This is a genomic window from Nocardiopsis sp. TRM 82005 (assembly GCF_056312425.1).
Map to the genome: position 1 here is coordinate 115344 of NZ_JBWDTQ010000005.1, position 55772 is coordinate 171115.

The window sequence follows — 55772 nt, forward strand, 5'->3', positions numbered from 1 at the left end:
GCGCTGTCGGTGGCGTCGGTCTCGGGACTGGCCGCGCTGGTGGTCTCCTGGCAGCCGATGCTGACGGCCGCCCACGGCGAGGACGTGCGGCTCAACGGGCTGGTGCTGCTGGTGATGGTAGCCGCCATGACGGCGGGTTCGGCGAGTTCGAGGTTCGTGGTCCGAGACCGTCCCCACGTGTGGGCGCCCCTGTTCGCGGCGGCCTCGGGCATGCCCCTGCTCTTGGCGGCACACGGGCTCGTCCCGCTGGTCGCGGGGCTGGTGGCGTCCGAGTTCCTGGTCGGGCTGACGGTGGTGTCGTCGAACGTGTGGCAGCAGCTGATGTTCTCCGACGCCAACCGGAACACCATGTTCTCGATGCTGGGGATGGTCGGCAACGCCGTCAGGATGCTGACCGTGCTGTCGTTCGGGTGGTTGTGGGGGCTGATCGGGATCGACTGGACGGTGACGGCCGTGGTCGCGTTCAGCGTGGTCGCGGCGGTCGTGGCCGCCGTGCTGTCCCGGCTCCTCCCGGAGTCGACCCGGTTCGCCGAACACCCCTCGGGCGAGCCGGAAGCCGGCGAAAGGACCGCGTAGCGTCGCGACCGTGGCAGAACGGGGTATCACCTTTTCCCGTTCCCACCGCGAACGATCTATGGCGTGTACCACAGGAATTCCGGGGCAGTGGCTCGTCGGACTCCGAGGGGCAGATCCCCCTTCGGGCGGAAAAGCGGATGTGTAGTATTCGCCCCGGCCCGAAAGGAAGCAAACATCCCCCGCTCCGGAGTCATCGAGGATGGGGAACCGTCGCCCGGCCCCGCCGGGCCACTGACGACACACGGAGGAAGCATGGGACTGACTGACCTACTGCGGGAGCGCCCGATCGTGCAGGCGCCCATGGCGGGCGGAGCCGCCACACCCGAACTGGTGGCCGCCGTGGCCGACTCGGGCGGGACGGGGTTCCTGGCCGCCGGCTACCTGGCGCCCGACACCCTCACCACCCGGATCCGAGCGGTCAGGGACGGCGGGACCACCGCGTTCGGCGTGAACGTGTTCGTCCCCGGCCCGCTCTCCGACCCGGACGCCCCCGCCCCCTACCGGCCCCTCCTGGAGCCCGAGGCGAAGCGCTACGAGGTGTCGGTGGGTGAGCCGGTGCACGACGACGACGCGTGGGCCGCCAAGATCGACCTGCTCGCTGAGGCCGCCGTCCCGATCGTCAGTTTCACCTTCGGCTGCCCGGAGGCCGACGTCCTGGAGCGGTTGCGGGAGGCGGGCAGCGCCACGGTGGTCACCGCGACCACGGTCGAGGAGGCGCGCCTGGCCGTGGAGCGCGGCGCCGACGGCGTGTGCGCCCAGGGTGTGGAGGCCGGCGGGCACCGGGGCTCGTTCGCCCCGGAGGGGGACGAGGACCGTCCGCTGCTGGAACTGCTGTCGGACGTGGTCGCGGCGGTGGACGTCCCGGTGATCGCAACCGGAGGGCTCATGACCGGCGGCGACGTGGCCGAGGTCCTGCGAGCCGGTGCCGCGGCCGCGCAGCTGGGCACGGCGTTCCTGCGGTGCCACGAGAGCGGCGCCCACCCCGTGCACAAGGCCGCGCTGGCCGACCCCCACTTCACCGAGACCACGCTGACCCGGGCCTTCACCGGCCGTTCCGCGCGTGGGCTGGTCAACCGGTTCATCACCGAGCACCCGGACGCGCCCTGCGCCTACCCGGAGATCCACCACATGACCAAGCCGCTGCGCGCGGCCGCCGCCGAGGCGGGGGACCCCGACGGGACGGCGCTGTGGGCGGGAACGGGCTTCCGGAAGGCCGTGGACGCCCCCACGGCCGAGGTCATGGAGCGGCTGCGCCACGAGGCCGGCGAGGCGGGCGTCCGGATCTGAGCGGAGTCGGCTCCGAACCCGCCCCGCCGGGCGGTGGGCCGGGTTCGGGGCCGGATCCGTGCCTCGGGCTCTCGGCTACCAGAGACCCGGGGTCAGGAGCACGCCCGCGTGAGGCGGGCGGCGTCGACCGGCGTTCACGCCGGCGGGTGTTCACGCCGGCGCGTAGGTGAGGCAGTCCGCCCGGTCCCGCGCGAAGCCGACGGCGATCCCCGGAGCCTGGCACTCCAACTGGACGTTGTGCTGGCAGTCGGCCATCTTGCAGGCTCCGACGTGGCCGGTGCTGACGGGGTCTCCGCCCCTGGTCCGGGCTCCGAAGAAGGTGTCGCACTGGGCGTGTCTGGAGTCCCCCACGGTGATGGCCAGCGCGTGACAGGCGTGTTCGGTGTTGTAGGCGCAGGTGTCCACCTGGCACGAGTTCACCACGGGCATGTCCATAAGCAAGTCCTCCCGGAACGTCGACGGCGCGTCAGACGCTGCCAGAGGAGGTGCGCGGTCTCCGGGAGACGGCTCCGTGTCACCGGGAACCGGACGAAGTCTTGACGAGGACTTGGTGCGGGCGCGGTTTCGGGCGCGGCTCGGGATCGGGTTCACCGTGGGGAGGCGGACAGACCGCCCCCACACACAGCATGGCCCCAAGTGCCCCGAAAAGACCGAGAGCGTGCGTCTGTTCTCCATGGGCACTCACCTGGACGTGTTCATCGGTCCTGCCTGGCCTTTCGCAGGCCCCGACAGTCTCGCCGGAGTCGCCCTGTCCTCTCCACACCGATGAGAGACAGGGCAGCTACACGCCAAAGCTGTACATTAAGCCCATGGCTGACAAGTGGATCAAACCTGGTGAACTTACCACCCGTAAGGAAATGAAAGCGGTTTTTGGTGGGGGGCAAGGCCAGGGGATCCAGCCATGCTCAACCTCTCCCAATGTGCTGCTCTACACCGACCCTGCATCAGGCGAGCAATCTGGGTACTACGACGGCTGGCTCCCCACCGATGACCAGAGCGATCCCCTCTTCGAGTACACCGGTGACGGTGAAGGTGACCAGGTCTTCCACGGGCGCTACGGCCCAAGAAACCGTGCCATCCGGATGCATGCACAAGATGGGCGTGCGCTACGCGTCTTTAAGGCTGCGGGAAAAATCCCTGGGGAGGGAACTAAGCTCCAGCGCTACGTTGGCAAGTTCAGACTGGACGAGGAAGATCCCTACGCCCTCCGTCAGGCGCCTAACAAGGCAGGTGACCTTCGGCGTGTCATCGTATTTCGTCTGCGCCCAGTTGATGAACTCACACCGCTTCCCGAAGACACCATCACACCCTTGACGGAAACTGAAGTCCAACAAGTCCCAGTTGATACTGCCACGAGCATCATCGTGGAGCCCGAGGCTTACAGTGGCAAACCCATCTCCAGGTCAGCGACGCGCAGTACCAAGGTCGAACGCCGAGAAGCAGAGCTTTGTGAAGCATTCAGAAAGATGCTCGAAGAACATGAGCATCAAGTGCGAAGATTCCAGATCAGGACTTCTGGGCTCTCTTCCAGTCTCCTCACCGACCTGTATGACACCAAGTCCCAGGTGCTCTATGAGGCGAAAGGGACAAACTCACGTGAAGCTGTTCGCATGGCCATCGGCCAACTCATGGACTACCGGAGACATATCACTCCGAAGCCCACGCTTGCTGTCCTGCTCCCAAAAAAGCCAAACCCTGACCTTCAGAATCTCCTAACGTCGGTCAACATCAACCTTGTCTACCAAGACGAGGGCAGCTTCGTCGGGTGGCCCATAGAGGATACCTAAATTCCTTTGCCGTCTGCGGCTCGGACTCCGGCCTCACGAGAAATTGCCCGAAGGGGAGGAGTTCACGGCACGGACCAGAGAGGCTATACCAGGGTGAGCGCCTGGTACAGGGCGACAACAGTGGAGGCGCCGACAACCTCCCCCGGTCGGTCATCTCCACCGCCTCCTCCAATGGCGGGCTGGAAAGTCACCATGTGTTCCATCGAACGGGACCGCCACCCCGTCTCCTCCTCAACCTCACGCGCCGCCGCTGCCTCGATGTCCCCAGCACCGTCGACGTAGCCGCCGGGCAGTTCCCATACCCATCGGTTGATGATGAACCGGTGCCGCCGCATCAACGGAACTTCGCGCTGGTCGTTGACCACGAGCGTCATCTCCGCTGGGGGCATTGCGACAACGTACTGAGTGAAGGACACCCCCTCGGGGAGGATGACGTCAACGGTGGAGAGGCGGATGTGCCGGTTCTTGTCCACACGCTTCTCACCGTGGATCGTCCATTGGGTGCGCACACCGGCACCCTACGGCAGCTATGAGATTGTCTATCGACCCGTCTTAACGATCCGGAGATATCCGATACAGCTACGACTGACGTGCCTTGAGGGCAGTGAGGAGACCGGTCCATTCAGGGCCGGTGAAGGTGAGGGAGCCGAGCTCGCGGTGCTGAGTGTCACGCACCAGAACGTTCTGCCCCTCAGCAACCTCGACACAGTTCCCACCGCTGCCACCGGAGTAGCTGGGCTTGTGCCAGTCGGAGACCTCGACACACTGGGGGCCATCAGGATTGCTGTAGCTGCTCTTGCGCCACCTCATGCGCTGCTCCTTCACACCGTTGGAGTACCCCGGGCAGTTCCGAGGTACCCGGTGCAGCTATGACTGAAGCGCCTTGAGGGTGGTGAGGAGACCGGTCCACTCAGGGCCGGTGAAGGTGAGGGAGCCGAGCTCGCGATTCTGGGTGTCACGCACCAGAACGTTCTGCCCTTCCGCCACCTCCATGCAGTCACCGCTGTTGGTGCTGTAGCTGCTCTTGTGCCAGGCGGGATCGTGCGACGCGGTCATTCCCGTGCCTCCTCTTCTATGAGGGGGACTGCTGTCCGTTGGTAAGGAGCCCACACATGAAGAGGATCGACTCATTGGGTTCGAGTGCCTTGCCCAGTAGGCTCCCGAAAATCAGGGTATACCGGCGGACTTCCTCAGGATCCTCTGGGACAAGCCCACTACCGGCCTGCTCAAGGTAGACCAGGTCTGGGTCAGCCTGCTCAGGGAACTCCAGAAGGTTGAACTGGCCATCCATCCCAGGATGTGCTCCTTGGGAGAACGGCACTACCCGGATAGTGACGTTGGGATATTCAGCAAGCTTCAGGAGGTGCTGGATCTGACCATGCATGATCCCTGGTCCGCCGACCTGGCGCCGTAGTGCCGCCTCGTCAAGGATGGCGATCACGTGGATAGGATCGTCCGTTCGAGTTATCAACTCTTGGCGTGACATGCGGACCAGAACACGCTCATCCACCGGGTCAGGTGCGGAAGTGATGGCGGTCTGCTCGATCATCGCCCGGGCGTAGTCCTCGGTTTGCATGATGCCTGGCACTGCAACGGTCTGAAACGTACGGACCACGGAAGCTCCCGCCTCCAGGCCGATGTAACTGTCGAACCCAGGCTTGAGCGCCTGCCGATGGCGGTGCCACCAGCCACGCTTGCGGGCGTGCTTGGCCATCTCGATGAGTTCTTCGCGTTCTGTCCCATGCACGCCGTACACATCGAGCAGAATGGCCACGTCTCCAGGCTTCGGCCTGGTCATCCCCGTCTCGTATCTCCACAGGGTGCTGTCGGTGATGCCGACACGATCGGCGACCTCGGCACGGGAGAGCCCCGAGTTGCCACGAAGCCGGTTCATCTCCGCCATCAGCCGTCGCTGACGCGCGGTCGGACTCGGGCGTGCGGCCATGCTGCACCTCCTGGTTCTACGTGAACCGTATCACAATGCAGGATTGCTTCTTTATCTTACGCATACTGGACTACTTATTTCTGCACTATTGCAGTTTTAGTTCTGGCACTTCATTCTGGTTGGGAGTCAACGGCTGCAAGTTGTCGCTCGGACGGCGTGTGTCACGACTGTCGCTCGTGCAACGCAGCTCACTTCTGACACTTGGAGGATCACGATGAGCGGGTTTGACGTGCCTCGACCGAGGCGGGCGGTGGAGGAGGAGTGGCGGGCACCCGGGAGCGGGCTGCCGCACCGGATGCCCAGCGGGGGCACGGGAATGCGCACGGCGTTCTTCGGTTCCCAGCCCTCGCAGTCGGCACAGATCCGCAGCTGGTGTCAGCGGGGCGTCCGCCTGCCCGCACACCGGGCCTTCCCGGTGCTGGTGGTGGTGAGCGAGCTGGTGGCCAACGCCTGGCTGCACAGCGCTTCCGGCGCCGAATGCGGTCGGGTGAGGATCCAGATGCGGCACCTGCTGGAGCGTGTCCTGCTCGTGGCGGTCACCGACGACGGTCCGCGCCCCGGGCAGGCCGTCTGCCTGCCGCGACTGTCCCCTGAGACCGACGCACTGACCACATGCGGTCGGGGCCTGCGCCTCGTGGACCGGCTGTCCGTGGAATGGGGCTGGGACGGCGAACCCGGCAGGCCCCTGACGGTCTGGGCGCACATCGACCCCTACGCGCCCGCGCACGAGAGCGTCGAGGCCTGAGGAGTACGGAGTGGCGTGGGACCGCAGTCAGGACGCCGACGAGTACGAGGCCGCACACCTTCTGGAGCAACTGCACAGCCACTGGTGGGTGCTGTGGGGACCGGGCTCGCGCCGCTTCTTCGCCTTCCACCTCGGCCCGCGCCACGTCGCGCCGTTGAGCGCGGCCACCACGCAGCTACTTGGCGAGCAGATCCGCATCACCGAGCGGGAAGCGCAGCCCCACCGGGGCCAATGACACCCGCCCGAGCACAGAAGAAAAGAAGACGCCCCGACCGGTGCTCCAACACCGGACCGGGGCTCGACCAACCACCTGAACAGCGCAGGAGGAAGACCGTGGAACACCACCCTAGCGGGAGGCACCGCAGGCCCCGCCAGAGCATGGCCGGGCGCGTGTGGGCGCTGACCGCCGCCATGCTGGCCATCGCCCTGGCCTACGTGCTCGTCCCCCAGTACCCACAACGCCCCCAGCGGGAAAGGGCCGCGATCACGCCGCCGCCCCGTCGCCGGGGGCTGCCGCCCGCACCGGCACGGCAGCGCCCCGCGCAGGACCCGCCAAACTTCCCCACCGATGACGTATGGCGAACGAGCGCGAGTCGGACCTCCTCGCGATGGGGCAGCGACTACCACGGCGACGGGCACGTGACCGAGAAGCGCGAGACCGGCCCCGACGAGGTCGAGGGTGCCTTGGTCCGCCCCTATATGGTCCCGTCCCCCCGGGTTCCGGTCGGCGACCTGCTGGCCGGACCCGTCGATTCGGCCGCCCTCGCCGGCCCCGCAGCACCCGCCGGAGGCGTGGCCGACGACATGGGTGACCTGGCCGCCGCCATCCGCCTCTACCTCGACCGGGTTGGGTGAACCGACCACCGGGAAGCACTCCAACGGGCGGTATCCGTGGTGGAAACCGCCCGTTCACCACCGCCACCACGGGGATCCACTAGGACCTACCAGTTGGTAACAATTGGGCTCACGTGCTTCCCATCCCTAGAGAGTGTGACCGGACGCACTCTAGGGTTCCGCCATGGGTGTAATGCGTAAACGTGTCCTCGTTCGTGTGCTTTTGGGCTTTCTTGCCACCGTCGTGGTGCTGGCCCTGGTCGGCGCGCTACTGGGGGTCTGGACCGTCCGAAGGTCGTTCCCGGAAACCTCCGGGGAACTCACCGTTCCGGGCCTGGAGTCCTCCGTCACCGTGCTGCGCGACGAGTACGGCGTCGCCCACGTCTACGCCGACAACACCCACGACCTCTTCATGGCACAGGGGTTCACCCACGCCCAGGACCGCTTCTGGGAGATGGACTTCCGCCGCCACGTCACGGCGGGGCGCACCGCCGAGCTGTTCGGCCCCGACCAGGTGGAGACCGACGTCTACCTGCGCACCATGGGCTGGCGGCACGTCGCCGAGCAGGAGTACGACCTCCTCGCCCCCGAGACCCGGGAGTACCTGGACTCCTACTCGGCCGGGGTCAACGCCTGGCTGGACGAACACGACGGCGCCTCGGCCAGCCTGGAGTACGGTCTGCTCTCCGTACTCAACGGCGGCCACGAGATCGAGGAGTGGACCCCGGTCGACAGCCTCGCCTGGCTCAAGGCCATGGCCTGGGACCTGGGCGGCAACATGCAGGAGGAGACCCAGCGCGCCCAGCTGCTCGACGCCGGGCTTACGGAGGAACAGGTCGAGGAGCTCTACCCGGCCTACCCCTTCGAGGAGCACCAGCCCATCACGGACACCGACGAGCACGAGGCGGCTGAGGCAACCGGGACCGGCAACGACCCCGAAACCGACCCCCCGGAGGCCGACGAGCGTCGCTCGCCCGAGACGCCCGCGCCGCCCGAGCTGCCCGAGAGCGCCGTTCCCGCCCTCACCGGCGTGGCCGAGACCGCCGCGTCGCTCCCGCGGATGCTCGGCCCCAGCACCAGTCCCGACCTCGGCTCCAACTCGTGGGTGGTCGGCGGTGAGCACACCGAGAGCGGCAAGCCCCTGCTGGCCAACGACCCCCACCTGGGCGCGGCGATGCCCTCCACCTGGTACCAGATCGGGCTGCACTGCACCGAGCTGACCGATGCCTGCCCCTACGACGTCAGCGGGTTCAGCTTCTCCGGCCTGCCCGGCGTGATCATCGGCCAGAACGAGTCGTTCGCGTGGGGCTTCACCAACGTCAACCCCGACGTCATGGACCTGTTCGTGGAGCGGATCGACGGCGACGACTACGTGGTCGACGGCGAGGCCAGGCCTTTGGAGACGCGGGAGGAGACCGTCAAGGTCGCGGGCGGCGAGGACGTCGACATCACCGTGCGTTCCACCCACCACGGGCCGCTGCTGTCCGACACCGCGGCGGGCGCCGACCTGGCCGAGGTCGCCGAGGACCCGAATCCGGAGGGCGCGGACATGGCGGCCCCGGAACCGGAGGACGCGGACGAGGGCGAGTACGCCGTCGCCCTACAGTGGACCGCGCTGGCCCCCGGGACCACGGCGGACTCCATCTTCGCCATGAACCGCGCCCGCGACTGGGACGGCTTCCGCGAGGCGGCCAGCCAGTTCGACGTCCCGGCGCAGAACCTCGTCTACGCCGACGATGACGGCAACATCGGCTACCAGGCCCCCGGCACGGTGCCGGTCCGCGGCGAGGGCGACGGCCGCTATCCCGTCCCCGGCTGGGACTCCGACTACGACTGGAAGGGCTACATCCCCTTCGACGAGCTGCCGAGCGTGTACAACCCCGAGTCGGGTGTCATCGTCACCGCGAACCAGTCGGTCGTGGACCCGGACTACGGGCACATGCTCACCGATGACTGGGACTACGGCTACCGGTCCCAGCGAATCAACGACCTGCTGACCGAGGCGATCGACGCGGGCCCGGTGACCGGTGAGGACATGTCGCGCATCCACATGGACTCGTTCCACGGCGGTGCCGTCGACGTCGTCCCGTACCTGCTGGAGGCGGACGTGGACGGAACCACCGCCCAGGCGCAGGAGCAGCTACGGGACTGGGACCTGTTCACCGAGGCGGACTCCGCCGGGGCCGCGTTCTACCAGGCCACCTGGCGCCATCTGCTGCCCCTGCTGTTCGACGAGCTGGAGCCGTACACGATGAGCGGCAGCTCACGCGGGATGTACGTGGTGAGCGAGCTGGTGGAGGACCCGGAGTCGCACTGGTGGCGGGGCGAGGAGACCAGCGGACGCGAGGAGGTGCTCGCCGCGGCGATGGACGCCGCCGCCGAGGAGCTGGCCGAGCTGCTGGGCGACGACCCGGCCGACTGGCGCTGGGGCGACCTGCACACCCTGACCGCGACCCACGAGTCGTTCGGTACCTCGGGCATCGGTCCGGTCGAGTGGCTGTTCAACCGGGGCCCGGTGGAGAGTTCCGGCGGTGCCAGCATCGTCAACGCCACCGGCTGGGACCCGGCCGAGGGATACGACATCACCGCGGTGCCGTCGATGCGGATGGTGGTGGACCTGTCCGACCGGGACGCCTCCACGTGGGTGCACCTGACCGGCAACTCGGGCCACGCGTTCCACGACGACTACGACGACCAGCTGGAACTGTGGAGCCGGGGTGAGACCCTGCCGTTCGTGGTCAGCGAGGAGGCGGTCGGCGAGGCCGCCACGGACGAGCTGGTCCTGAACCCCTAGTGCGCCGCCCGAGTTGTGCCCGACCGGGATGACCTTGCCCGTAGCGGCACTCTCGACCGGGTGGTTTCTAGTGCCTGTAAGGGCGAGACCACCGGGAGGAAGGGTCCTCCGTCACACCTGCGACGTCAGGGAGCGCGGGAAGGGGGAGGCCTCAGGGCCGGTCGGCGGACCGGAACGGGAAGGAGACCCCGGTGAGCTCCTCCGACAGCGTCCACAGACGCTTGGCGGCGCGGTCGTCCCAGGCCTCCTCGCTCCTGCTGGAGAGGGCGGGGGCGCCGCGCGTGCCGCCCATGGACTTGGGACCGGCGAAGGCCGCTCCGGGCACGTCCTGGGTCGCGGCGAAGATCGTGGGCAGGGCGCCGTTCGCGGCGCTCTGGGCGAAGAGCCTGTTGCCCAGCATCGCGATCCGCCGGGAGAACGGGTTGGCGCCGTGGCTTTGCAGGTTGGTCGCCGCGTATCCGGGGTGCGCTGCGGTGGAGAGCACCGGGGAGCCCACGGCGTCCAGGCGGCGCTGGAGCTCCAGTGTGAACAGCAGGTTGGCGAGCTTGGACCGGGCGTAGGCCTCGTAGGGGGTGTAGCCGCGCTCCATGTCGACGTCGTCGAAGTCGATGCCCCGGGTCATCCGGTGCAGACCGGAGGAGACGGTGACCACCCGGCCGGTGACGTGTTCCAGGAGGAGGTTGGTCAGGGCGAAGTGGCCGAGGTGGTTGGTGCCGAACTGAAGCTCGAAGCCGTCCTTGGTCGCGCCCCGCGCCACCGCCATGATGCCCGCGTTGTTGACGAGCAGGTGGATGTCACCCCGCCACTGCTCGGCGAAGGAGCGTACGGACGACAGGTCCGCCAGGTCCAGGCGGCGCACCTCGGTGTCGCCGTCGACGGTGTCGGCCGCGGCGCGGCCCCTCGCCTCGTCGCGCACGGCCAGCACGACGCGCGCGCCCGCCCTGGCCAGTACACGCGTGGTCTCGATGCCCAGGCCGCTGTTGGCTCCGGTGACGACCGCCGTACGGCCGCTGAGACCGGGCATTCTGACCGCTGTTGTGTCCATCTGGCCACGGTAGGCGAGCCCTCAGGGGTTGTCCATGGAAGCAATGATGTCAGCGCAAACATCCGTTTATGCTGGGTGTCATGACCGACCGCCCCTATCACCACGGAGATCTGCGCGCCGAACTGCTCGCCAACGCGGAGCGCGCCCTGGGTGAGCGCGGTCCGGCGGCACTGTCCCTGCGCGAGCTCGCCCGCGAGGCGGGGGTCAGCCACGCCGCGCCGGGCCGCCACTTCAAGGACAAGCAGGCTCTGCTGGACGCGCTGGCGCTGACCGGCTTCGAGCGGCTGATCGGGCGGTTGGCGGAGGCCTCCGCCTCGGGCGGTGACGCGCGCGCCCAGGTCCTCGCCCTGGCCAGGGCCTACGTGGGGTTCGCGATGGAGCACGAGGCGCTGCTCGACCTGATGTACACGCGCAAACACGATCCCGACGTCTCCGGGCGGTTGGCCGACGCCGTGTCGCGGCTGAAGGGCATGCTGTTGCGTCCCATCACCGACGGTCAGGCCGCCGGTGAGGTCGCGGGCGGCGATCCGATGACCCTCGCCTCCACCGTGTCCGCGACCCTGCACGGCATCACCGTGTTCAGTGCCACGGTCTCCCCCGAGGAGATCGACGCGGGTATCGCCGACGCGGTCCACGTGCTCTTCGAGGGCCTCGCCCCCCGCTGACCCGCCCGCCCCCGCCGACCGGAACCTGACCGGGCCCCGCCGCGTCCCACCGGGCGCACCACCCCCGAGGCGGAAGAAGACCCCCATGGAGTTCGCCGGCGACTTCGAGACCCACCTGACCCTGGAGGCCTCCTCCCCCGAGCACGTGGCGGAGGCGGCGGAGTGGGCCCGCGATCACGGACTCAAACTCACCCACATCGAGCTGGACCGGGGCGAGTCCCCGTCACAGCCGATGGTCACCTACCGCTCCGGCGGGAGCACGCTGAGTGCGGAGCTGGACGTGGCGCGGCGGTGGACGACGCGCCTGGCCGAAGCCGGGTTCGCGGTCACCCGCACCAAGGTCGAGGTGCCCCGTGGGGCCGCCGGGGTCCCCCAGGACCGTGAGGAGGCTGAGCGGCTGCCGGAGTCGTGCTACTTCGAGACGCACGTCAAGCTTCTGCTGCCCCCGGAGGCCGACCTGGCGGCGCTCTCCGCCCTCGTGGAACCGCACCGCGCACGGCTGTCCCGCAACGCGCGCAGGGTCCGCGACGACGGTTTCCAGGAACGGTTCGTCACCCAGAGGTGCTCACGCGTGGGCCGCCGGGAAGCCGGCCGCTTCGAGGGCCACCTGTTCCGGGCTCTGGAGGTGTCCGGCGTGGCGTTCGAGAGGCAGGCCGGCCCCCAGCCCCGGGTCCTGTCGGTGGAACGCGAGTTCGTCGTCCACGACACCGCCCTGTCGGTGGACGCCGGCTGGATGGACGCGGCGCCGGTCCGGGAGGAGGGGGAGATCCCGCCGTCCCCCTACGATCCCGGCAGCGACCGGCAGCGGCACCCCGACACCTACCTGCCCAACACCGCCGGACTGGAGGCCACCCAGGGGAAGGTGTTCGACCCCGCACTCAAGCACCTGGACGACGCCTACCGGGCGGGCGAGCCCGTGTTCACCGACCCCGGGCTGGGCTCCCGCTGGTGGGACGCCAACCAGCGGGCGATGGAACTGGCCCTGCGCGCGGTCGCGGGGACACCGTGGCGCGAGAGCCTGGTGCTGCGCGGCAGCATGCTCATGCCCGTGTGGGTGGGCAAGGCCGCCCGGCGCCCCCGAGACCTGGACTTCGTGGTGGTTCCCGCCGAGACCGCCCCGTTCGGCGATCCCGCGAACCGGATGTTCGCGGACCTCGTCGACGCGGTCACGGGCGCGGCCGCGGACGGGCTCTCCTTCGACGCCGGGGGCGTGCGCCTGGAGAGCATCTGGACCTACGAGCGGGTGCCGGGGCGCCGCCTGGTCGTCCCGTGGCACGCCGAGGGCCTGCCCCCGGGCACCGTGCAGATCGACGTGGTGTTCAACGAACCCCTCCCCGAGCCTCCGGTGGCGGTCACTGTCGCCGGGGCGGAGGTACTGGCGGCCGGCCCCGAACTGTCCCTGGCGTGGAAGGTTCTGTGGCTGTACACGGACGGGTACCCGCAGGGCAAGGACCTCTACGACGCCGTCCTGCTCGCCGAGAACGCACGTCCGTCCCGCGACCTGCTGGTCACCGTGCTGAGCCCCGAGATGGGCGAGCGGGCCGAGACCGTGGACGAGCGCCGCATCCGGGAGGAGGGGAGTCGCGCGGGCGCCTTCCGGTTCGACGAGTGGGAGCACTTCGTCCGCGACTGCCCGTGGGTGGAGGGCGGACCGGATGAGTGGGTCGACCGCTTCGAGGCCGCGATGGCGCCCGTCTTCCGGCGGGGATGATCCGGTGGGCCGCGCGGAGAACCGGCGCCGTGGACGCACCCGCGCCACGGTCCGCCGCCGACGTCCCGCCGCACGCCTCCCCGAGGGCCGGGGCGTGCCCTAAACTTTCGGGCCATGGCCGGAACTGAGCACGGAACCAGGCTCACACGCTGGTGGTCAGCGACCACCGTGCACGACGACGTCTGGGTCCCGGGGCGGACGATCGGTGGGTCGACCCTGGTCATCGGTCCGATCGTGTTCCTGTCGGGTCTGGTCGTGCGCCACCTCGCCCTGCGGGCTACCGAACTCACCCCCGAGCAGCAGTCGGACCAGCAGGTCTTCGCGGCGCCCTCGCAGCTGGCCGTGTACGCGCAGCACCCGGCGCTGACCACGGCGGGCTACGCGCTCTTCGCCGCGGGGACCGTCCTCCTGGTCCCCGCGGTGTTCGCGTTCGCCCAGATCGTGGCGCGCAGATCGCCCCGACTCGCCTTCTGGGGATGCACCCTGTTCGCCTTCTCCCTGCTGGCGCGCCTGTACGCCCTGGGCGTGGAGACGACCGCCTTCGAGCTGGTCGACGCTCTGGGCCTGGAGGAGGGGACGGCGGTCGTCATGGACGCCTACGAGGACCTGTCCTACGGGCCTTGGCGCGTTCCGGTCACCGCGTCGGCCGGGTCGATCGTCGGAGGGGTGCTGCTGGCGCTCGGTGCGTACCGGTCCACCACCCTCGGCCTCGCCCGCGGTCTGCTGCTGGCCGCGTTCGTGTGGCTCTGGGGCGGCGTGCTGAAGGAGAGCGACATCCTCAGCATCCTGCTCGGTACCGCGGGATGCGTCGTGTTCGTACCACTGGGCGTCCGCGTACTGCGTGGACGGATCCCCCACATGCGGACCAACGCGACCGCGTCCGGCCCGGCTCCCAGGCCGAAACTGATCAGCTGGTGAGTCCGGCACGGGCGCACCGGGACCGGGCCGCGACCACGCAGAACTAACCTGTGGGGATGCGGCAGACACGGGAAGGACTGCGCCGGTGGGCCCGCCCGGCCGCCGAAACCGCCCTGTGGGTGCTCCTGGGCCTGCTCATCGTGGTCGATCTGCTCAGCGCCCGAGACAGGCCTCCGTTCCTCGAAACGTGCGTGCTCCTCCTCGCCCTGGGCGTGTCGGCCGCGCTGTCCCGCTTCCTCCCGCTCACCGCCGTGGGCGTCGCGCTCGCCGGCGCGACCCTGCAGATGGCGGCCTCCGCCCTGCTGTTGACGCAGTCCCTCGCGCTCTCCCCCTGGCTGGCCGTGGCGGTTCTGTCGCTCCTGGCGGGGCTGCGCTCCGAACGGGTGCGCCCCATGGCCGCGATGGTGGTCGCGGCGTGCGCTCTCACCCTCGCCATGTACCTGCTGTCGGGGCTCGTGCTCGGCTACGACACCCGCACCTTCCTCTCCGGTTCCGTGGACTGGCTGGGCGGCGCCCTCGCCATCGCCCTGACCACGCTCACTCCGTGGCTGTTCGGCCGCTACCAGCGGCTTCACCAGCGCATGTCGCGGGGCGGCTGGGAGATCGCCGAACGCATGGAGCGGACGCGCACCGCTGAGGCCGACCGCGTCCGCCTGCGTGAACGGGCCCGGATCGCGACCCGGATGCACGACTCCCTCGGGCACGACCTCGCGCTGATCGCGGTCCGTGCCGCCGCCCTGGAGATGACCGCCGGGGACGGCTCCGAGCAGCGGGGCGCGGCCGGTGAGCTGCGCACGGCCGCGCACGAGGCCAACCTGCGGTTGCGGGAGATCATCGGGGTCCTGCGCGAAGGCGGCGACGACCCGGCACCCGAGCCGGTGGCCACCCTGGTCCAACGCGCCGCGGACTCCGGGATGCCGGTGCGGCTGCTGCGGGAGGGCCCCGATCCGGACCCGGCGGCCCCTGGCGGCGCCGCCGTGCACCGGGTGGTCCAGGAGGCGCTGACCAACGCCGCCAAGTACGCGCCGGGGGCCGAGGTGACCGTACGGGTGGTCCGCGGGGCCGACCGGACCCGGGTGTCGGTCAGTGACACCGGTTCCGCCCGGGGCGAGGTCCTGCCCCCGCGCAGGGCGGAGGGTTCCGGCCTGGCCGGGCTGCGTTCCCTGGTGGAGGAGCTCGGCGGCGACTTCTCGGCCGCTTCCTCGGACGGCTCGGGGTTCACCGTCCGGGCGTCCGTTCCCGACTCCGGTGCCCACGGCGGGGGACGGGAGGAGGCCGGGGGGTCGGAGACCCTGCGTGCCCACGGCGAGGCCCGGACCCGTGCGCGGCGCCGGCTGGTCGCCGCCGTCGCCGTTCCGGTGGCCCTGGGCCTGGGCATGGTGGCGGTCGGCTTCGGAATACTGACGTGGACCGGCGCCAACACCGTCCTGCCGCCCGAGCGCTACGAGCAGCTGTCCGTGGGAGAGGATCAGGAGCAGGTGGAGCGGGTACTGCCCCGTTTCGACTATCCCGAGCAGTCGGTGTCGAACCGGCCGCCGGAGCCGCCCGGCGCGGAGTGCTCCTTCTACCTGGTCCGGCAGGAGAACGGACTGCCTCCGGTGTACCGGCTGTGCTTCGCGGACGGGACCCTGGTGGACAAGGACAGGATCCAGCGCTTCGATTAGCCGGGGGCCGGGGCCGGATACCGGGTGCCGGGCACCGAGTAGGGTGTCGGCGTGGACGCGACAGACGGTGACGGAGTGCTGAGTGTCGTCCTCGCCGACGACGAGGCGATGATGCGCGCCGGTATCCGCGCGATCCTGTCCGCGGTGCCCGGCATCGAGGTGGTGGGAGAGGCCGAGGACGGCGCCGCCGCCGTGGCCCTGGTGGCCGAGCACCGGCCCGACATCGCCCTGTTGGACGTGCAGATGCCCGGCACGGACGGCCTGGCCGCGACGGAGGCCGTCACCGCGGAGTACCCGGGGACGGCGGTCGTCATCCTCACCACCTTCTCCGAGGACGCCTACATCACGCGGGCCCTCTCCGGCGGTGCCAGCGGTTTCGTGCTCAAGAGCGGCGACCCCCGGCAGCTGGTGGACGGGCTCCGCGCGGTCGCGGACGGCGGAGCTTACCTGTCGCCGGAGGTGGCTCGCCGGGTGATCGACGAACTGGACGCCTCCGGGGGCCGGCTGACCCGGGCGACGGCGGCCCGGGAGCGGGTCGGACAGCTCACGGAGCGCGAACGCGAGGTGCTGGCGCTGATCGGTGAGGGCTGCCCGAACGACGAGATCTCCCGCCGCCTGGCGATCGCCCCGGGCACGGTCAAGGTACACGTGGGATCGATCCTCACCCGGCTCGACGTGCGCAACCGGGTCCAGGCCGCCATCCTCGCCTACGAGGCCGGGCTGGTCTAGATACCGCCCGGCTCTCGGGAGCGCCGTCGGCGGAGGGCTTCGCCAGTGGCCCCGGGCGGACCACGCACGGCCCGTCCGTCCGCCCCCTTCGCCCGTCTACCCCTTTGTGCCTACCCGGTCGCTGCCGTCCAGGAGATGTGCGCGCGGGGCCCGGCGACCGAGGATCAGAGCATGATCGCCACCAACTCCGTCCGGAGGAGACGCGCGCTCGCCTACGGGTCGGCCGCGCTCGTCCTCGCCGCGACGTTCTCGCTTCCCGCCGCCGTCACCGCCGTCACCGATTCCGGGAGCCTGGTCCTCGCACCGCCCGAGCCCACCGGCCCGCACACCGTCGGCCGGACCGAACTACACCTCGTCGACCCCGACCGGGGCCATCCGTGGGTGGAGGAGGCCACCGTACGGGACGTCATGGTCAGCGTCTGGTATCCGGCCGGGGAGGGTGACGGCGACGCGGGCACCACGGACGGCGACGGGGGCGGCACCGGGCCCGAGCGCGCGCCCTACATCGCACCGTCCGTCGCCGATGTCTTGAAGAGCGAGCTGGAGCAGGGCGGGCTCCACCGCGACAGCGTCGACTTCGCCGCCTCCCGCGCCAACGCGTTCCAGGACGCGGCCGTCTCCGACGCCGGCCCTTTCCCCGTGGTCCTCTACTCGCCCGGGTTCCGGGAGTCCCGGTTCCTCAACACCTCCAACATCGAGGAACTCGTCTCCCACGGGTACGTGGTGGCGGCCATGGACCACCCGTACGAGACGTTGGCCGTGGACATGCCCGACGGCCGGGTGCTGCGCACGAACGCTCCCGACACCGAGACCGAGACCTACCGGGAGGCCATCGCGGTCCGACGCGCGGATGTCCGGCTGGTCCTGGACGGCCTGGCCGGGCTGGCCGGGGGCGGCGGCCCCGACGCGAGCGGCCGGGAGCTGCCCGCCGGGCTGGGCGGGGCGCTGGACATGGAGGCCGTGGGCATGTTCGGCCACTCCGCCGGAGGACTCACCGCGGCCGAGGTGATGCTCGATGACGAACGTGTGGACGCCGGCATGGACCTGGACGGCAGTATCGGCTACCACGTGGGCAACGAGATCTGGTCCGAGGCCAACCTGCGGGGCGCCGACCGCCCCTTCGCGCTCCTGACCGCGGGGCTGTCCGGCATCGCGCGGGCGCCGCACCACAGCGGGTACAACACGGGTTACCGGATGTTCGTGGAGGCCTCGTCCGCGCCCGTCCTGGAGCTGTACATGGCCGACGGCGAGCACATGAGCTACACCGACCACCAGTGGATCCTGCCCGCCATCGAGGAGTACCACCACCCGGACGGCCGCGCCTGGGAGGACCTGGTCTCCGAGGCGGTCGGCACCGTCGGCCCCGAGGGGGCCGTCCGTGCCCAGCGCGCCCACATCACGGCCTTCTTCGACGCACACCTGCGCGGGGAGGAAGCCCCGATCCTGGACGGCCCCTCCACCGGCCTCCCCGAGATGGAGTTCGTCGGCCACGACTGGTGACGCGGTTCCCGGAGGACTCTCCCGGGACCCGCCGTCCAGCGGAACCGAGCGGACCGGGCGGGCCGCCAGAACCGCGGGGGGCGTGTGCCGCGTCCTCGGACCGACGGCCGTCACCGACCAGCACGCGAGCGGGCCCTGGAGGCCGTCCGGGGCCCGCGCGGGGGGGGTGACGTCGAACTCGGACGGTGGGTGCTTGACATGACATCACTTATGACGTCAGTATGACGTCATGGATCTGATGCCGTATGTCGACGAACTCCGCCGCCAACTCCTGGTGGCCGCCGAAGCCGGGAATGAGGACACCCGCGTCATCGCCGAGCGCCTCAGTGCCGCCTTGGAGCCCGCTGCGCGTTTGACCCTGCTGGATGCCCTGTCCGCCGCCGTGGACGAGATCACGCGGGACCTCGCTCCCGGATCGGTCGAGGTTCGGCTGCGCGGACGTCAGACTGACTTCATCGTGACGTCGCCCGAGTTCGAGGATGCCGACGAGGGTGGCCTCCCGATGTCGCAGGTTCACCAGGGTGACGCCGGAGAGGACGGTCGGGACCTCGCGGAGCAGCTCCGGGCCGAGTCCGAGGACGGGGGAACGTCGCGGATCACCCTCCGCATGCCCGACCGCCTCAAGCCGCGCGTCGAGGAGGCGGCCCGCGGTGAGGGGCTGTCGGTCAACGCCTGGCTGGTGCGCGCGGTGGCCGCGTCGCTCGACAGCGGCAGGCGCCGGCCCGGCACCCGGGCGCGCCAGGTCGGCCGCGGCTACACCGGCTGGGTCCGCTGACCGGGCCCGACGCCCGAACCTCCACCACCACGTCTCCCACCAGCGGAGACGATCACCAGCGCCACGCCAGGGAGACAGCCATGCCAGTTTTCGACACCCCCGAACCGATCACCGCCGACATCAGCCTGGTGGCCGGAACCGTCCAGGTCAACGCCGGCGACCGTACCGAGACCACCGTCGAGGTCCGCCCACACGACGCCGAGAAGGAGGGCGACGTGCGGGCCGCCGAGCAGGTCGAGGTCTCCTGCATCGGCGGCCGCCTCGAAGTACGCGAACCCCAGCCCTCGGTCCTGGGCCGAATGATCGGGCGCAGGGCCGTGGTCGACATCACCGTCGAACTGCCCGCGGGCTCGCGCGTCCACGCCAGGGGCGACTACGGCGGTATCCGCTGCACGGGCGCCCTGGGCGCGTCCGAGATCGCCACCTCCACCGGCAACATCACGGTGGAGCGCATCGCGGGCGGCGCCAAGCTCACCACGTCCACCGGCTGGGTCCGGGCGGAGGAGATCGACGGCCCCGCCGTGGTCAAGACCACCACCGGCGCCATCACCCTCGGCGAGGTGGCCGGGGAACTCCGGGCGAACTCCGCGCACAGCGAGATCACCGTCGGGCGGTCCCTGTCCTCCGTCACGGCGCGCACCAGCTACGGCGGCATCCGGCTCGGCCAGGTGGTCGGCGGCAGCGTCGACGTGGAGACCTCCTACGGCGAACTGGAGATCGGTGTCCGCGAGGGCACCGCCGCCTGGCTGGACGCGGTCTCCAAGAAGGGGGTCGTGCGCAGCTCCCTGGAGGCCGCGGACGGCCCCGGCTCCGCCGAGCAGACCGTCGAGGTCCGCGCCCGCAGTGTCTGGGGCGACGTCCTGGTCCACCGGTCCTGACCACAGAGAAACGAGGCAGGCATGACACAGCACACACCCCGCGTGGCCGTCACGGCCACGGAACTGCGCAAGTCCTACGGCGACCACGCCGTGCTGGACGGCGTCGACCTGGAGATCCCCGCGGGAACCGTCTTCTCGCTGCTGGGACCCAACGGGGCCGGCAAGACCACCATCGTGAAGATCCTGTCCACACTGATCGGCGCCGACGGCGGCCGGGCCCGGGTCCTGGGACACGACGTGGCGACGGAGTCCGACGCGGTACGCGCCGCGATCGGCGTCACCGGGCAGTACTCGGCGGTGGACGGCCTGCTCACCGGGCGCGAGAACCTGATGCTCATGGCGAAGCTGCACCGCCTGGGCCGGGCCCGCGCCCGCCACCGCACCACCGGGCTGCTGGAGCGCTTCGGCCTCGTCGACGCGGCGAGGAAGCCCGCCGCCACCTACTCCGGTGGCATGCGCCGCCGGCTCGACCTGGCGATGACCCTGGTGGGCAAGCCCAGGCTGATCTTCCTCGACGAACCGACCACCGGCCTGGACCCGCGCAGCCGCCGGGACATGTGGCAGATCATCCGCGACCTCGTGGCCGACGGCGTCACCGTCTTCCTCACCACGCAGTACCTGGAGGAGGCCGACCAGCTCGCCGACCGGATCGCGGTCCTGGACCACGGCGCGATCGTGGCCGAGGGCACCGCCGCCGAACTCAAGCGCCGCGTCCCCGGCGGCCACGTCCGCCTGCGCTTCGCCGGGGCCGACGCACTGGAGTCGGCTGCCCGGGCCCTGGGCGGCGAGGCCGACGCCGACGCGCTGGCGCTCAGGGTGCCCGGCGGAGGAGGGGTCGCCTCGTTGCGCGACCTCCTGGACCGCCTCGACACCGCGTCGATCACCCCCGAGGAGCTGTCGGTGCGGACCCCGGCCCTCGACGACGTCTTCCTCGCGCTCACGGGCCACCGGAACGCCGACGACAACGCACGGAAGGCGAACCGATGACCGCCCTCACCCACGCCGCCGGCGACTCGGCCACGATGGTGGCCCGCCAGTTGCGGCACATGCTGCGCTACCCGTCCATGACGCTGCTCCTGGCCGGGATGCCGATCTTCTTCCTCCTTCTGTTCGTGTACGTCTTCGGGGGCGCCATGGGCCCCGGAACGGACGGCGCCGCGGCCAGCCGCGCCGGCTACCTCGACTACATCGCGCCCAGGATCATCCTGATCGCGGTGGCGAGCGCGGCACAGGGGACGGCCATCTCGGTGGCCATGGACATGACCGAGGGCATCGTCGCCCGGTTCCGCACCATGGACATCGCCCGGATGTCGGTCCTGACCGGGCACGTCGTCGGGAGTCTGGTCCAGGCGATGCTGAGCGCGGGCCTGGTCACCGCGGTGGCGCTGCTCATCGGATTCCGGCCCAGCGCGGGCCCGGCGGAGTGGCTCGCGGCCGTCGGCCTGCTGGCGATGGTCTCGTTCGCCCTCACGTGGCTTTCGGTGGCGCTGGGCCTGGTCGCCAAGACCGTCGAGTCCGCGAGCAACCTGCCCATGCCCCTGGTCTTCCTGCCCTTCCTTGGCAGCGGCTTCGTACCGACCGAGACGCTGCCGACCGGCCTGCGCTGGTTCGCCGAGTACCAGCCGTTCACGCCCGTCATCGACGCTCTGCGCGGGCTGCTGACGGGGACCGGGGCCGGCGGCAGCGGGGTCGCCGCGGTCGCCTGGTGCGCGGGCATCGCCCTGGTCTCCTACCTGTGGGCCAGGAAGCTGTACAACCGCGACCCGGCGGCCTAGAGACCGTTGTCGGAGGCCGGTTCCCCGGCCAGTGGCCGCGAGCGGTCAGTGGCCGGGGAGCCGGTGGAGGGCCCGGCCGCCTCCCGCTCCTGGGGGAGTACGGGCCGGCCGATCAGCACCGTACACACCCGTCCCGCGGGGTGGGCCGAACCGGAACGGCGCGGAGAACACTCCCTACACGTCGCGGACGCGCAGCTCGGTGTGGGCCACGATCTGCGCGGCCAGGGCCCAGCCCGCCACCGCGACGATGTTCACGGGCCCGTCGTGCGGTGCCGTGTAGAAGCCCACGTCACCGCCCGCGTAGAACTCGATCCCCGCGAATCCCGGCATCAGCGCCGCGAAGTCGTTGATGGCCTGCACCCCGGAGAGCTGCATGACCATCGGCAGTCCCAGAAGAAGCAGGAACCCCACGGTGAACGTGCCCGGCATGCTTCGCAGAGCCGTGCCGAGGCCGACGAACAGCACCGCGAACAGGGCCATGCACACACCCGCGCTCAGTGCCGTCACCAGGACACCGGGAACGTCGACGGCCGTGTACCGGCCGACGAACCCGGCCAGCACCGCCACCCCCACCAGCGTCGCCAGCACGCCCACCGCGAAGGCCAGCCCGGCGGTCACCAGCGTGCGCGCCGCCAGCACCGTTCCCCGGTCCGGCCGCCACAGCAGCGTGCTGGTGATGCCGCGGTTGGAGAACTCCCCGGTCGAGGCGAGCGAGGCCATGACCAGCACCGCGAACTGCACGAGGTAGAAGTGCCCCTCCGAGGTGAGCCGCATGAACGAGCTGCTGCTCGCCTCGTCGGGGTTCTCCACGATCCGGGTCCACTCCGTGTAGCCCATGAGCGCGGCGAACACGGCCATGCCCGCCAGGGCCGCGGCGACGGACCACCAGGTGGACCGTAGCGACGACTGCCGCACCCACTCGGCGGCGGCCTCCCGGGCCAGGCCCGGCCAGGGGCGTCGTGAACGATCCGCCGCCTTGGCCCCTCCGGTCCCGCGACCGCCGCCAGCCGGGCGCGCGGACGCCTCCTCGCGCCCGCCTACCTTCGAGGCACCAGACATACTCATCACATCCGACACGTTCGCCCCGCCCATACCGTCCTGCCCGTACTTCCCACCGTTTCCGACCTCGTCCGCCGGACCGCCGAAGGCCCTCATCGGGAGACCGGCCCTTCCGCGTCCGCCGGACCACCAGCCGCACGCGCCGCCTCACCTTGTCCCGAACGGGCACCGAACTCGACGGCCTCCCCGGTGAGTTCCAGGTAGGCCTGCTCCAGCGAGGCCTCCTCCAGACGGAGCCCGTGGACCCGGGCGCCCACCGCGTGCGCGTGGTCGCCGACCTCCGCCGCTCCCAGCCCGAACACCCTCAGGCCGGGGTCGCGGACCGCGCTCCCCGACCGGGCCCCCTCCCCGCCGCCGGTAGCGGCGTCGTCCGCCACGTCCTCGACACGCACCGGCGGCCCCAGCCGCTCCAGCCGCTTCCGAAGCCCTCCGGGGTCCGGGCTGTGCACCAACACGTGCGTGCGCGACCAGGCCGCGATCACCTCACCGATCGGCGCGTCCGTGATCATGCGTCCCCTGCCCACCACGACCAGGTGGTCGGCGACCATCTCCATCTCGCTCATGAGATGGCTGGAGACGAACACGGTGCGGCCCTCGCCGGCCAGCCGCCGTGTCAGGTCCCGCATCCACCGCACACCGTCGAGGTCGAGCCCGTTCACCGGTTCGTCGAAGACCAGCACCCCGGGGTCCCCCAGCAGCGCGTCCGCGACGCCCAGCCGCTGCCGCATGCCCAGCGAGTACCCGCCCACCCGCTGACGTGCGACCTCGGTCAGTCCGGCCTCCTCCAGCACCTCCTCCACCCGGCTCCTCGGGATGCCCCCGCCCACGGCCTTCGCGGTCAGGTGGGCGCGGGCGCTGCGGCCCGGGTGTGCGGCGTCCGGTGACAGCAGGGCGCCGACCTCCCGCGTGGGCCGCGCCAACCGTCCGTACTCACGGCCGTTGACCAGCGCCTCACCCGACGTGGGCCGGGCCAGGCCCAGCATCAACCGCATGGTCGTCGACTTTCCCGCGCCGTTCGGTCCCAGGAAGCCGGTCACCCGTCCGGGTTCGACGGTGAAGGTCAGCCCGTCCACCGCCGTTCTGTCCCCATAGCGTTTGGTCAGTTCGCGCACCGTGAGCATGGTGTCCCCTTTCTGACGCCCATAGGTGCACCACGCTAGGAATCGGAGCCCCCTTCCCACATCCGTGGTTCGTGGGAAGCCGACTAGGCACTTGTGCCTATCCCGCCGGCGCCGGGCCCATGACCGGCACTGTTTCGCCGAGCCGACGCCCGGGGTAGGTGCCGTTCGTGGCCGGATGCGACCCGACCGGCCGGAATGGGGGAAACCATGCGGGCGTCCATCGGCGACTACGTACACACTCACGGGGTCGCCAGCACCGATGGCAAGTACACCGGGGAGATCGTGGAGATACGCGGCGCCGACAACGGCCCGCCGTACGTGGTGCGGTTCCCCGACGGCGAGGAGCGGATCATCTACCCCGGTCCGCACACGGTGGTGGAATCCCGGCACCCGGTGGACTGACGGAGCCGGACGGGCTCCGAAGCGGGGCGGCGGCGGACACGTGCACGCCGCCGCCCGTGCGTCAGGCCGACAGCCGGTCCAGGAAACCGGCGAGGTTGGCCCACGCCCGCTCGATCTGCTCGTCCACGGTGAGGTCCTCCTCGAACCGTCCGCCGTGACCCGGGTCCTTCTTCCCCCGGATGTACAGCGAGCACGCGAAGTCCGCGCACATGCGCAGTCCCACGGTGTTGCCCTCACGCCCGGGCTTTCCCGCCTTGGGCGCCCTCATCAGGGTCACGCCCTGACCGCGATGGGTGGTCAGGCACACCGAGCACACGCTCCGGCGCAGCCCGGTGCGCACTGTCGGCAGCCGGAACGCCACACCCATGAGCCCGTCGCCGCGCTCGACGACCATGTAGGCGCGTTCGTGCGCGGTGTGGTCCCGCCAGCCGAGGAAGTCCAGGTCCTCCCACGGGACCCGGTCCAGGTCACGCGGCGGGGAGAGCCGCTTGGCCTCCCCCTTCGAGCAGTTCACGAAGGACGCCCTGATGTCCTTCTCCGTCACAGGTTTCATTGGATGGACGCTAGACCGAGCGGATCGTTCCAGGCAACGGATTTACACGCGTCGGAGCAGGTAGAGCGCGAAGGGCCCTCCCCCGTGGAGGATCTCGCGCGCGTAGCGGAAGCCGAGCCGTTCCATGACCGCACGGGAACGGAGGTTGTGGACCTCGGTGAAGGAGGCCACCTCCTCCGCGCCGAAACCGTCGAAGGCCAGCGTCAGTCCCGCGCGCCCGATCTCGCTGGCGTAGCCGAGCCCCCAGAACCGTTCGCGGACCGCCCAGCCGATCTCCAGGCGTCGTGCGCCGTCCACCTCCGCGTAGGACAGGCCGCCGCGCCCCACCAGTTCGCCCGACTCCCGGTCGTGGGCGATCCACTTGTGCACACCCTCGGTCGCCCAGGCGCGCTCCATGTACAGGGCGCTCTCCCATGCCTCTCCGCAGGTCCATGTGCCGCCGAACCACCGCGCGATTCCGGGGTCCCGGTGCAGGCGCCACAAGTCGTCGGCGTGCTCGGGCCCGATGGGCGTCAGGACCAGCCTCTCCGTGACACGTGTGCCGGACGGGCTCGGGGCTCCGGACCGGCCGGGGACACGGGGGAAGCGGGGCATGTCACAGGCTCCCGCGGTCCGTCGTGGCCCTCCCGGAAGTACTCCCGGGCGAGGCGGCCGCCCCCTTCGCTCTCACACGGGGAGTCTAGGTCCGGACCACCTCGAAAGCCCATACCCCCGGTGTACTGCGGTTTCCCCTCCCGCCCGCCGAGTGCCTGGCCAAGAAAGCGGAGAAGGTATCTACCAAACAGGCGTTAAGTGTGTTTTCATTCGTCGGTGACGGCGGCGAATCACCACCGCACACGCTCCCCTCGGGCCCGGTGGCCGCGTTCGTGTGGACCCCGTGGGGTTGGCCGACCCCCCACCGGCCCGTTCCAGACCCGGGTGCCTCGGCCCGCCCATCCCGCCGGGGCACCCGCCTCCCGCACGCCCCCCGAGGCGGATGGCCGCCTCGAAGCGGAGCGCCCGGCCCTGGCGGTGACCGGGTCCGGCCCCGAAGGGGTAGGAGTGAACCGGGGCCCGATTCCGGGGCCTCGGACCCACGTCGAGGAGGACACATGGAACTCGGTCTGCACGTCGCTGACTTCACCTGGGACGGCGGGACGCCCGCCATCGGCCCGACTCTCGCCGACACCGCCCGCCAGGCCGAGGCGGCGGGAATCTCGCGGCTCACGGTGATGGACCACTTCTGGCAGATGGGCGACGACACCGGCGCCCAGGAGAACGCCATGCTGGAGGCCTACACCACCCTGGGGTTCCTGGCAGCGCACACCGACCGGATCCTCCTGCACACCCTGGTCACGGGAGCCGTGTACCGCGAGCCGGGGGTGCTGGCCAAGCAGATCAGCACGCTCGACGCTCTGTCCGGGGGCCGCGCCGGGCTGGGCGTGGGAGCTGCCTGGTACGCGGACGAGGCGCACGGCCTGGGTATCCCGTTCCCGCCCACCGCCGAGCGGTTCGAGCGGTTGGAGGAGACGATCCAGATCTGCCTTCGGATGTGGGACGACGACGAGGGCGCCTACCAGGGCAGGCACTACACACTGGACCGCACCCTCAACTCCCCGCGGAACCTGTCCGAACCGCACCCGTACCTGATGGTCGGCGGCAGCGGCGAGAGGAAGACCCTGCGGATGGTCGCCCAGTACGCGGACGCGTGCAACGTCTTCGGCGGACCCGGGGCGGAGCACAAGCTCGACGTACTCAGAGGCCACTGCGAGGCTCTGGGGCGCGACTACGACCGCATCGAGAAGACCACGACCTTCTCCTTCACCCCCGACAGCACGCGTGACGAGCTGGTCCGGCGGCTCCTGGAGATGAACCGGACCGGGTTCACGGTCGCCTACGTGTTCGGCCAGGGGTTCTCCGACCCCCGTAAGGCGGTCGAACTGCTCGCCTCCGTCCTGCCCGAGATCGCCGACGCCTAGGGCCGCCTTCACCGGATGATCTCGCCCTTACTGGCACTCTCGACCGCCGACAGTGCCGGTAGAGGCAAGATCATCGCTGCCGGGCACACCCGCCGGCACCACGGCCCCGGGTCCGAAACCGTTCCGGGACCGGGGCCCCAGGTCACAGGGAATCGATCAGCTCGCGGCAAGCGCGCTCGCAGCGTCGGCACGCCTCCGCGCACACACGGCAGTGCTCGTGCATGGAGGCGTGCGCATCGCACTCGTCGGCACAGGTCTTGCAGGTCTGCTCACAGGCCTCCAGGACCGCCCGGGTCATGTTGGCGTCGTAGCCCGTGTGGCGCGAGAGCACCCGTCCGGTCGTGTCGCACTGGTCCGCGCAGTCGAGGTTGGTGCGCACGCACTTGACGAGGTCGGCGACCGCGTCCTCGCTCAGACAGGCGTCCGCGCACGCGGTACACGACTGGGCGCACTCGAAGCACGCCTCGATACAGGCGCGCAGCTTCTCCCGGTCGACCCCTCCCAGGCTCTCGGGATAGGTCTCCAGCATCTGGCCGGCCACGCTCATGGCTCCTCCTCCGCGTCGAAACGTCCAGGACTGCGACCGGCACCGGGGAGCGCCGGTCCGCATGCCACTAACCACCGGAGGCCGCGGTAAACGCCGGGGGTCCGGTGCGGCCGGAGCGGCTCCGGCCGAACCGAACCCGTGATGGGCCTCCGGGCCCCGTCACCGCACCCGGACGGTCGGAGCTTCCGCACGTGGAGCGGTCGGCCCGGTGGCCGGACGGTGTCCGGCCACCGCCGTGGCCCTACTCCCCGTCCTCCTCGGAGCCGGAGCCGTCACCGAGCATCCCGTCCATCTGCTCGATCTCCGCCTCCTGGGCGTCGATGATCTCCTGGGCGAGTTCGAGGGCATCCGGGGCGGCACCGTTCTCCAGCTGGTCACGGGCCATCTCGACCGCGCCCTCGTGGTGGTCGATCATCATCTCCAGGAACATCGTGTCGAAGGCGTCGCCCTCGACCTGCCCCAGTTCCACCATCTGCTCCTCTGTCATCATCCCGGCCATGCCGTCGTGGTTCGCCCCACCCGCGGGGCCGGCGTCCCAATCGGCCAGCATCCCGTCGAGCAGTTCGATCTCGGGTCCCTGCGCGGCCTCGATCCCGGCAGCGAGCTCCCTGACCTCCTCGCCAGACCGGCTCCGGGCCAGCTGCGACATCTCCACGGCCTGCTCGTGGTGCGGGATCATCATCTGGGCGAACGCGACGTCAGCGTCGTTGAACTCGGCTTCGCCCTGCTGCGAGACCGCGGACTCGGAGGTTTCCTCGGCGGCCCCGCCGCAGGAGGCCAGGAACAGCGCGGAGGCCAGGGCGGCCGGGGCCAGCAGGAACGCGCGCGTACGGGTGTCAGTGGTCATTCTCGGTCCTTCTCGTCAAAGTTGTCCGCGCAGGGCGGCGACGCCGCGGCGTGGTGAAGACAGGGCACGGGACCGGGCATCGGAACGCATGGGCCCGCGGAGACGCCCGGGGAGGGCTTCTAAACCCTCATGACCTGTAATCCCGCCAGGGAAGGAGGCCCTGTCGGGACGACACGTGCCACCAGCCGCCGTATCGACGACGGTGGCCGAAGCAGCGGGCCGGGCCAGGGAACGAACACCACCGCGGCCAGGCCGATCAGCGCGGCCGCCATCCCGCCGATCGCCAGGCACATCGAGGTAGCGTCCATGGCCGGGGAGCGCGTGTCCGTGTGCGCGATCTGGTCCGGGGCGGTCCGCCCCACGGATTCCGGATCGACGTGCGCGGCGACCGAGACGGCGATGGCGGGCTGGTCCGGGCTCTCGGACGGATGACCCAGGGTGTGCATGGTCGCGACACCGAACAGCAGTGACACGAACAGCAGGAACCGTGCCCAGGCCGGTCCGGGGCGCGCCGCGCGCTCATGTGTCACCACCATGCTCATGGAACCCAGCGTAGCCCTCAATGTGAGCGTACGGTGACCGGTTCGACACGATGAGGAGTGGTGGCCTCGCCGCCATGTCACCGATCCGTGCACGGACGCGGTCACCGGGGCGAGGCCGTCCCCGGCCTACGTGTCAGCGCCCCTACTCGCCCGGTTGGACATCGGCCGTCCCGGGGCCGTGGTCGGGCAGCGCCGAGCGGGCGGACGCCTCCCGGTGCAGCCGCAGGAACTCCAGGTGGCGCTCGTACTCGTCGAGGATGTTGCCGATGAGCTGTTCCTTGGTGAAGCCCATCACATCGTAGCCCTGGCTGCCCTCGGTGAGGTAGACCTCGAAGCGCACGTAGGTGTCGTGTTCGGTGAGCGTCCGCATGGCGAACGACGGCGTGGGCATCTCGATCGGCCACACGCGATAGCTGAACTCCTCCTCCTCGCCCATCGGCACCTTCAGGTCCAGGTGCGCGATCCCGGCGTCCTTGTCGACCCCCTCGGTGACCGTCGCCTCCACGCCCTGGTTGCGCAGCTCCTCCGCGACCTCCTGGAACGCGGGACGGCACACCTCCTGGACGAACCTGCTGGCCGCACGCCTGCCGGGGAAACTCACCGCCCTCGTGAGCCGCTGCCGCCAGTTCCTGCCCGTGCCCCGGCGATCGACCGTGGTCCGGTCCGACAGCGACGACGACAGGGTGGTCTTGAACGCGTCCTCCCGGAGCCGTTCGACCCGTAGCGCCTTGTAGAGGCCCCAGACGATCAACAGCATCACGAACGAGAACGGCAGGCCCATGATGATGGTCGCGTTGGTCAGCGCGTCCACGCCTCCGACGATGAGCATGGCGAGGGTGAGCAGGCCGGTCGCCGAGGCCCAGAAGATACGCACCCACGGGGAGGCGTCGGTGGTCGGCGTCGGCAGGTGGGAGCTGAGGTTACCCATCACCAGCGCACCGGAGTCCGCGGAGGTGACGTAGAGCAGCAACCCGACGAAGGTCGCCAGCCCGGCGCTGAACAGCACCCCCGGATACTGCATGAGCAGCGTGTAGAAACCCTGCTCGGGCACGTTCATGGCGGTCTCGCCGAACTCGGTATTGCCCCGTCGCACGACGCCCAGCGCGCTGTTGCCGAAGATCGACAGGAACGTCAGCGTGTACAGCAGCGGGACCACCAGCGTCGCCGTGACGAACTGCCGGATGGTGCGGCCCCGCGAGATCCTGGCGAGGAACAGTCCGACGAAGGGCGCCCAGGCGATCCACCAGGCCCAGAAGAACAGCGTCCAGGCGTTGAGCCACTCGGTCGGCTGGTCGTAGGCGAAGGTGTTCAGCGTCATCGAGGGGAAGCGGCTGACGTAGTCACCGATGTTGAGGATGAGTGCGTTGAGCAGCTGGGCGGGGTTCTCGGCGATCAGCACGTACAGCATCAGGAGGATGGCGAGCAGGACGTTGAGCTGGGAGAGCCGCCTGATTCCCCGGTCGACACCCGCCACGGCGGACACCGTGGCTATGAGCACGGCGACGAGGACCAGCCCGATCTGCGCCCCGATCCCCTCGGGGATCCCGAAGAGGAAGAACAGCCCGTAGTTGAGCTGCACGACGCCGATGCCGAGCGACACGGAGATGCCGAAGATGGTGCCGATGATGGCCGCGAGGTCGACCGCGTCACCGATCCGGCCGTGGATGCGCTTGCCGATGAGCGGGTACAGGGCCGATCGGATGGCCAGCGGAAGGTGGTAGCGGAACGCGAAGTAGCCCAGCGCCATACCCATCAGCGCGTACATCGCCCACCCGGTGACGCCGTAGTGGAACAGTGTCCACACCACGGCCTGCCGGGCCGCCTCGACGGTCTGCGGGTCGCCCTCGGGCGGCGCGAGGTAGTGGCTGACCGGACCGGAGACGGAGAAGAACATCAGGTCGATGCCGATACCCGCGGCGAACAGCATGGAGGCCCACGCGAACACCCCGTAGTCCGGTGTGGAGTGCTGTGGTCCGAGCTTGACCTTGCCGTACCGGGACACGGCGACGAACACCACGAACGCCAGGTACAGGGTGGCGACGAGGAAGTAGTACCAGCCGAACCCCCGGGAGATCCACGCGACGAGCGTTCCGATGGTCTCCTCGGCGCCCGTCGGCGTGATGATCGCCCAGATCGAGATCGCGAGGATCAGCACGGACGAACCGACGAAGACCACGGGCTTGATCCGGCTCTTCCCGCTGTCGGCCGCGGGCGCCTGAGTCCCTGGTTCCGCCGCGCTGTCCTGCTCTCCGTTGGTGGACACCGATCTCACCTCTCATCCGTACGATGCCGGTAGTGGTTCCCTGCGTCTGGCGGCAACGAAGCGTTACCGAGGGCGGGGTCGGCGGGCCTTCCGGCGAACGCCGGCACCAGGGCACGGGTGTCCTCGTTGACGGGACGGGGATCCACGGACGCGTCGGCCGCCCCCGGCCCGCCGACATCGTGCGTTCGCGTCGACGTCGAATCCGCCGTGGACCTCGCGTCGGCTTTCGCGCACCGGTCCGGCGGTGGCCGGACAGCCGCGCCCGGCCTTGGCCGGGAAGCCGTCGTGGTCCTCCACGACCAGCGGGAAGTGCAACTCCGAACAGTCCACGCACCTATGATCCATGCCTGTTCGGCTCCGGTGCGGTAATCCGCGTATGACGGTGTGCCGCCGGGCGGATCACCGGGCGAGGAGCGGCATCGGTGAGCAGCACCACGGGGGCCGCTGGTTCACGGCCGTGTCAAGAGCTCGTTCATCGGACCGCTTCGCCGTGCGTGGCCGCGGCGCGATCGATGAGGCCGGCGGCGTGCGGCGTCAGGGCGAAGGGGTCAACGTGGGTGCTCACGGGGCCGGCGGCCGGATCGCGCGGTCCCCGGCGTACACGCACGGTGTCCACGGGCGATTGCCCTCCAGGTGCTGAGGCTGCCAGCGACAGTGGCTCCGCCTGGAGCTGCCCCAGGTCAAGAAGGTAAGAGCCAGCGAGGGGAATCGAACCCCTGACCTATCGCTTACAAGGCGATTGCTCTGCCGATTGAGCTACGCTGGCGGGCCGCCACGGCCTTGGCCTCGGCGACGTCCCTGGGAAATGGTACCGGTTCATAGGCCGCCAGGCCTACTCGGATACCTCCGAGCCGCCGCGGGGCCCGTCCCCGCCCGCGTTCCCTCCCCGATCCGGCAAAGAAGCACGAGATGGCGCACGGTGTCCGATTACCGGCTGTCCCGTCCGGAAACGAGAAGGGAACGTGCTCCCGTCAGGGGGCGGAGAGGTGGTAGGACCATGACAGGCAACAGGGGCGTGGTGTACCAGGGAGCGGGCAGGGTCGAGGTCCAGGACATCGCCTACCCGGAGTTCGAGCTCAAGGACGGCCCCGGGGTCAACCCCGCGAACGTGGGGCGCAAGGTGCCGCACGGGGTGATCCTGAAGGTCGTCGCCACCAACATCTGCGGAAGCGATCAGCACATGGTGCGGGGGCGCACCACCGCGCCGGAGGGGATGGTCCTGGGCCATGAGATCACCGGGGAGGTGGTCGAGACGGGGCCCGACGTCGAGTTCGTCGAGGTCGGCGATCTGGTCTCGGTGCCGTTCAACATCTCCTGCGGCCGGTGCCGCAACTGCAAGGCGCGGCGGACCGAGATCTGCCTCAACGTCAACCCCGACCGCCCCGGATCGGCCTACGGCTACGTCGACATGGGCGGCTGGGTCGGCGGCCAGGCCCAGTACGCGCTGGTGCCCTACGCCGACTGGAACGTACTGAAGTTCCCCGACCGGGACCGGGCGATGGAGAAGATCCTCGACCTGACGATGCTCTCGGACATCTTCCCGACCGGCTACCACGGCTGCGTCACCGCGGGCGTGAGTGTGGGGTCGAGCGTCTACGTCGCGGGTGCCGGGCCCGTCGGGCTGGCCGCGGCCGCGTCGGCCCAGCTGCTCGGCGCGGCGGTGGTGATCGTCGGTGACTTGCAGGAGGAGCGCCTGGCCCAGGCCCGCAGCTTCGGATGCGAGACGATCAACATCACCGAGGGCGACCCCGGCGAGCAGATCGAGCAGATCCTCGGCCTCCCCGTGGTGGACAGCGCGGTGGACGCCGTCGGCTTCGAGGCGCACGGAACCGGGGAGGAGGCCACGGAGGAGGCGCCCGCGAGCGTCCTGAACACCGCGATGAACCTGACCAGGGCCGGAGGGTCGATCGGTATCCCCGGCCTGTACGTGACCGGTGATCCCGGCGCCTCCGAGGAGGCGGCCAGGGAGGGCTCCCTGTCCATCCGGTTCGGACTGGGCTGGTCCAAGTCACACGCCTTCTTCACCGGCCAGTGCCCGGTCATGAAGTACCACCGGGAACTGATGGCGGCGATCATGACCGACCGCGTACGGATCGCCAAGGCCGTCAACGCCGTGGCCATCCCGCTGGAGGACGCCCCGGAGGGCTACCAGTCCTTCGACAAGGGCGCGGCCAGCAAGTACGTGCTCGACCCGAACGGGTACCTCGGCACGCACTGACGATCCGCCCGGCGGAGAGGCGGGCGGTGGAGAGGCGGACGGCGGAACGAGGGCTCACCGGGCACGTGCGGTGATGGGGGCGAGGACCCGATCGGGTGTCCGCACGCACCGCACGTCCCGGGAGCCCGCCACGGCCGGCGCCGCCGCGTGCCACGCACGGGGCTCCTTTGGCCGTGTGTCCCCCGTTGGGGCCGGGCCGCCGCGCCACAGCCCATGCCGCGTCCCTGGCACAGGTGCCCATGAGGCTTCCCGGAGCGCACGGAGGGTCAGGGCTGGTCCGGCCGGCGGTCGGGCGGCGGACGCTCCGCGCTCTGGGGTACCGCGTCCGCGCGGGTGGCGGCCTCGGCGTCCGAGCCGCCCTCGGGCCCGGCGGCGTCGAGGTCCTCCCCCTCAAGCCTGTTCAGGTGGTCCTTGAGGAACTCCAGCATCTCCATGCGGTCGGCGTGGCTCTCCTCGTAGGCGATCAGCTTGCGCACCTCTTCCGCTGACAGGGAGCGAATGCGTTCCCGCAGGTCCTGGACCGACAGGTCCTCGTACTCGGGAAGGGGAGGGGTGTCCGCCGACATGTCGCTCACCTGCGTCTCTTCTCCGAAGGGTACGAACGTAGACGCACAGATACCCGTGGGGCCGGCCGAGGAAACAGGGGACGGCGGCCCGGCCATGTCCTGTGCCAAGGCCCGTGTGGCGGGCGACGGCCCGGGCGCGACGAAACGGGACCGTAGGAACGGGCCCCGCGGAAGCACTCTCAGGCGCGGCGGTCAGTACGGCTAGCCGTTGTCAGCGGGCAGCAGGCGCAGTACCAGCGGGGCCGAGCGCGGCTCGGGCAGTTCGGCGCCGTCGAGGACGACCAGCTCAGCCGAGGACGGCACGGGCACCTCCGTCTCGTTCCCCAGGGCGATCCTGCGGAACCGGAACTCCGGCTCGCCGGCTTCCTCGCGCATCGCCGCCTCGTCCTCGGGCCCGGGCCGCCGTGCGGTCGACCGGCTGGTCCGCCCGACCGCCTCCGAGGGGCCCGGATCGGCGCAGCCCTGCGGTCTGGGCGGCGGACACCCGGGCACCAGCCACAGCGTCTCGCCGGGCGTGCACAGTCCGGCGAGCAGCCCGGGCACGGTGTCGCCCGGCCCGGTGATCCGCAGCGACGCGCTGCGGCCGCCGACCAGCCGTTCCAGGGCGGCCGCCTGCTCGTCCGGCAACGCGTCAGCCTCCAACAGCTTCACGGCCTCCCCGAGCGGCATCGCCTCGGCGGTGCCGCGCCGCAGCGGCCACCGGGGGAAGACCGGACGGGGCCAGACGTAGGGCAGGCCGCCGGGCGTTCCGGGGAACAGGGGCCCGTAGTGGGCCGGGTCCTTGTACACCAGGGCCGAGCGGTGCGAGACGTGCAGTGCCCCGTCCCCCAGCCATGGCGGGAGCAGGTCGCGCTCCCACAGCTCCTCCTCCTCGGGGACGCGGCCCCCGGTGAAGACCAGCAGCGAGGGCAGCACCGAGTCGGCGTACCCGCGGCGGCGCCACTCACGACACATCGCCACCCCGTAACCCACCAGCGCGGGCACGAAGCCGCGCCACATCGCCACGGCGGGGTGGCGCTTCCACCCGTACGCGGGCCACACCAGGGCCCGCAGCACCTGCATGGCCTCCACCCGCTGCTTGCCCAGCCTGCGGTCGTCCAGTGCCCGCGCGCACTCGGCGAACGCGGGGTGGGGCAGGAAGGTCTGCATCGTCCCCCGTCCGTCCCGCGGCGTCCTCACCGGTCAGGCCTGTCGTGCGGTCCGCTACCCGTCCTCCGCAGGTGTTACCCCTCCACCGGGTCCGCCGCCGACCACCCGCTCCACCCCCGGGACGTCGTGAGCGGCTTCGCGTGCTCTGGCCTCGTCACGGACGCCAGGGTCAGCGGAACAGCGCGCCGAGAAGCCTGCGATGGTGGCCACGTGCCACACGTGCGGCGCTGGGCACTGTTCGAACTGGTGGGATCGCGGAGCCAGGTTCGGATCGAGGCCACCAGCACGGTCCCGTCGAAGATCGCAGCCCGCTTGTCACAGCGGGTCGCGACCGCCCGGTTCTGCTTGAGCGGGTTGACGCATCGCTCCACCGTGTTGCGGCCCCGACAGGCCACCCGAACGAAGGCCGGCGGCCTACCACCCGCCGAGCCTGTGCGGCGGCGCTGATCGGCCAGCAGGGGGCCTGGTGGGCCGGCCGTAGACGTCGCGGGCGTGGAGCAGGAGGTTCCACGCCCGTTGATCTTGTACTTATGGCGAGGTTGGGCCGTCGAGCCGCGCTATAAGTACAAGGTCAACGCCGGGCAGGAGCGGTCCGGCGAACCTTCGCGGTCAGTACGGCTAGCCGTTGTCCTCGGCGCGGCGGCGGGCCACCTCGTAGAGGGACACCCCGGCGGCCACGGAGGCGTTCAGCGACTCCGCGTTGCCGATCGGGATGCTCGCGACCGCGTCGCAGGTCTCGCGCACCAGGCGGGACAGGCCCTTGCCCTCCGCACCCACCACGACCACCAGCGGGTTGGTGGCCAGCTCCAGGTTCGGGAGCCGGGTGTCGCCCTTGGCGTCGAGGCCGACGACGAACAGGCCCGCCTTCTTGAAGGTCTCCAGCGCCCGGGTCAGGTTGGTGGCCTGGGCCACGGGCAGCCGCGCCAGGGTGCCGGCGGAGGTCTTCCACACGGTCATGTTGACCCCGGCCGAGCGGCGCTCGGGGACGATGATGCCGTGCGCGCCGAACGCGGCGGCCGAGCGCGCGATGGCGCCCAGGTTGTGCGGGTCGGTGACCCCGTCCAGAGCGACGATCAGCGGCGGGGTGTCGGACTCCAGCGCGCTGTCCAGCAGGCCCTCGGGGGCCCAGTACTGGTAGGGCCGCACCTGGAGCACGATCCCCTGGTGGGCGGCGCCGGGCTGCCCGTTGCTCTCGCAACGGCGGTCGAGCTCGGCGCGGGAGACCTCGACCACGTCCACGCCGCGCTCACCGGCGAGCAGGGCGGCTTCGTTGATCCGGTCGTCGGGGTCGAGGCTGTTGGCCAGGAACAGGCGGGTGGAGGGCATTCCCGCACGTAGCGCCTCCACCACCGGGTTGCGTCCGACCAGCAGGTCGGAGCTGTCCTGACGGCGGCGCTCGGTCCCCTTCGCGCCGTGCGGCTGGCCGTCGGAGGACTTGGCGCGCCGGGCGGCCTTGGCCCGCTGCTTGCCCTCGTACCAGTGCCGCTGGTCGGCGGGGAGGGTACCGCTCTTGCCTTCCAGCGAACGGCGGCCCTTGCCGCCGCTGCCCTTGGTCGGACCCTTCTTGTTCTTCTTCGCCGGCATGGTCGCCGCCTCTCGTACGTATCGCGAACATGCCGGAGGCGCGGGGCATCCGGCTGGTGGAATATCGCCGACCGGTGCGAACACGGTGGCAAACTCCCAGCCTAGCGCCGCCGCACCACCACGCGCGTCGCCTCAGCCGCGGCGCAGGTCCCAGCGGGGGCCCTGCGGGGTGTCCTCGACCACGATGCCCGCCTCGGCGAGCTGGTCGCGGATCGCGTCGGCCGCCGCGTAGTCCTTGCGTCCCCGTGCCGCCTGGCGCTGCTCAAGGGCGACCGCGACCAGGGCGTCCACGACCTCGCGCAGCCCCTGGTCGCCGCCGGCCCACTGCTCGCCGAGCGGGTCCAGGCCAAGGACGCCGAGCATGGTACGCAGCTCACCGGCGATCTCGGCGACCTGCTCCTTGCCGCCGGCGGCCAGCGCCGTGTTGCCCTCGCGGACGTGCCCGTGCACGACGGCGAGGGCCTGGGAGACCCCGAGGTCGTCGTTGAGCGCGGACGCGAACCCGGCGGGCACGTCGGCGGCGGGGTTGACCTCGCCCAGCACCTCGACGGCCCTGGTGAGGAAGCCCTCGATGCGCTGGTAGGCGGTGGCCGCCTCCTGGAGTGCCGCGTCGGAGTAGTCGATGACGGAGCGGTAGTGCACCTGGCCGAGGTAGTAGCGCAGCTCGACGGGACGGACCTTGCGCACCATCTGCGGGATGAGCAGGGAGTTGCCCAGCGACTTGCTCATCTTCTCGCCGCCGACGACGAGCAGCCCGTTGTGCAGCCAGTACTGGGCGAAGCCGTCGCCTGCGGCGCGGGACTGGGCGAGCTCGTTCTCGTGGTGCGGGAAGACCAGGTCCAGACCGCCGCCGTGGATGTCGAAACTGGGACCCAGGTACTTGGTGGACATCGCCGAGCACTCCAGGTGCCAGCCGGGGCGGCCGCGTCCCCACGGGGTGTCCCAACTGGGCTCCCCCGGTTTGGCGCCCTTCCAGAGGGCGAAGTCGCGGGGATCGCGCTTGACCCGGCCCGGGTCGGCGTCAGCCGACTCCACGACCTGGTCGGGGCGCTGGTTGGACAGATCACCGTAGGGCGGGTAGGAGCACACGTCGAAGTAGACGTCGCCGGAGCCGTCACCGGCGGCGTAGGCGTGGCCCGCGTCGATGAGGCGGTGTATGAGGTCGATCATCTCGGGCACGTGCCCGGTGGCCCGCGGCTCGACGGTGGGCGGCAGGCAGCCCAGGATCTCGTAGGCGTAGGTGAAGGCGCGCTGGTTGCGCTCGCTGACATGCCACCAGGGCACGCCCTCGTCCGCCGCCACCCTGATGATCTTGTCATCGATGTCGGTGACGTTGCGGCAGAAGGTGACGTCGTATCCCAGGTGTGTCAGCCAACGGCGCAGGATGTCGAAGTTCACTCCGGACCGGATGTGTCCGATGTGCGGGGGTGCCTGCACCGTGGCACCACACAGGTACAGGGAGGCGGCCCCCTCACGTAGCGGGACGAACTCGCGGACCTGTCGGGCACTGGTGTCATAGAAGCGCAGACTCACGTTGTCAAGCGTATCCGCTTTCCCCTGACGCGGGAGTCACAAACCAGGAACGCCATCCTGGGCGGAAGCCTTCGCGGACATCCCCAAGTGCATATATGTGATTAGCCGTATTCAGGCGAGTGGGAGGCGAGACGGGCCTGTTCCAAAGCCCGTCCCCGTCGATCGCCGAGTCACTACCCCCTGCATATCCCAACAGAACGACGCAGAACGCCTTCAGGGCAGCTCGTCTGGAAGCGGCCGTAATCGTCCGGAATCTCGTGTTCGTGGCATCGCCTCGGCTACGCTGCGAAAGCGATGGCCCCTTACAACAACGCCCCCGAGTCAGGGACACGGAACGGTCGGCCCGCGGCAGGTCGCGGTGCGGGAGCCGGTGCTCCCGTCGGTGGCGCCCTGTTCGTCGGCCTCATCGCCCTGTGCGCCCTCGTCGTCTCCTACAACGGCATCTTCCGGTTCGCCGAGTACGGCGGGCACGAGGACAGCCTCCTCGCCCACGTGTTCCCGGTGGCCTACACGCTGCTGCTGATCATGGCGTGCTGGGTGAGCTACCTCCTGCGCGGCGCGCACCCGCGTGAGCGGTTCTGGGTCGACCTGGTGATGATCCCGCTTCTGATCCTGTTCGCGTTCGCGGCGATGCTGATGAGCAACCTCCAGCTCATCGAGCGGGTCCACCAGGGGGTGGCCAACGTGATCGTGGCGGTGGCGCCGCTCGCGGGGCTGCTGGTGGCGTTCCTGCTGTGGCTCGCCCTGCGCGCGCACATGCGCAGGCGCCGCCGCGTACCGGTCGCGCGGCCGCGCCCGGCGGACGACCCCACCACGGTGCTGCGTGCCCGTTCCGTGGTCCCCCCGGCCGAGGAGTCCGTGTCCCCGACCGGGGACGGGGACGGGGACGGGGACGGCGGTGAGGATCTCAGCACCCGGCTGCTGCGCCTGGGATCCGACGACCGCGACCGGGACGGCGGCGAGGACGGCCCCGACGGGGGCGATACGGCGGCGTCCGCGCCGACCGCCCACCGTGGGAAGGACGAGAACGCGGCCGACCGGGACTGGGATTGGGAGAGGGACCGGTGGGACGACGAGGCCGTCGCCGCCGAACCGCCGCCCCGACTGCCCTTCGGGGACGCTCCCGGGACCGGTGCGGCGGCACGGCCGAAGGCCGACGGGGGCGCCTCGGTGCCGCCGGGACCGACCCCGCCCCTGCCCCGGCGCTCCCGGACCGGGCACAACCCGATCAGGCGAGCCGTCGAGCAGACCCCGGTGGTGCCCGGTGCCGCCGCGCCCACTGATGCCGGGCCGGAGCCGGTCGCGGCGGTACCGGAAACCCTCACCGATGAGGGTTTCGTGCATGAGCCGCCTCCCGGCGACCCGGCCTCGGACGAGGCCGAGGCCCCCGTGGCCGCCACCGCGTCGAAGCCCCCGCCCGAACCAGAGCTCGGAACCGGGCCGGAGCCCGAACCGGAGCCCGGACCGGTGTCCTCGCCGGAGCCGGGGCCCGGGCACGTGCTGGCGGGGGGACCCGAGAGGGCGGAGGAGATCGAAGGACCCGAGGAGCCCATGGGGACCGAGGAACCGGGGCCCCTTCCGACCGCGGTGACCGAGGACGGACCCGAGGCCGTGCCGGGGTACGGCGCGTCGTCCGAGGCATCGACGGAGCCGGGTGAGGCCGGGATACCGGACACGGCGCTCTGGGAGCCGCCCGAGGACGACTCCGACGCGGGTGCCGGTGTTCTGTCGGACTACGTGCCGCCGGTGTGGACACCGCCGGAGGACCGCTCGTCGTTCGCGGAGGGGGCCGAGCCCCAGGGGGAGCCCACGGAGGCGGGGGACCCGGAGCACGGCCCCGGTTCCGCCCCCCTGCCCGAGGCGGAGGAACTCCCCTCCGCCGCTGACGCGGGGAGCGAGCGGGACCCCGGGGCCGCACCCGACCGGAGCCATCGGCCGGAGCGGCTCGGGCCGCGGCCGCCACTGGAGAAGCGCCCCATGATGCTCAAGCCGCCCAGACCGCCGATGGTGAACTTCGTGTCGGGTCCGCCGTCGCGACGCGTGCGCAGCGAACCGCTCCGCCCCGACGAGTGACCCGGCGGGGCCGCTCACAGCCCGGGAAGCGTACGCGCGGTCAGTCCGCGGGAGCGCACAGGGCCGTCGCGACGGCCGCGATACCCTCTCCGCGGCCGGTGAGGCCCAGGCCGTCGGTCGTGGTCGCCGACACGCTCACCGGCGCTCCCACGACCTCTGAGAGCGTCTTCTCGGCCTCCGCGCGCCTCGGGGCGAATTTGGGGCGGTTGCTGATGATCTGGACGGCCACGTTGCCGATCTCGAAGCCGGCCGCGCGTACGCGCACGGCGGTCTCGGTCAGCAGGGCGGCGCCCGAGGCGCCCTTCCACCTTGGCTCCGAGGTGCCGAAGTTGGTTCCCAGGTCTCCCAGTCCGCACGCGGACAACAGCGCGTCGCACGCGGCGTGGGCGGCGACATCGCCGTCAGAATGGCCGCTGACGCCCTCTTCGCCCGGCCATTCCAAACCAGCGAGGAAAAGTGTGCGCCCAGAAGAGAACGGGTGGACGTCGGTTCCGACGCCCACCCGAGGCATTTTCGTCATGAATTACGTGATTCCGAGACCGGGTATCAGTTCGTAAGAACCTCGTCGAGGAGGGCCTCAGCCTTGTCCTCGTTGGTCTTTTCCGCGAGTGCGAGTTCGCTGACGAGAATCTGCCGCGCTTTGGCGAGCATCCGCTTCTCACCTGCGGACAGCCCCCGCTCCTTGTCCCGCCTCCAGAGGTCTCGGACCACTTCGGCGACCTTGTTGACGTCGCCCGACGCCAACTTCTCCAGGTTGGCCTTGTAGCGCCTGGACCAGTTGGTGGGCTCTTCGGTGTGCGGTGCGCGAAGCACCTCGAAGACCTTGTCCAGGCCCTCCTGCCCCACCACGTCGCGAACGCCGACCTCTTCGGCGTTCGCGGCAGGCACGCGCACCGTCAGATCGCCCTTGTCGACCCTCAGAACGAGGTAGGTTCTGTCCTCGCCCTTAATGGTGCGAGTCTCGATCGCTTCAATACGAGCAGCCCCATGATGGGGGTAGACAACAGTGTCGCCGACCTTGAAAGCCATGTGACAGGTACCCCTTCCGCTACCACAAGGATACCACGAATCCGTGACTTAACGTACCTATTAGGTTTGCGAACACGCAGGTCAGGCCACACTTTTTAGGGCTTGACAAAGTATACCCGAGGCCAGCAGCGTGCCTGGTCAGGCCATGTACGGAAGGGCTTGCGCCCCTTCGGGTGACGCCACGGCCGACCCTTCACAAGGGGTTCTGGTGGGACCGCCGGGGCCCGCGCGAGGACATCGGAGCGACGGATCTCACGATACCGCGTCGCTTACGGCACCACCGTCGCGGCAACGGTCGCCGACCCCGGCCGGACCGGCGCCGGAAGGGGGCACACAAGCCGGGGTCATCCCTCCGGGTCGTAATCCTCCCGCTTCTCCCCCGTCACCATGTAGACGAGGTTGTCGGCGACGTGCACCGCGTGGTCACCGAAGCGTTCATAGAACCGTCCGACCAGGGTGACGTCCATGGTGGCCTCCACGCCGTACCCCCACCCGGGAGCGAGAATGCGTTGCAGCAGCTTGCGGCGCAGCCGGTCCATCGTGTCGTCGTCCTTGTCCAGCTCCAGCGCGGTGTCCGGGTCGCGCCCGGTGATGACCTCGCCGGCCTTCGTCACCAGCAGCTCCGCCTGGTGCCCCATCTCCAGAACGATCGACCTGACCGGCTTGGGGATCGCCGAGTCCGGGTACCGCCGCCTCGCGATCTTGGCCAGGTGAACGGCGTGGTCGCCCATCCGCTCCAGGTCGCCGCGCATGTACAGCGAGGTGATGATGGTCCGAAGGTCCGAGGCGACCGGCTGCTGCCGCGCCATCAGACTGAAGGCGGTGTCCTCGATATCCTGGTCGAGGCGGTTGATCTCCTCATCACCGGAGATGACCTCCTGGGCCGCGTTCAGGTCACTGTCCAGCAGCGCCGTGGTCGCGCGGGCGACGGCGTGCCGGGCGAGCCGCGTCATCTCCACGAGGCGTTCGCTCAGACTGTCCAGATCGTCGTGGTAAGTGTCGCGCATGGCGTCAATGCTCCCAGTGGTTGTTTGAAGGATCGGCCAAGAGTTGATGAACGATGGAAGAACCTCGGTTGTGTCGCATGCCCTGACCGGGTAAAGATCCCGTCCACACGTTTACGATCGAAGGGTGCAAGGGGAACTTCTCGCCGCGGTAACCGGCATCATCGGACTCGTCACGGGCGTCGTAATAGGCGTCCTCGCCGGTCCCTTCTTCCGTACGGGCGCCGCTACACGGCAGGCGCCGCCACCGGAACGCAGGGACGGCAGCACCCTCCCACCCGGTATCGCCGAGGTGCTGTCCGCACTTTCCTCCTCCGCCGTCGTCCTGGACTCCGCCGACAGGGTCCTGCGCGCCTCGTCCGCCGCACGCGCCTTCGGCATCGTCCGGGGCGAGGAGCTGGTGATAAGCGAGCTCCTGGCCCTGGCCCGGCAGGTGCGGCGGGACGGCGTCATCCGGGAGACTGACATCGAGGTGGCCGTACGCAAGTTCGGCCCCGACGCCACGTCCTTCGCCGTGCGGGTGGCCCCCCTGGGCGGAACCGGGCTGGTCCTGGTCCTGGCCGAGGACCAGACCGAGCACCGCCGCCTGGAGGCGGTACGCCGCGACTTCGTCGCCAACATCTCGCACGAGCTGAAAACCCCGGTGGGCGCTTTGGCCCTGTTGGCGGAAACCGTACAGGACGCCAGTGACGACCCGGAAGCGGTGCGTCGCTTCACCGAGCGCATGCAGACGGAGGCCTCCCGGCTGACCGCCGTCATCCAGGACCTCATCACGCTCTCCCGAATCCAGGGCGCCGAGCCGATGGCCGCGCCCACCCGGGTCGACCTCGGCCCCGTCGTGGAGGAGGCGCTCGACTCGGTGCGGATGCCCGCGGACGCCAAGGGGATCGATCTGGTCGGCAGCGGCGCCGAGGGCGTCACGGTCCTGGGCGACGAGGGGCTGCTGGGCACGGCCCTGCGCAACCTGGTCGCCAACGCCGTGGCCTACAGCCCCAAGAACACCCGGGTCGTCGTCTCGGTCGGTGTGTCCAGGTCCAGTGTGGACATCAGCGTCGCCGACCAGGGCATCGGGATCCCGCAGCAGGACCTGGAAAGAATCTTCGAGCGGTTCTACCGTGTGGACGCCGCTCGGAGCCGGGCCACCGGAGGTACCGGTCTGGGCCTGGCGATCGTCAAGCACATCATGACCCACCACCGTGGAGAAGTGACCGTGTGGAGCAAGGAGGGGTCGGGGTCGACGTTCACTCTGCGTCTGCCCAGACCCGAGAGCCGGGGGCCCGAGGCCGCCCGGAACACCGACCGTCAGGAGGCGGCACAGTGACGCGTGTACTCGTTGTCGAGGACGAGGAATCCTACAGCGACGCCCTGTCGTACATGCTGCGCAAGGAGGGCTTCGAAGTCGCCGTGGCGCCCACCGGGACCGTGGCGCTGGAGACCTTCGACCGTACCGGGGCCGACCTGGTGCTGCTGGACCTGATGCTGCCCGGGCTCTCAGGCACCGAGGTGTGCCGGACCCTGCGGCAGAAGTCCAACGTCCCCGTGATCATGCTGACCGCCAAGGACGCCGAGATCGACAAGGTCGTCGGTCTGGAACTGGGCGCCGACGACTACGTGACCAAGCCCTTCTCCTCCCGCGAGTTGGTGGCCCGCATCCGAGCGGTGCTGCGTCGTCGGGGCGAGGACGAGGTCGTGCTGCCCGCCGCCCTGGAGGCCGGCCCCGTCCGCATGGACGTGGAGCGGCACGTGGTGACGGTGCGCGGCGACAGCGTGCAGCTTCCCCTGAAGGAGTTCGAGCTGCTGGAGGTGCTCCTGCGCAACGCCGGGCGGGTGCTCACCCGGATGCAGCTCATCGACCGCGTGTGGGGCGCCGACTACGTCGGTGACACCAAGACCCTCGACGTACACGTCAAGCGGCTACGCGCGAAGATAGAGGAGGACCCCGGCAACCCGAGGTACATCGTGACCGTGCGCGGTCTGGGCTACAAGTTCGAGCCGGTGACCGCCGACGTCTGAGGGGCACGGGAACTCTTCTCCGGGACTTCCCTCTCCCCCTGCTCTTCCCGTGTCCCGGGCCGTGGTGCGGGCCATCGCCCGGGACGCACGCCGGCGGAACCGTCACCGGTCCCCGGTTTCCCGCGTCATCGGCGGCCAGGCACGGACCCGCGCTTCTCGGCGGTCCGGGTCAGGCCTCCAGGATGACGGTGAACGGCCCCTCGTTGGTGAGGGAGACCGACATCTTCGCGCCGAACACCCCCGTGGCGACCTCGGCGCCCAACTCACGCAGCTCCTTGACGACCGCCTCCACGAGCGGCTCGGCGACGGATCCGGGTGCGGCGGCCTGCCAGGTGGGGCGGCGGCCCTTGCGCGCGTCGCCGTAGAGCGTGAACTGACTGACCACGAGCAGCGGCGCGCCGATGTCGGAGCACGAACGCTCGTCCTCCAGGATCCGCAGCGTCCACAGCTTCCTGGCGATCCTGGCCGCCTCGGCGGCGGTGTCGGTGTGGGTCACCCCCACCAGCGCCGTCAGACCGGGCTCCGTGACCTGCCCGACCACCTCGCCGTCCACCGTCACAGACGCGTGCGACACGCGCTGCACGACCGCGCGCATGGTTCCTCCCTCGTGTTGCCTTCGGTACTACCGCCGCTGGAACTGGTTGAGCAGCCGCAGCCGCCGGGCGTTGGTGATGATCCCGGTCAACGTCACCACGAACGTGCTGATGGAGTCGGCGAAGTCCTCGATCCGCCATTCCTGGGGCCCCGTGTACCAGGCCAGGCCGTCCCCGGTCAGCTCCTCGGGGGTCAGGTCGGTGAGCGCGGCCGCGGCCAGGATGTTCGCCCAGCGGTCGACGTCGCCGAATATCACCGCGTACGGCAGGTAGCGCGAGTACAGCTCGACTCGCTGGCCGGGGGGCGCGCTCGCCGCGCTCGGGCCCAGCAGGTAGTCGCGAAAGCCCACGGTGTGCGCGTACACCGAGCTGCCCAGGGCGGATTTGGCCGGCATGTACTGCGCCCCCGCCGTGACGGCGGCGCCCGCGATGATGACGGCCAGACCGGTGAAGGCCGCACTGGTGAACATCGCGAGAACACCGGTCAGGACGGCGCCCGCGACCGTCACCGCCATGCCGACCGTGCTCCAGCGGGTGCGCACCTGGTTGGGCGAGCGGGCGAACCACTTCATCCGCACCATGTCGCGGTAGAGCTCCTCGCGCACCCGGTCGATGCGCGCCGGGAAGTCGGGCGACGTGCGGGGTGATCCCACCTGGGAGAGCCGGACCGTCTGGCGTCCTCCGAACAGCGCGTCCAGCAGCATCCACTCGTAGGACAGGAGGGTGTCCTCCGGCGGGCCGTCCAGGCGGACCAGGCGCCAGTCCACGGACGTGAAGCTCTCGTGCGGCAGTTCCTCCAGGCGGACGTAGCCGCGGACCGCCAGGTCGACCACGGCGCCGGTGAGGTCGGTGATGTCCACGGTCTCGTTGACGAGTGTGCCGATCTGGCCCGGGTGCACGCCGTCCGGCGGGGCGAACCTCAGCCGCCCGTGCTCGCCCTCGGCCACCGGCGCGTGCTCACCGGCGGCGGCCTCCATGCGCAGCGCGCGCTCGTCACGGCCCCGGACACGGATCAGTACCATCAGTCCGCCCACCAGTACCGCCAGCAGGAGCCCGAACACGCTGGCGGTGGCCGGGGTGACCGCGAACGCGGACGTCAGCGACCAGCGGCGGGTGAGGATGGGCTCCCCCTCGGCGGTCCCGGAGGGGTAGTTGACGACGATGTCGAGCCGGTCGTCGGGGTCCATGTCGACCTGGAAGAAGTGCGCGACCCCGGCTTCGGGCCCCATGTCCGAGGCTGTGCAGTACATGGCGCTACGGGGCTCACCCGCCAGGCAGGAGAGCGCCTCCGGGGGCAGCGGTGCGGTGACGGTGACGTTGGTGGACTGGACGGTGTGACTGTAGGCGCCGACCGCCCGCCACTCCATCTGTACCCCCTGCGCGACCTCGCTGACGGTTCCGCTCACCCGGTAGGTGAGTACCACTCCCGATGTCCCCGCGGTGGGGATGTCGGCGAACAGGGCTCCGTTCTCCTTGCGCACGTCCACGTCGAGTGTGTTTCCGTCCAGGTCGGTGGCCTGGGTCCCGGTGACCTCGAACTCCCGGTCGTGGTCGGTGTCGTACAGCATCGTCTCGGTGAGCGCCCTGGTGAAGACCTCCGGGGCGCCGCCGGAGAAAGCGATGGTCTCCTCGCCGTGGAGGATGCCCGCACGGTCGAGTTCGAGCCGGACGTCGTTGGTGATCTCCGGAGCCGAACGGGTGCCGGAGGCGGCCGTGGGGCTCCCCGGTACTGTGGGGTCCGGTGCCGCCGCCGTCGCGGCGCGGGCCTCCCCTCTCGGCCACGCGACGGCGATCCCGGCGGCCAACGAGGACAACACGAGAACGGCCGTCGCCACCGCGACGGCCGGGCGCCAGGAGCCGACACACCACATGACGCGAGAGCCTATCCGGTCCCCCGGTGTATCCCCCCTCCAGGGCACGGCATCCGACACCGTGCTCCGGCGCCGTGAGGAGTCACCGTGATGAGACGCAGGCCAGCTCCGGGGCCGGACTTCTGGTCCGAAAACCCCGGGTTCTTCCAGCGTATGGGCCTCGGTGTGTCGCTCACACTGGGTGCGGGCCTGGCCGCGGCGGGGTTCACCGGCTTCCTCTCGATCTCGGCGATGCTGCCGTCGGCGAACGCGTGGTCGCACCCCGCGGCGGTCCCGGGCGCCCAGGCGGACAACGCGATGGACGAGACGTCATCGGAGCGGTCGCTGGCCGGGACCGGGCGGGGCGACCTGCTCGGCGACAACCCGCTGTACCGAATCGGCGAGCTCGGCGAGGTGACCTGCGACGCACCCGAGCTGGACCAGGGGGAGCCGGAGTCGGTGGAGGCCTTCGTCCACGAGATCGCCGACTGCCTGGACCGGGCGTGGGGCTCCTATTTCGCGGCCGCGGGGATGGAGTTCACCTCCCCCAACCGGGTGTACTGGTACGCCGCCGGCCACAGCCCCTGCGGAGCGTTCCCCACCGAGGGCACCGCGGCCTTCTACTGCCAGGCCAACCAGGGCCTGTACCTGGGGGTGGAGGACATCGTGGCGGCCTCGGCGGGCAGTGACAAGCCCGAGGCGTACACGTTCCTGCTCAGCCACGAGTACGGGCACCACGTGCAGGGGCAGTCGCGCATACTCGCCGAGTTCCACAGTGCGCGCGCGGACGTGGACCAGGAGCAGTCCGACGAGCTGACCAGGCGAAACGAACTCCAGGCCAATTGTTTGGGAGGGGTTTTCCTGGGTGCCTCGGGCACATCACTGGGTCACGGCGGGTACGAGCGGGAGAATATCCTCGACGACGTCGGGCTCCGTGCCGACCGGGGAGGCGAGCACACCCACGGTTCGGTGGAGAACGGTCGCTTGTGGACGGCGCACGGTCTGGACCGTGTGGACCCGGCGGCGTGCAACACGTGGAACGCCCCCGAGGAGCTGGTGCGGTGACGCGCCCGCGGGGGCATTGGCAGGGACCGGCCCGTGCGGCCCGGTGGACGGCGACGACAGGGCGGGCGGACAGGGGTGTACGCGAGGTTCGGTGAGTCGTCGGTGTCCGCGGCCCGCCGTGCCAACCGCCGGGCGTTCGCTCTGGCGACCGCCTTCGTGGCGGTGCTGCTGGCACTGGCGCTGCTGTCGTGGACCACGGTCGAGGAGGAGGGCCCGCGGCCCGGGGCCGCCGACGGCACCGGTTCCGGTGCGTCCGCCTCCGACGAGAAGCCCGGCCAGGGCCCCTCCGGCTGGACCGACGGTGAGGGGCGGACGGGACTGTCGGAGGGGCTCGACCAGCAGGAGCGCCCCTCGGGGCACACCGCGCTGGTCGCCAATCCGCTGTACGAGACCGGACGGCTGAGCCCGCGCCCGTGCCCGGCGCCCGAACTGGACGTGGACGACGCGGAGTCGATGGAGGCGTTCCTGAACTCGGTCGCGGACTGCCTGGACGACGCCTGGCAGACCCAGTTCGCCCGCGCGGGGATCCCCTTCACACCTCCGGACCGGGTGTTCTGGAGCGAGTCGGGGGTGAGCCCGTGCCGCGCGTATCCCTCACGGGCGGGCGCGTTCTACTGCCGGGCGAGCACGAGTATCTACATCGGCACCTCGGACGTGGTGGAGAAGTGGAACGGCGCCACGCGCAGCGTGGTGTACGCCTCCCTGCTGGCCCACGAGTACGGCCACCATGTGCAGGGGGAGTCCGGGCTGCTGGAGTACTACCACGAGCAGCGCGAACAGGAGGAGGACGCGCTGGAGCGCAACTCGTGGACGCGCCGCAGCGAGCTACAGGCGAACTGCCTGGCCGGGGCGTTCCTGGGATCGGTCCAGGTGAGCTATCCGCTGGACGAGGACGACCTGGAGAGCCTGCTGACGGACGCGGCGGCCACCGCCGACCGCGAGGGGTCTCCTGACGAGGACCGCACGCACGGGTCGGCGGACAACAGTGTCAGGTGGACCCGGAAGGGCTGGGAGGAGCAGGCCCCGGGGACGTGCAACACCTGGGACGTTCCGGAGGAGTCCCAGGTGCACTGAGGGGCGTCCGCGCGCACCAGAGCCGTCCCGCCGGCGGCGTTCGCGAAAACGGGTGGACCCGGCGGACGGTGATCCCCTAACTTGGGGCCTCCCCAACGTGAGGATTCAGCGCGCATGACGCCCCCCGCTCTTTAGACCTGACACTTCCCTGCGCATCGGTAGCCGACCACGCCGTCGGCTCTCTTCCCCATGCTCTTCGTCAGGTCTTAAGAGAGATCGCGTTGTCTTCACACCCTCATACCGTGCTGCCCTGGGCGGTACGGCGCACCCGCCTGCCCCTGATCACCCTCCCGTGCGTGGACTGCCCTTCCGGCCGCGCCAGCACCGGTGACGGCAGGTTCCGCGTCAACGCCAACGGTAAACTCCTCGACGTCTGGCTCCTGGTCAACTGTGTTTCGTGTGACCGGACCGGCAAGCTCACCGTCCACGACCGCGTCGCGGTCCGCTCCCTGCCCGCCGGCCTTCTGGCCGGGTACACGGCCAACGCGCCCGCCCTCGTCGCGGACGCCCTCCTCGGCCCGTCGACCGCCCGGCGCAACCGGTTCGCGCTCGATTGGGACGGGTGCTGGGAACTCCACGCACCTCCGGTGCCCGAGAGTCCGTGGCCTCTCCGGGTCGCGGTCGCCTTCGACGATCCCGTGCCGGTCCGCCCCGAACGCCTCATCGCCCGGGGCCTGGGCGTCAGCCGGGGCGAGGCCGTTCGCCGAGCCAAGACCGACATCCCGCTGAACCGCAGGACGAAACGGGACTTCTCCTTCGTCCTGGTGTAGCCGGTCCCGTGGGCCCGGGGACCGCTTCCGGACCGAACGGTGGTCCCCTGCTGTGACGGCGCCCGTCCCCGCCCGCCGGCCACGCGTCGGAGGGCGGGGATCCGGAAGGCGGCCGGGACCGAGCGCATGGCCGCACTCGCCGAGACCGCTCATCGCCTGCTCACCCCGGGCCTTTCCGTCCCCGACCAGGAGGGGTGTGAGCGACGGACGCCTGAAGCCGTGTCCGAAACGCTCCCCAGGCGTACTGGAAGCACCCCTTGAGCGGCGCCTTCCACGCACCCCGTCCCCGGCTCCCCGGCTGACGGCGACACCGCCCGGCGGGGCCTCGCCGGCGTTGTCCACAGGTTCGATCGAGCGCTGACACTCGAACACTCAGCGTGGCAGGATGCTTGGTATGTCGGACCTCGCCGAATCCCTCAATCCGTACGGGCCTGACCCGAGCTCCCCCGCCCCTCGTTCCCCCGAGGCCTCCGCCGCGACCGCGACGGCCGAGCGCGCGGGGCCCGCACAGGACCGCGTGGAGCTGCGCGTGCACGGTGTCAGCGGCGGGCAGGCCGAGGAGCTTTTGGACGTGGAGCCCGCGATGCGGGTGGGCGGCGACCGGCTGGCGGGGTTCTTCCGGTGGCGCCGTGAGCCCGACACCGAGACCGTCCCGGGTGTGCGCCGGGAGATCTTCGCCTGGGGCAACCTCACCTCCGGGAGCTCCTCCCGCGCGTTCTGGCTACTGCTGTTGCCGTTCATGCTGGTCAACGTGGCGTACTGGATGCGGCCGGGGCGGATGGACCGCAGCCCGACAGGGGCGCGGCGGCTGGCCAACAACGCCTACGGCGCGGGCGTGCGGCTGCTGGCGCTGTCCCTGACGGTGCTCATCACCCTGGCCGCGGCGGGGGTCGGCATGGACCTGGTGGCCTGGCAGTGCGCCGCCTGGCAGGGTGAGGCGTGTGTACAGGCGCGCCCGTGGCTGGCGTTCCTGGGCTCGCCCTCGTCTCCCCTGTCCGCGCCGGGTCCGGCCCTGCTCGTGGGCTCGGTGCTGCCGGTGGCCGTGATCGCGGTGCTGTGGCGGCTGTCCCGGCGCACGGCCTCCGACTACGAGGTCGTGACCAGCTCGGTGCCGCCCAAGCCCAGCGCGACCGCCCCGCTGAGCCACGCCGACTTCTGGCGCAACAGCGAGACCATGGCACGGCTGCGCTCGGCGCACGTCTCGGCGGCCCTCGGCACGGTTGCCGCGCTGCTGCTCATCCCGGCGTTCCGACACGACCTGGAGCCGGCGGTGGCCGGCCTTCCCGAGGGAACCGGCCCCTGGGTCGCCGGTACGGCCCTGGCCGCACTGCTGGCGGTGGTGGTCGCGGCGAGCGCGCTGAGCGTTCTGGTCCCGGGTGTGGATCCCCGCTGGAACGCGCGGGCCGATCGGATCTGCCGCCTGCTGCGCGACACCACCCTGGTTCTGGGGCTGGCGGTGGCCGCGTACGCGCTGTGGCCCCGCCCGGGGTGGGAGGCCTCCGGACGGCTGCCCGGCGACGGGGCGGTCCTCAACGCCCTGTTCGCGGTCCAGGTCGCCCTGGTGCTGGTGATGCTGGTGGCAGCACTGGTGCTGTTCGTCTCCGACCGGGCCCACGACGGCACCGCGATGCTCGGCCTGGCGGGCCCGGCCACCGCCGCCCTGGGCGCCCTACTGGGCGGCGGGTTCTCGGCCGCGCTCGTCTACCAGGGTTCGCTCCTGCTGAGCGGCTGCGGCTCCCTGGCCACCCCGGAGGTGGACTGCCTGCCGCTGTCGGTGCCGACCGCCTACTCGTGGCTCCAGCTGGCCTTCGCCCTGGAGGCGGCCATCGCGCTGGCCGTGGTGGCGGTGCTCGCCCTGGTGCTGCGCCGCGGCACCAGGGCGCACCTGCCGGGGGTCACCGAGGACTACGCGCGCAGTGTGCGCGACCACCGGACCTGGGACATCGCCCACGCGCGGGCCGCGGGCCGGATGACCGAGGCGCTGCCGTCCGTGCTGGGGGCGTTCCTGCTACCCGTGGTGGCGCTGGGAGCGCTCGCGCTGTACTCGACGCTGTCGGGAAACCTGACGGCCGGTCCGGCGTCCGCGGCGACGGCCGTGTCCGGCGAGGTGCGGGGGGCCGTCGCCCAGGGGACGGTGTCGTGGCTGATCGGTATCGGCTCGCTGCTGGGCGGCGCGGCCCTGGTGACGCTGGTGTGGATCGGACGCGGCGCCTACCGCGACCGGCCCACGCGGCAGGCGGTCGGCGCGCTGTGGGACGTGGGCACGTTCTGGCCCAGGGTGGCGCACCCGCTGGCACCGCCGTCCTACGCGGAGCGTGCGGTACCGCAGCTGTCCGCCCGGGTGGCCCTGATGTGCCGGGAGGGCACGGACGTGGTGCTGTCGGGGCACTCGCAGGGCTCGGTGCTGGCGGCGGCCACGGTGTGGCAGATACCCACCGACTGCCTGGGGCGGATCGCGCTTCTCACGCACGGTTCCCCGCTGGACCGCCTGTACGCCCGCTACTTCCCGGCCTACTTCGGCCCGGAGCCGTTCGCCGACCTGCGGGAGCGGGTGTCGGCGTGGCGCAACCTGTGGCGGGTCACCGACGCGATCGCCGGACCGGTGCGGATGCGTGCCCCCGCCGAGGGGCCGGGGTCCCCGCGCACCGTGGAGCAGGCCGGGCCGCTGCCGGACCCGCGCTCATACGACGCCCCGCCAGGCGAGGCGAGACGGCCGGAGGTCCTGGGCCACTCCTCCTACACGGACGACCCCGCCTACGCCGAAGCACTCCGGCTGGCGCTGAGAACCATGGAGGGGGTGGAGGCACCTCACGGGGGCGTTGTCTGAGGGGGACCGCTGGGAGCGGGTACTACCAGGGGCCGTAGGGGCCGTTGTTGTTGCTGTTGCCGCCCACGCCCTTGACCGCCGGGCGCACGTCGAGCAGGAAGACGAGAGTGGCGACCAGGCCGAGAATGACGAACATCCCCCTGCCGGAGAACACCGCCAGCAGGGAAAGAGCCGTGGCGACACCGGTGAGGACGACCCACAGCTTCTTGGTCTGTTTGTCCATCAGCTCGAACGCCGCGGCCGGCGTGCGGATCGCCTCGATCAGCGCGTACAGACTGGCCACGAACGTGACCAGATAGATGGCCTGCCAGATCATATGGAACAAAACGCACACTCCCGACGACGTCCGAGCGAAGGTCCGCCCGCTCTCCACCGTAAACGGATCGGCCCCGCCGATCGTGCCCGGCGAGGGACGAATCACACGCGTCTCACCCGGGAGCGGGCGGCGGAAGGGGGCCGGACGGGGGCCCGCGTCGGACCGCCCCGAGGCGGGGGCGGCGGGCCGCCGCTGGTCACAGCGGGATGTGCCAGAGGCAGGTGACCGTGGCCAGGAGGAAGGCGGAGCCGCCCATGATGAAGGCACCCGCGTGGTACGTGAGCTCGTCGTCGGGGCGCAGGAGGCGGTTGACGCGCCGTACGACCCCGGGTTCGGCCTCGGGGACGGCGGCCATCGCCCCGGCGGGAACCGGCGCCGGCCCGGCGGCGCCGAAGCGCAGCAGCGCCATGGCCAGCTCGCGCGAGGAGCTCCTGCGGCGGGCCTGGTCGTCAGCGCACATCTCGATGAGCAGCGCGACGCTCTCGTAGTAGGTGCGCACCAGGCGGACCCGCGGGAAGGCGCGTTTGAGGGAGGAGAAGGGCAGCAGCACGAGATCGTGGCGCTGGCGCAGGTGGGCGCGCTCGTGGGCCAGAACGGCGGCCAGTTCCCGGGTGTCGAGGACAGCGAGGGCTCCGGCGCTGATGACCACCTGCGAGCGGAGCACCCCCGGGAGGCAGTACGCGGCGGCGGCCGGGTGGTCGACCACGCGGGCGCCGGGCACGTCGGGGTGCTCGCTGGCGACGAGTTCGAGGAGGTCGTAGTGGCGCCGGCGGACGCGGACCACGTGGACGAAGGAGGCGACCAGGCCGCAGAAGAGCACGAGGGTCAGCGCGACCGCCAGGACCACGGCCGCGATGTGGGTGATGCCCTCGAAGCCCTGGGAGAGCTCGGCGAGGAGTAGGTCGCCGGTGACGACGTCGGCCGTCAGGGCCATGGCACCCCCGGCCGCGCCGAGCTGGTAGGAGGAGAGTCCGAAGGCCAGCAGCGCGCCGATGGTGGACACGCCCCAGGCCAGGCCGAGCGCCTGCCAGGTGATCACGGCGGTGTAGGGGCCCCGGGAGGGCCACTTCGCCCGGTGGAGTGCTTCCATGGCGATGAGGCAGCCGACCGCGACGAGAGTGAGAAGGGCGGCACTGACCATACGGACTAGTTCCTTGGCTGCTCGGTTTCCGCGAGTGCGCGCCGAAGCGCGTCAGCCTGTGTGTCGTCCATGGATTGGACGAAGGCGGCCAGGGCGGCGTCGCGGTCCCCCGTCTGCCCGAGCGCGTCGAACATCAACTCGGAGACGTATGCCTCGCGGCTGGCTGCCGGACGGTAACGCCACGCACGACCCTCACGTGCCCGGGTGACGACCTTCTTCTTGGCGAGCCTGTCGAGCACGGTCATGACGGTCGTGTGCGCCAGGTCGCGTTGGGCGAGAGCCTTACCGACCTCACGAACCGTCATTGGTTCGTTCCGTGCCCACAGTACATCCATCACTGCGCGTTCGAGTTCGCCAAGCCGATTCATGGCTGTGAGTCTACCGGGGGTCGTACTACGGGTTGTCGTACCCCCAGGTTAATTCCTCATCACCTACGGGACAAGGGACAACGCCCTTCCGGAAGACGGGGATCCGCCCCGCGAGGGCTCCTCCCGCGAACTGCCTACTCCGGAAGACTGGACTCACGTAACCTCCGGGTCGATACTGCCCCTCCAGCACGGAAGGAAGCACCACGATGGCCTCCCCGAACCACTCCCGGACCTCCGTCGTCCGGGGCGACATCACCGAGCAGAGCGTCGACGCGATCGTCAACGCCGCCAACAGCTCCCTCCTGGGCGGTGGCGGTGTGGACGGCGCCATCCACCGCAAGGGCGGCAAGTCCATCCTGGAGGAGTGCCGCCGACTACGCGCAGGACACTACGGGGGCGGCCTGCCCGTGGGGAACGCGGTGGCGACCACAGCCGGACGGCTGCCCGCCCGGTGGGTGATCCACACGGTCGGCCCCGTCTACAGCGCCGCTGAGGACCGGAGCGCGCTGCTCGTCTCCTGCTACGGCGAGTCCCTGCGCGTCGCCCACGAGCTGGGCGCGGAATCGATCGCCTTCCCGGCGATCTCCACGGGCACCTACGGCTGGCCGGTCGAGGACGCGGCGCGCATCGCCGCCTGGGCGATCCACTCGGCTCAGCTCCGCGTGCCGGAGATCCGCATGGTCGTGTTCGACGACGCCGCCTTCCGGGCCTTCAAGGCGGCCTTCAACCCCAGCTGAGTACACGGACACCCCTCCGTGTGACGGCTTGGAACCGTGCCCGGTCCCAGCGGCCGGGATCTGCGACGGGCGGCGGGTAGCCGAGGGGCGGGTGCCGTTACCGGTGCCCGCCGTCCACCGCCAGCTGCCGTAGTCGTTCGCCACGTCCCCGTCCGCGAGGTGGGGGTGAAAGCGGTCGGCGCCCTGACGCCAGTGCGCGCGGGGTCCTGGATCCTGGGTGAACAGGACGATGGCGGCCGGAGCCGAGCGCCCCCTCGCCCAGCGCCGCCAGACGAACAGGTCGAGGGCCTTCCCGCGGAAGAGCCGGTGCCGGGGCCGGTCGACGGGTATGGGGAGCCTATGGAGACAAGCCTCCCACCTGCGAGGAACCAAGCGGCCCGTCCCCGTGTCGGGGTGTCCAGCTGTCTGCTCGGCGCTCCGGTGCGCTACAACGGAGGGCACTCGCGCTCGCGTTTCCTCACCGACGAACTCGACCGCCACGTGGACTGGCTTCCGGTCTGCCCCGGAGGCGGGCGGGACCGGGTCGTCTCCAGCGCCGACGGAGCCGACCACTCGGAAGAGTTGGCGCGGACCGTCGACCGACATCTGGTCCAGCCGCGCCGCCTGGACGGGTACGTGCTCAAGAACAAGTCACCCAGCTGCGGCCTCTTCGCCCTACCGGTGTTCAACGACGACGGCGACCGGGTGGACGGCAAGGGGCGGGGGGCCTTCGCCCGGCGTCTCACCGAGATCCTGCCCGCACTGCCCGTGGAGGAACAGGGCCGCCTGACGGATCCCGTACTGCGCGAGATGTTCGTGCAGCGGGTGTTCGCGCACGCCAGGCTGCGAGAGCTGTGGGAGTCGCCCTGGCGCCCGCGCGACCTGATCGCGCTGCACACCCGGCACAAGCTTCAGCTGATGTCGCACTCTCCCGACGGCTACCGGGAGACGGGCCGGATCGTG

General features: G+C 70.6%; 55 protein-coding genes, 1 tRNA gene and 1 pseudogene (2 of these 57 cut by a window edge). 29 read left to right on the top strand and 28 right to left on the bottom strand.

The window, feature by feature from the left end:
• Together AC0T5L_RS02995 and AC0T5L_RS03000 are read left to right on the top strand one after the other, a co-directional pair.
• Positions 1 to 576, top strand: the end of a protein-coding gene (locus AC0T5L_RS02995) for an MFS transporter (RefSeq protein ID WP_476163779.1). 660 nt of this gene lie to the left of the window's left edge; only the last 576 of its 1236 coding nucleotides appear in the window; the start codon falls outside the window, past its left edge; its stop codon occupies positions 574 to 576.
• Between the two features lie 252 nt (positions 577 to 828).
• The gene (locus AC0T5L_RS03000; RefSeq protein ID WP_476163780.1) at positions 829 to 1863 is read left to right on the top strand and encodes a nitronate monooxygenase; all 1035 of its coding nucleotides are present in this window, start codon (positions 829 to 831) and stop codon (positions 1861 to 1863) included.
• A gap of 150 nt (positions 1864 to 2013) precedes the next feature.
• Here the strand turns inward: AC0T5L_RS03000 and AC0T5L_RS03005 are convergent, their stop codons facing one another.
• On the bottom strand, positions 2014 to 2292 hold the full coding sequence (locus AC0T5L_RS03005; RefSeq protein ID WP_476163781.1) for a DUF1540 domain-containing protein: 279 nt from the start codon (positions 2290 to 2292) through the stop codon (positions 2014 to 2016).
• A 380-nt stretch (positions 2293 to 2672) separates the two neighbouring features.
• Between AC0T5L_RS03005 and AC0T5L_RS03010 the strand changes: the two genes are divergently transcribed.
• On the top strand, positions 2673 to 3650 hold the full coding sequence (locus AC0T5L_RS03010) for an SRA domain-containing endonuclease (RefSeq protein WP_476163782.1): 978 nt from the start codon (positions 2673 to 2675) through the stop codon (positions 3648 to 3650).
• Between the two features lie 83 nt (positions 3651 to 3733).
• Here the strand turns inward: AC0T5L_RS03010 and AC0T5L_RS03015 are convergent, their stop codons facing one another.
• From AC0T5L_RS03015 to AC0T5L_RS03030, 4 genes are all read right to left on the bottom strand, one after another.
• A complete protein-coding gene (locus AC0T5L_RS03015) occupies positions 3734 to 4159 on the bottom strand; it encodes an NUDIX domain-containing protein (protein ID WP_476163783.1) in 426 nt (141 codons plus the stop codon).
• A gap of 70 nt (positions 4160 to 4229) precedes the next feature.
• Complete coding sequence (locus AC0T5L_RS03020; RefSeq protein ID WP_476163784.1) at positions 4230 to 4460, bottom strand: DUF397 domain-containing protein; 231 nt, start codon at positions 4458 to 4460, stop codon at positions 4230 to 4232.
• Between the two features lie 57 nt (positions 4461 to 4517).
• On the bottom strand, positions 4518 to 4706 hold the full coding sequence (locus AC0T5L_RS03025; protein WP_476163785.1) for a DUF397 domain-containing protein: 189 nt from the start codon (positions 4704 to 4706) through the stop codon (positions 4518 to 4520).
• Between the two features lie 16 nt (positions 4707 to 4722).
• Positions 4723 to 5595, bottom strand: a complete 873-nt coding sequence (locus AC0T5L_RS03030; protein WP_476163786.1) for a helix-turn-helix domain-containing protein — start codon at positions 5593 to 5595, stop codon at positions 4723 to 4725.
• A 316-nt stretch (positions 5596 to 5911) separates the two neighbouring features.
• Between AC0T5L_RS03030 and AC0T5L_RS03035 the strand changes: the two genes are divergently transcribed.
• The 4 genes from AC0T5L_RS03035 to AC0T5L_RS03050 all read left to right on the top strand — a co-directional run bounded on the left by AC0T5L_RS03035 (position 5912) and on the right by AC0T5L_RS03050 (position 9968).
• Complete coding sequence (locus AC0T5L_RS03035; RefSeq protein WP_476164086.1) at positions 5912 to 6340, top strand: ATP-binding protein; 429 nt, start codon at positions 5912 to 5914, stop codon at positions 6338 to 6340.
• 10 nt (positions 6341 to 6350) lie between these two features.
• Positions 6351 to 6575, top strand: a complete 225-nt coding sequence (locus AC0T5L_RS03040; protein WP_476163787.1) for a hypothetical protein — start codon at positions 6351 to 6353, stop codon at positions 6573 to 6575.
• Between the two features lie 98 nt (positions 6576 to 6673).
• Positions 6674 to 7195 (top strand): hypothetical protein, encoded by a 522-nt coding sequence (locus AC0T5L_RS03045; protein ID WP_476163788.1) that lies wholly within the window; start codon positions 6674 to 6676, stop codon positions 7193 to 7195.
• A gap of 172 nt (positions 7196 to 7367) precedes the next feature.
• The gene (locus tag AC0T5L_RS03050; protein ID WP_476164087.1) at positions 7368 to 9968 is read left to right on the top strand and encodes a penicillin acylase family protein; all 2601 of its coding nucleotides are present in this window, start codon (positions 7368 to 7370) and stop codon (positions 9966 to 9968) included.
• 151 nt (positions 9969 to 10119) lie between these two features.
• Here the strand turns inward: AC0T5L_RS03050 and AC0T5L_RS03055 are convergent, their stop codons facing one another.
• On the bottom strand, positions 10120 to 11013 hold the full coding sequence (locus AC0T5L_RS03055; protein ID WP_476163789.1) for an oxidoreductase: 894 nt from the start codon (positions 11011 to 11013) through the stop codon (positions 10120 to 10122).
• An 80-nt stretch (positions 11014 to 11093) separates the two neighbouring features.
• Between AC0T5L_RS03055 and AC0T5L_RS03060 the strand changes: the two genes are divergently transcribed.
• The 10 genes from AC0T5L_RS03060 (at position 11094) to AC0T5L_RS03105 (ending at position 21628) form a co-directional block, all read left to right on the top strand.
• Positions 11094 to 11678 (top strand): TetR/AcrR family transcriptional regulator, encoded by a 585-nt coding sequence (locus tag AC0T5L_RS03060; RefSeq protein ID WP_476163790.1) that lies wholly within the window; start codon positions 11094 to 11096, stop codon positions 11676 to 11678.
• 85 nt (positions 11679 to 11763) lie between these two features.
• Positions 11764 to 13389, top strand: coding sequence for a nucleotidyl transferase AbiEii/AbiGii toxin family protein (locus AC0T5L_RS03065; RefSeq protein WP_476163791.1), 1626 nt, complete (start codon positions 11764 to 11766; stop codon positions 13387 to 13389).
• Positions 13390 to 13503: 114 nt separating this feature from the next.
• Positions 13504 to 14307: a hypothetical protein gene (locus AC0T5L_RS03070; RefSeq protein ID WP_476163792.1), complete on the top strand. Its 804-nt coding sequence runs from the start codon at positions 13504 to 13506 to the stop codon at positions 14305 to 14307.
• A gap of 56 nt (positions 14308 to 14363) precedes the next feature.
• Positions 14364 to 15971 (top strand): sensor histidine kinase, encoded by a 1608-nt coding sequence (locus AC0T5L_RS03075; RefSeq protein ID WP_476163793.1) that lies wholly within the window; start codon positions 14364 to 14366, stop codon positions 15969 to 15971.
• 75 nt (positions 15972 to 16046) lie between these two features.
• Positions 16047 to 16700: a response regulator gene (locus tag AC0T5L_RS03080; RefSeq protein WP_476164088.1), complete on the top strand. Its 654-nt coding sequence runs from the start codon at positions 16047 to 16049 to the stop codon at positions 16698 to 16700.
• A 171-nt stretch (positions 16701 to 16871) separates the two neighbouring features.
• Complete coding sequence (locus AC0T5L_RS03085) at positions 16872 to 18200, top strand: alpha/beta hydrolase family protein (protein ID WP_476163794.1); 1329 nt, start codon at positions 16872 to 16874, stop codon at positions 18198 to 18200.
• A gap of 229 nt (positions 18201 to 18429) precedes the next feature.
• Positions 18430 to 18975, top strand: coding sequence for a histidine kinase (locus tag AC0T5L_RS03090; protein ID WP_476163795.1), 546 nt, complete (start codon positions 18430 to 18432; stop codon positions 18973 to 18975).
• Between the two features lie 80 nt (positions 18976 to 19055).
• Complete coding sequence (locus AC0T5L_RS03095) at positions 19056 to 19853, top strand: DUF4097 family beta strand repeat-containing protein (protein ID WP_476163796.1); 798 nt, start codon at positions 19056 to 19058, stop codon at positions 19851 to 19853.
• 21 nt (positions 19854 to 19874) lie between these two features.
• Positions 19875 to 20840: an ATP-binding cassette domain-containing protein gene (locus AC0T5L_RS03100; RefSeq protein WP_476163797.1), complete on the top strand. Its 966-nt coding sequence runs from the start codon at positions 19875 to 19877 to the stop codon at positions 20838 to 20840.
• On the top strand, positions 20837 to 21628 hold the full coding sequence (locus tag AC0T5L_RS03105) for an ABC transporter permease (protein WP_476163798.1): 792 nt from the start codon (positions 20837 to 20839) through the stop codon (positions 21626 to 21628). The genes AC0T5L_RS03100 and AC0T5L_RS03105 overlap by 4 nt, the downstream gene beginning before the upstream one ends.
• Before the next feature lie 174 nt (positions 21629 to 21802).
• On the opposite strand, the gene AC0T5L_RS03110 is transcribed toward AC0T5L_RS03105, so the two are convergent.
• Positions 21803 to 22687 (bottom strand): ABC transporter permease, encoded by an 885-nt coding sequence (locus AC0T5L_RS03110; RefSeq protein ID WP_476163799.1) that lies wholly within the window; start codon positions 22685 to 22687, stop codon positions 21803 to 21805.
• Positions 22688 to 22779: 92 nt separating this feature from the next.
• On the bottom strand, positions 22780 to 23808 hold the full coding sequence (locus tag AC0T5L_RS03115) for an ATP-binding cassette domain-containing protein (RefSeq protein WP_476163800.1): 1029 nt from the start codon (positions 23806 to 23808) through the stop codon (positions 22780 to 22782).
• Between the two features lie 207 nt (positions 23809 to 24015).
• Between AC0T5L_RS03115 and AC0T5L_RS03120 the strand changes: the two genes are divergently transcribed.
• Entirely contained in the window at positions 24016 to 24210 is a 195-nt protein-coding gene (locus tag AC0T5L_RS03120; RefSeq protein WP_476163801.1) for a DUF1918 domain-containing protein, read from the top strand.
• Positions 24211 to 24271: 61 nt separating this feature from the next.
• Here AC0T5L_RS03120 and AC0T5L_RS03125 read toward each other — a convergent pair whose 3' ends face one another.
• On the bottom strand, positions 24272 to 24763 hold the full coding sequence (locus AC0T5L_RS03125; RefSeq protein ID WP_476163802.1) for an FBP domain-containing protein: 492 nt from the start codon (positions 24761 to 24763) through the stop codon (positions 24272 to 24274).
• A gap of 42 nt (positions 24764 to 24805) precedes the next feature.
• Positions 24806 to 25357, bottom strand: coding sequence for a GNAT family N-acetyltransferase (locus AC0T5L_RS03130; RefSeq protein ID WP_476163803.1), 552 nt, complete (start codon positions 25355 to 25357; stop codon positions 24806 to 24808).
• A gap of 497 nt (positions 25358 to 25854) precedes the next feature.
• Between AC0T5L_RS03130 and AC0T5L_RS03135 the strand changes: the two genes are divergently transcribed.
• Positions 25855 to 26721 (top strand): LLM class F420-dependent oxidoreductase, encoded by an 867-nt coding sequence (locus AC0T5L_RS03135; RefSeq protein WP_476163804.1) that lies wholly within the window; start codon positions 25855 to 25857, stop codon positions 26719 to 26721.
• 142 nt (positions 26722 to 26863) lie between these two features.
• Here AC0T5L_RS03135 and AC0T5L_RS03140 read toward each other — a convergent pair whose 3' ends face one another.
• The 5 genes from AC0T5L_RS03140 to AC0T5L_RS03160 all read right to left on the bottom strand — a co-directional run bounded on the left by AC0T5L_RS03140 (position 26864) and on the right by AC0T5L_RS03160 (position 31686).
• Positions 26864 to 27268, bottom strand: a complete 405-nt coding sequence (locus tag AC0T5L_RS03140) for a four-helix bundle copper-binding protein (protein ID WP_476163805.1) — start codon at positions 27266 to 27268, stop codon at positions 26864 to 26866.
• Positions 27269 to 27509: 241 nt separating this feature from the next.
• The gene (locus AC0T5L_RS03145) at positions 27510 to 28115 is read right to left on the bottom strand and encodes a DUF305 domain-containing protein (protein ID WP_476163806.1); all 606 of its coding nucleotides are present in this window, start codon (positions 28113 to 28115) and stop codon (positions 27510 to 27512) included.
• A 119-nt stretch (positions 28116 to 28234) separates the two neighbouring features.
• Positions 28235 to 28657, bottom strand: coding sequence for a DUF6153 family protein (locus AC0T5L_RS03150; protein ID WP_476163807.1), 423 nt, complete (start codon positions 28655 to 28657; stop codon positions 28235 to 28237).
• A 142-nt stretch (positions 28658 to 28799) separates the two neighbouring features.
• Positions 28800 to 30920, bottom strand: coding sequence for a choline BCCT transporter BetT (gene betT, locus AC0T5L_RS03155; protein ID WP_476163808.1), 2121 nt, complete (start codon positions 30918 to 30920; stop codon positions 28800 to 28802).
• Positions 30921 to 31613: 693 nt separating this feature from the next.
• A tRNA-Thr gene (locus AC0T5L_RS03160) sits at positions 31614 to 31686 on the bottom strand.
• A 231-nt stretch (positions 31687 to 31917) separates the two neighbouring features.
• On the opposite strand from AC0T5L_RS03160, the gene fdhA reads away from it, so the two are divergent.
• Positions 31918 to 33138, top strand: a complete 1221-nt coding sequence (gene fdhA / locus AC0T5L_RS03165) for a formaldehyde dehydrogenase, glutathione-independent (protein WP_476163809.1) — start codon at positions 31918 to 31920, stop codon at positions 33136 to 33138.
• Between the two features lie 266 nt (positions 33139 to 33404).
• On the opposite strand, the gene AC0T5L_RS03170 is transcribed toward fdhA, so the two are convergent.
• The 4 genes from AC0T5L_RS03170 to cysS all read right to left on the bottom strand — a co-directional run bounded on the left by AC0T5L_RS03170 (position 33405) and on the right by cysS (position 37970).
• A complete protein-coding gene (locus AC0T5L_RS03170) occupies positions 33405 to 33704 on the bottom strand; it encodes a DUF8129 domain-containing protein (protein WP_476164089.1) in 300 nt (99 codons plus the stop codon).
• 201 nt (positions 33705 to 33905) lie between these two features.
• The gene (locus tag AC0T5L_RS03175; RefSeq protein ID WP_476163810.1) at positions 33906 to 34853 is read right to left on the bottom strand and encodes an MSMEG_6728 family protein; all 948 of its coding nucleotides are present in this window, start codon (positions 34851 to 34853) and stop codon (positions 33906 to 33908) included.
• 618 nt (positions 34854 to 35471) lie between these two features.
• Positions 35472 to 36437, bottom strand: coding sequence for a 23S rRNA (guanosine(2251)-2'-O)-methyltransferase RlmB (gene rlmB, locus AC0T5L_RS03180; protein ID WP_476163811.1), 966 nt, complete (start codon positions 36435 to 36437; stop codon positions 35472 to 35474).
• A gap of 132 nt (positions 36438 to 36569) precedes the next feature.
• Positions 36570 to 37970: a cysteine--tRNA ligase gene (gene cysS / locus AC0T5L_RS03185; protein ID WP_476163812.1), complete on the bottom strand. Its 1401-nt coding sequence runs from the start codon at positions 37968 to 37970 to the stop codon at positions 36570 to 36572.
• A 294-nt stretch (positions 37971 to 38264) separates the two neighbouring features.
• On the opposite strand from cysS, the gene AC0T5L_RS03190 reads away from it, so the two are divergent.
• Positions 38265 to 40043, top strand: a complete 1779-nt coding sequence (locus AC0T5L_RS03190) for a DUF2637 domain-containing protein (protein ID WP_476163813.1) — start codon at positions 38265 to 38267, stop codon at positions 40041 to 40043.
• Positions 40044 to 40083: 40 nt separating this feature from the next.
• On the opposite strand, the gene ispF is transcribed toward AC0T5L_RS03190, so the two are convergent.
• The 3 genes from ispF to phoU all read right to left on the bottom strand — a co-directional run bounded on the left by ispF (position 40084) and on the right by phoU (position 42079).
• Positions 40084 to 40554 (bottom strand): 2-C-methyl-D-erythritol 2,4-cyclodiphosphate synthase, encoded by a 471-nt coding sequence (gene ispF, locus AC0T5L_RS03195; protein WP_476164090.1) that lies wholly within the window; start codon positions 40552 to 40554, stop codon positions 40084 to 40086.
• A gap of 35 nt (positions 40555 to 40589) precedes the next feature.
• Entirely contained in the window at positions 40590 to 41072 is a 483-nt protein-coding gene (locus AC0T5L_RS03200) for a CarD family transcriptional regulator (protein ID WP_476163814.1), read from the bottom strand.
• Positions 41073 to 41416: 344 nt separating this feature from the next.
• The gene (gene phoU / locus AC0T5L_RS03205) at positions 41417 to 42079 is read right to left on the bottom strand and encodes a phosphate signaling complex protein PhoU (protein WP_476163815.1); all 663 of its coding nucleotides are present in this window, start codon (positions 42077 to 42079) and stop codon (positions 41417 to 41419) included.
• A gap of 124 nt (positions 42080 to 42203) precedes the next feature.
• Here phoU and AC0T5L_RS03210 point away from each other — a divergent pair, with 124 nt between their 5' ends.
• Both AC0T5L_RS03210 and AC0T5L_RS03215 read left to right on the top strand, forming a co-directional pair.
• Complete coding sequence (locus AC0T5L_RS03210; RefSeq protein WP_476163816.1) at positions 42204 to 43397, top strand: sensor histidine kinase; 1194 nt, start codon at positions 42204 to 42206, stop codon at positions 43395 to 43397.
• A complete protein-coding gene (locus AC0T5L_RS03215; protein ID WP_476163817.1) occupies positions 43394 to 44089 on the top strand; it encodes a response regulator in 696 nt (231 codons plus the stop codon). The genes AC0T5L_RS03210 and AC0T5L_RS03215 overlap by 4 nt, the downstream gene beginning before the upstream one ends.
• A 169-nt stretch (positions 44090 to 44258) precedes the next feature.
• Here the strand turns inward: AC0T5L_RS03215 and dtd are convergent, their stop codons facing one another.
• On the bottom strand, positions 44259 to 44684 hold the full coding sequence (gene dtd, locus AC0T5L_RS03220) for a D-aminoacyl-tRNA deacylase (RefSeq protein ID WP_476163818.1): 426 nt from the start codon (positions 44682 to 44684) through the stop codon (positions 44259 to 44261).
• Positions 44685 to 44711: 27 nt separating this feature from the next.
• Positions 44712 to 46553, bottom strand: a complete 1842-nt coding sequence (locus AC0T5L_RS03225) for a DUF2207 family protein (protein WP_476163819.1) — start codon at positions 46551 to 46553, stop codon at positions 44712 to 44714.
• A gap of 153 nt (positions 46554 to 46706) precedes the next feature.
• Here AC0T5L_RS03225 and AC0T5L_RS03230 point away from each other — a divergent pair, with 153 nt between their 5' ends.
• The 4 genes from AC0T5L_RS03230 (at position 46707) to AC0T5L_RS03245 (ending at position 52268) form a co-directional block, all read left to right on the top strand.
• Entirely contained in the window at positions 46707 to 47597 is an 891-nt protein-coding gene (locus AC0T5L_RS03230; RefSeq protein WP_476164091.1) for a neutral zinc metallopeptidase, read from the top strand.
• 75 nt (positions 47598 to 47672) lie between these two features.
• Entirely contained in the window at positions 47673 to 48671 is a 999-nt protein-coding gene (locus AC0T5L_RS03235) for a neutral zinc metallopeptidase (RefSeq protein ID WP_476163820.1), read from the top strand.
• Positions 48672 to 48913: 242 nt separating this feature from the next.
• Positions 48914 to 49441 (top strand): DUF1062 domain-containing protein, encoded by a 528-nt coding sequence (locus AC0T5L_RS03240; RefSeq protein ID WP_476163821.1) that lies wholly within the window; start codon positions 48914 to 48916, stop codon positions 49439 to 49441.
• Positions 49442 to 49835: 394 nt separating this feature from the next.
• On the top strand, positions 49836 to 52268 hold the full coding sequence (locus tag AC0T5L_RS03245) for a hypothetical protein (RefSeq protein ID WP_476163822.1): 2433 nt from the start codon (positions 49836 to 49838) through the stop codon (positions 52266 to 52268).
• Between the two features lie 22 nt (positions 52269 to 52290).
• On the opposite strand, the gene AC0T5L_RS03250 is transcribed toward AC0T5L_RS03245, so the two are convergent.
• The 3 genes from AC0T5L_RS03250 to AC0T5L_RS03260 form a co-directional block, all read right to left on the bottom strand.
• Positions 52291 to 52593 carry a DUF2516 family protein gene (locus AC0T5L_RS03250; RefSeq protein WP_476163823.1) on the bottom strand — a complete coding sequence of 101 codons (303 nt, stop codon included), beginning with the start codon at positions 52591 to 52593 and terminating at the stop codon, positions 52291 to 52293.
• Between the two features lie 187 nt (positions 52594 to 52780).
• A complete protein-coding gene (locus AC0T5L_RS03255) occupies positions 52781 to 53725 on the bottom strand; it encodes a M56 family metallopeptidase (RefSeq protein ID WP_476163824.1) in 945 nt (314 codons plus the stop codon).
• A gap of 5 nt (positions 53726 to 53730) precedes the next feature.
• Positions 53731 to 54093: a BlaI/MecI/CopY family transcriptional regulator gene (locus AC0T5L_RS03260; protein WP_476163825.1), complete on the bottom strand. Its 363-nt coding sequence runs from the start codon at positions 54091 to 54093 to the stop codon at positions 53731 to 53733.
• A 206-nt stretch (positions 54094 to 54299) separates the two neighbouring features.
• Here AC0T5L_RS03260 and AC0T5L_RS03265 point away from each other — a divergent pair, with 206 nt between their 5' ends.
• Entirely contained in the window at positions 54300 to 54830 is a 531-nt protein-coding gene (locus tag AC0T5L_RS03265) for an O-acetyl-ADP-ribose deacetylase (protein ID WP_476163826.1), read from the top strand.
• A 93-nt stretch (positions 54831 to 54923) separates the two neighbouring features.
• Here AC0T5L_RS03265 and AC0T5L_RS03270 read toward each other — a convergent pair.
• Positions 54924 to 55271, bottom strand: a pseudogene (locus AC0T5L_RS03270) (FAD-binding domain-containing protein); the annotation flags it as partial.
• On the opposite strand from AC0T5L_RS03270, the gene AC0T5L_RS03275 reads away from it, so the two are divergent.
• On the top strand, positions 55170 to 55772 hold the 5' portion of the coding sequence (locus AC0T5L_RS03275; protein ID WP_476163827.1) for a YbgA family protein. 330 nt of this gene lie beyond the right edge of the window; only the first 603 of its 933 coding nucleotides appear in the window; its start codon is at positions 55170 to 55172; the stop codon falls past the right edge of the window. The pseudogene AC0T5L_RS03270 and the gene AC0T5L_RS03275 sit on opposite strands and share 102 nt — an antisense overlap.

Bases quoted from the DNA above. Each gene is read 5' to 3' on its own strand.
- AC0T5L_RS03000 (WP_476163780.1), top strand. From the start codon at position 829: ATGGGACTGACTGACCTACTGCGGGAGCGCCCGATCGTGCAGGCGCCC.
- AC0T5L_RS03005 (WP_476163781.1), bottom strand. From the start codon at position 2,292: ATGCCCGTGGTGAACTCGTGCCAGGTGGACACCTGCGCCTACAACACC.
- AC0T5L_RS03010 (WP_476163782.1), top strand. From the start codon at position 2,673: ATGGCTGACAAGTGGATCAAACCTGGTGAACTTACCACCCGTAAGGAA.
- AC0T5L_RS03020 (WP_476163784.1), bottom strand. From the start codon at position 4,460: ATGAGGTGGCGCAAGAGCAGCTACAGCAATCCTGATGGCCCCCAGTGT.
- AC0T5L_RS03025 (WP_476163785.1), bottom strand. From the start codon at position 4,706: ATGACCGCGTCGCACGATCCCGCCTGGCACAAGAGCAGCTACAGCACC.
- AC0T5L_RS03030 (WP_476163786.1), bottom strand. From the start codon at position 5,595: ATGGCCGCACGCCCGAGTCCGACCGCGCGTCAGCGACGGCTGATGGCG.
- AC0T5L_RS03035 (WP_476164086.1), top strand. From the start codon at position 5,912: ATGCGCACGGCGTTCTTCGGTTCCCAGCCCTCGCAGTCGGCACAGATC.
- AC0T5L_RS03050 (WP_476164087.1), top strand. From the start codon at position 7,368: ATGCGTAAACGTGTCCTCGTTCGTGTGCTTTTGGGCTTTCTTGCCACC.
- AC0T5L_RS03055 (WP_476163789.1), bottom strand. From the start codon at position 11,013: ATGGACACAACAGCGGTCAGAATGCCCGGTCTCAGCGGCCGTACGGCG.
- AC0T5L_RS03060 (WP_476163790.1), top strand. From the start codon at position 11,094: ATGACCGACCGCCCCTATCACCACGGAGATCTGCGCGCCGAACTGCTC.
- AC0T5L_RS03065 (WP_476163791.1), top strand. From the start codon at position 11,764: ATGGAGTTCGCCGGCGACTTCGAGACCCACCTGACCCTGGAGGCCTCC.
- AC0T5L_RS03070 (WP_476163792.1), top strand. From the start codon at position 13,504: ATGGCCGGAACTGAGCACGGAACCAGGCTCACACGCTGGTGGTCAGCG.
- AC0T5L_RS03075 (WP_476163793.1), top strand. From the start codon at position 14,364: ATGCGGCAGACACGGGAAGGACTGCGCCGGTGGGCCCGCCCGGCCGCC.
- AC0T5L_RS03085 (WP_476163794.1), top strand. From the start codon at position 16,872: ATGATCGCCACCAACTCCGTCCGGAGGAGACGCGCGCTCGCCTACGGG.
- AC0T5L_RS03090 (WP_476163795.1), top strand. From the start codon at position 18,430: ATGGATCTGATGCCGTATGTCGACGAACTCCGCCGCCAACTCCTGGTG.
- AC0T5L_RS03095 (WP_476163796.1), top strand. From the start codon at position 19,056: ATGCCAGTTTTCGACACCCCCGAACCGATCACCGCCGACATCAGCCTG.
- AC0T5L_RS03100 (WP_476163797.1), top strand. From the start codon at position 19,875: ATGACACAGCACACACCCCGCGTGGCCGTCACGGCCACGGAACTGCGC.
- AC0T5L_RS03105 (WP_476163798.1), top strand. From the start codon at position 20,837: ATGACCGCCCTCACCCACGCCGCCGGCGACTCGGCCACGATGGTGGCC.
- AC0T5L_RS03110 (WP_476163799.1), bottom strand. From the start codon at position 22,687: ATGTCTGGTGCCTCGAAGGTAGGCGGGCGCGAGGAGGCGTCCGCGCGC.
- AC0T5L_RS03115 (WP_476163800.1), bottom strand. From the start codon at position 23,808: ATGCTCACGGTGCGCGAACTGACCAAACGCTATGGGGACAGAACGGCG.
- AC0T5L_RS03120 (WP_476163801.1), top strand. From the start codon at position 24,016: ATGCGGGCGTCCATCGGCGACTACGTACACACTCACGGGGTCGCCAGC.
- AC0T5L_RS03125 (WP_476163802.1), bottom strand. From the start codon at position 24,763: ATGAAACCTGTGACGGAGAAGGACATCAGGGCGTCCTTCGTGAACTGC.
- AC0T5L_RS03130 (WP_476163803.1), bottom strand. From the start codon at position 25,357: ATGCCCCGCTTCCCCCGTGTCCCCGGCCGGTCCGGAGCCCCGAGCCCG.
- AC0T5L_RS03135 (WP_476163804.1), top strand. From the start codon at position 25,855: ATGGAACTCGGTCTGCACGTCGCTGACTTCACCTGGGACGGCGGGACG.
- AC0T5L_RS03140 (WP_476163805.1), bottom strand. From the start codon at position 27,268: ATGAGCGTGGCCGGCCAGATGCTGGAGACCTATCCCGAGAGCCTGGGA.
- AC0T5L_RS03145 (WP_476163806.1), bottom strand. From the start codon at position 28,115: ATGACCACTGACACCCGTACGCGCGCGTTCCTGCTGGCCCCGGCCGCC.
- AC0T5L_RS03150 (WP_476163807.1), bottom strand. From the start codon at position 28,657: ATGAGCATGGTGGTGACACATGAGCGCGCGGCGCGCCCCGGACCGGCC.
- fdhA (WP_476163809.1), top strand. From the start codon at position 31,918: ATGACAGGCAACAGGGGCGTGGTGTACCAGGGAGCGGGCAGGGTCGAG.
- AC0T5L_RS03170 (WP_476164089.1), bottom strand. From the start codon at position 33,704: ATGTCGGCGGACACCCCTCCCCTTCCCGAGTACGAGGACCTGTCGGTC.
- AC0T5L_RS03175 (WP_476163810.1), bottom strand. From the start codon at position 34,853: ATGCAGACCTTCCTGCCCCACCCCGCGTTCGCCGAGTGCGCGCGGGCA.
- rlmB (WP_476163811.1), bottom strand. From the start codon at position 36,437: ATGCCGGCGAAGAAGAACAAGAAGGGTCCGACCAAGGGCAGCGGCGGC.
- AC0T5L_RS03190 (WP_476163813.1), top strand. From the start codon at position 38,265: ATGGCCCCTTACAACAACGCCCCCGAGTCAGGGACACGGAACGGTCGG.
- ispF (WP_476164090.1), bottom strand. From the start codon at position 40,554: ATGCCTCGGGTGGGCGTCGGAACCGACGTCCACCCGTTCTCTTCTGGG.
- AC0T5L_RS03200 (WP_476163814.1), bottom strand. From the start codon at position 41,072: ATGGCTTTCAAGGTCGGCGACACTGTTGTCTACCCCCATCATGGGGCT.
- phoU (WP_476163815.1), bottom strand. From the start codon at position 42,079: ATGCGCGACACTTACCACGACGATCTGGACAGTCTGAGCGAACGCCTC.
- dtd (WP_476163818.1), bottom strand. From the start codon at position 44,684: ATGCGCGCGGTCGTGCAGCGCGTGTCGCACGCGTCTGTGACGGTGGAC.
- AC0T5L_RS03225 (WP_476163819.1), bottom strand. From the start codon at position 46,553: ATGTGGTGTGTCGGCTCCTGGCGCCCGGCCGTCGCGGTGGCGACGGCC.
- AC0T5L_RS03230 (WP_476164091.1), top strand. From the start codon at position 46,707: ATGGGCCTCGGTGTGTCGCTCACACTGGGTGCGGGCCTGGCCGCGGCG.
- AC0T5L_RS03245 (WP_476163822.1), top strand. From the start codon at position 49,836: ATGTCGGACCTCGCCGAATCCCTCAATCCGTACGGGCCTGACCCGAGC.
- AC0T5L_RS03255 (WP_476163824.1), bottom strand. From the start codon at position 53,725: ATGGTCAGTGCCGCCCTTCTCACTCTCGTCGCGGTCGGCTGCCTCATC.
- AC0T5L_RS03260 (WP_476163825.1), bottom strand. From the start codon at position 54,093: ATGAATCGGCTTGGCGAACTCGAACGCGCAGTGATGGATGTACTGTGG.
- AC0T5L_RS03265 (WP_476163826.1), top strand. From the start codon at position 54,300: ATGGCCTCCCCGAACCACTCCCGGACCTCCGTCGTCCGGGGCGACATC.